56 protein-coding genes (1 of these 56 running past the window's edge) are annotated in these 57,671 nt (G+C 46.1%); 48 read left to right on the top strand and 8 right to left on the bottom strand.

Translation table 11 applies throughout. The features are described 5' to 3' along the window. From Ga0451573_RS14565 to Ga0451573_RS14480, 18 genes are all read left to right on the top strand, one after another. Nucleotides 1–486: the 3' portion of a CobW family GTP-binding protein gene (locus tag Ga0451573_RS14565; protein WP_231684867.1), read on the top strand. 390 nt of this gene lie to the left of the window's left edge; only the last 486 of its 876 coding nucleotides appear in the window; the start codon falls outside the window, past its left edge; the stop codon is at nt 484–486. A 40-nt stretch (nt 487–526) separates the two neighbouring features. Further along, nucleotides 527–1,306 carry a respiratory nitrate reductase subunit gamma gene (locus Ga0451573_RS14560; RefSeq protein WP_231684866.1) on the top strand — a complete coding sequence of 260 codons (780 nt, stop codon included), beginning with the start codon at nt 527–529 and terminating at the stop codon, nt 1,304–1,306. Further along, nucleotides 1,303–2,541, top strand: a complete 1,239-nt coding sequence (locus Ga0451573_RS14555; RefSeq protein ID WP_231684865.1) for a (Fe-S)-binding protein — start codon at nt 1,303–1,305, stop codon at nt 2,539–2,541. Before Ga0451573_RS14560 ends, Ga0451573_RS14555 begins: the two co-directional genes overlap by 4 nt. Before the next feature lie 578 nt (nt 2,542–3,119). Beyond that, the gene (locus tag Ga0451573_RS14550) at nt 3,120–3,788 is read left to right on the top strand and encodes a cobalamin B12-binding domain-containing protein (protein WP_231684864.1); all 669 of its coding nucleotides are present in this window, start codon (nt 3,120–3,122) and stop codon (nt 3,786–3,788) included. Between the two features lie 33 nt (nt 3,789–3,821). Beyond that, complete coding sequence (locus Ga0451573_RS14545) at nt 3,822–5,765, top strand: ASKHA domain-containing protein (RefSeq protein WP_231684863.1); 1,944 nt, start codon at nt 3,822–3,824, stop codon at nt 5,763–5,765. A gap of 35 nt (nt 5,766–5,800) precedes the next feature. After that, complete coding sequence (locus Ga0451573_RS14540) at nt 5,801–6,850, top strand: uroporphyrinogen decarboxylase family protein (protein WP_231684862.1); 1,050 nt, start codon at nt 5,801–5,803, stop codon at nt 6,848–6,850. A 128-nt stretch (nt 6,851–6,978) separates the two neighbouring features. After that, on the top strand, nt 6,979–7,947 hold the full coding sequence (locus Ga0451573_RS14535; RefSeq protein ID WP_231684861.1) for a tetrahydromethanopterin S-methyltransferase subunit H family protein: 969 nt from the start codon (nt 6,979–6,981) through the stop codon (nt 7,945–7,947). A gap of 19 nt (nt 7,948–7,966) precedes the next feature. Further along, nucleotides 7,967–9,022: an MtaA/CmuA family methyltransferase gene (locus Ga0451573_RS14530; RefSeq protein WP_231684860.1), complete on the top strand. Its 1,056-nt coding sequence runs from the start codon at nt 7,967–7,969 to the stop codon at nt 9,020–9,022. A gap of 107 nt (nt 9,023–9,129) precedes the next feature. Further along, the gene (locus Ga0451573_RS14525) at nt 9,130–10,218 is read left to right on the top strand and encodes an ABC transporter substrate-binding protein (RefSeq protein ID WP_231684859.1); all 1,089 of its coding nucleotides are present in this window, start codon (nt 9,130–9,132) and stop codon (nt 10,216–10,218) included. Between the two features lie 140 nt (nt 10,219–10,358). Then, nucleotides 10,359–11,198, top strand: coding sequence for an ABC transporter permease (locus tag Ga0451573_RS14520; protein WP_231684858.1), 840 nt, complete (start codon nt 10,359–10,361; stop codon nt 11,196–11,198). Continuing rightward, complete coding sequence (locus Ga0451573_RS14515) at nt 11,189–11,950, top strand: ABC transporter ATP-binding protein (protein ID WP_231684857.1); 762 nt, start codon at nt 11,189–11,191, stop codon at nt 11,948–11,950. Before Ga0451573_RS14520 ends, Ga0451573_RS14515 begins: the two co-directional genes overlap by 10 nt. Nucleotides 11,951–12,053: 103 nt before the next feature. Beyond that, complete coding sequence (locus tag Ga0451573_RS14510; RefSeq protein WP_231684856.1) at nt 12,054–12,500, top strand: carboxymuconolactone decarboxylase family protein; 447 nt, start codon at nt 12,054–12,056, stop codon at nt 12,498–12,500. Nucleotides 12,501–12,621: 121 nt separating this feature from the next. Further along, on the top strand, nt 12,622–13,341 hold the full coding sequence (locus Ga0451573_RS14505; protein WP_231684903.1) for a 4Fe-4S double cluster binding domain-containing protein: 720 nt from the start codon (nt 12,622–12,624) through the stop codon (nt 13,339–13,341). 5 nt (nt 13,342–13,346) lie between these two features. Next, nucleotides 13,347–13,679, top strand: a complete 333-nt coding sequence (locus tag Ga0451573_RS14500; protein WP_231684855.1) for a DUF6951 family protein — start codon at nt 13,347–13,349, stop codon at nt 13,677–13,679. Between the two features lie 37 nt (nt 13,680–13,716). Next, nucleotides 13,717–14,592, top strand: a complete 876-nt coding sequence (locus Ga0451573_RS14495; protein ID WP_231684854.1) for a CobW family GTP-binding protein — start codon at nt 13,717–13,719, stop codon at nt 14,590–14,592. Between the two features lie 23 nt (nt 14,593–14,615). Beyond that, nucleotides 14,616–15,395: a respiratory nitrate reductase subunit gamma gene (locus Ga0451573_RS14490; protein WP_231684853.1), complete on the top strand. Its 780-nt coding sequence runs from the start codon at nt 14,616–14,618 to the stop codon at nt 15,393–15,395. After that, on the top strand, nt 15,392–16,660 hold the full coding sequence (locus tag Ga0451573_RS14485; RefSeq protein ID WP_231684852.1) for a (Fe-S)-binding protein: 1,269 nt from the start codon (nt 15,392–15,394) through the stop codon (nt 16,658–16,660). Before Ga0451573_RS14490 ends, Ga0451573_RS14485 begins: the two co-directional genes overlap by 4 nt. A 202-nt stretch (nt 16,661–16,862) precedes the next feature. Beyond that, a complete protein-coding gene (locus tag Ga0451573_RS14480) occupies nt 16,863–17,429 on the top strand; it encodes a hypothetical protein (protein WP_231684851.1) in 567 nt (188 codons plus the stop codon). 501 nt (nt 17,430–17,930) lie between these two features. On the opposite strand, the gene Ga0451573_RS14475 is transcribed toward Ga0451573_RS14480, so the two are convergent. Then, nucleotides 17,931–18,449 (bottom strand): O-acetyl-ADP-ribose deacetylase, encoded by a 519-nt coding sequence (locus tag Ga0451573_RS14475; RefSeq protein WP_231684850.1) that lies wholly within the window; start codon nt 18,447–18,449, stop codon nt 17,931–17,933. Nucleotides 18,450–18,622: 173 nt separating this feature from the next. On the opposite strand from Ga0451573_RS14475, the gene Ga0451573_RS14470 reads away from it, so the two are divergent. Together Ga0451573_RS14470 and Ga0451573_RS14465 are read left to right on the top strand one after the other, a co-directional pair. Beyond that, entirely contained in the window at nt 18,623–18,925 is a 303-nt protein-coding gene (locus tag Ga0451573_RS14470) for an AbrB/MazE/SpoVT family DNA-binding domain-containing protein (RefSeq protein ID WP_231684849.1), read from the top strand. Nucleotides 18,926–19,366: 441 nt separating this feature from the next. Continuing rightward, on the top strand, nt 19,367–20,056 hold the full coding sequence (locus tag Ga0451573_RS14465) for a rhomboid family intramembrane serine protease (protein WP_231684848.1): 690 nt from the start codon (nt 19,367–19,369) through the stop codon (nt 20,054–20,056). A 1-nt stretch (nt 20,057) separates the two neighbouring features. Here the strand turns inward: Ga0451573_RS14465 and Ga0451573_RS14460 are convergent, their stop codons facing one another. The 5 genes from Ga0451573_RS14460 to Ga0451573_RS14440 form a co-directional block, all read right to left on the bottom strand. Beyond that, on the bottom strand, nt 20,058–20,999 hold the full coding sequence (locus Ga0451573_RS14460) for a PLP-dependent cysteine synthase family protein (protein WP_269438305.1): 942 nt from the start codon (nt 20,997–20,999) through the stop codon (nt 20,058–20,060). Between the two features lie 231 nt (nt 21,000–21,230). Continuing rightward, nucleotides 21,231–22,142 (bottom strand): slipin family protein, encoded by a 912-nt coding sequence (locus Ga0451573_RS14455; RefSeq protein WP_231684847.1) that lies wholly within the window; start codon nt 22,140–22,142, stop codon nt 21,231–21,233. After that, nucleotides 22,135–22,302, bottom strand: a complete 168-nt coding sequence (locus tag Ga0451573_RS14450) for a hypothetical protein (RefSeq protein ID WP_231684846.1) — start codon at nt 22,300–22,302, stop codon at nt 22,135–22,137. Before Ga0451573_RS14450 ends, Ga0451573_RS14455 begins: the two co-directional genes overlap by 8 nt. A gap of 18 nt (nt 22,303–22,320) precedes the next feature. Next, nucleotides 22,321–22,701, bottom strand: coding sequence for a GntR family transcriptional regulator (locus Ga0451573_RS14445; protein ID WP_231684845.1), 381 nt, complete (start codon nt 22,699–22,701; stop codon nt 22,321–22,323). 201 nt (nt 22,702–22,902) lie between these two features. Beyond that, on the bottom strand, nt 22,903–23,070 hold the full coding sequence (locus tag Ga0451573_RS14440) for a hypothetical protein (RefSeq protein WP_231684844.1): 168 nt from the start codon (nt 23,068–23,070) through the stop codon (nt 22,903–22,905). Nucleotides 23,071–23,343: 273 nt separating this feature from the next. On the opposite strand from Ga0451573_RS14440, the gene Ga0451573_RS14435 reads away from it, so the two are divergent. The 16 genes from Ga0451573_RS14435 (at nt 23,344) to Ga0451573_RS14360 (ending at nt 39,290) form a co-directional block, all read left to right on the top strand. Next, complete coding sequence (locus Ga0451573_RS14435; protein WP_231684843.1) at nt 23,344–24,672, top strand: histidine kinase; 1,329 nt, start codon at nt 23,344–23,346, stop codon at nt 24,670–24,672. Then, complete coding sequence (locus tag Ga0451573_RS14430; RefSeq protein WP_231684842.1) at nt 24,662–25,459, top strand: LytR/AlgR family response regulator transcription factor; 798 nt, start codon at nt 24,662–24,664, stop codon at nt 25,457–25,459. Before Ga0451573_RS14435 ends, Ga0451573_RS14430 begins: the two co-directional genes overlap by 11 nt. Nucleotides 25,460–25,521: 62 nt before the next feature. After that, entirely contained in the window at nt 25,522–26,007 is a 486-nt protein-coding gene (locus tag Ga0451573_RS14425; protein ID WP_231684841.1) for a chemotaxis protein CheW, read from the top strand. A gap of 171 nt (nt 26,008–26,178) precedes the next feature. After that, a complete protein-coding gene (acpS, locus tag Ga0451573_RS14420; RefSeq protein ID WP_231684840.1) occupies nt 26,179–26,595 on the top strand; it encodes a holo-ACP synthase in 417 nt (138 codons plus the stop codon). Between the two features lie 11 nt (nt 26,596–26,606). Next, nucleotides 26,607–28,166, top strand: coding sequence for an NAD(P)H-hydrate dehydratase (locus tag Ga0451573_RS14415; protein ID WP_231684839.1), 1,560 nt, complete (start codon nt 26,607–26,609; stop codon nt 28,164–28,166). A 4-nt stretch (nt 28,167–28,170) separates the two neighbouring features. Further along, nucleotides 28,171–28,632, top strand: coding sequence for a CBS domain-containing protein (locus Ga0451573_RS14410; RefSeq protein WP_231684838.1), 462 nt, complete (start codon nt 28,171–28,173; stop codon nt 28,630–28,632). 22 nt (nt 28,633–28,654) lie between these two features. Further along, nucleotides 28,655–29,794, top strand: coding sequence for an alanine racemase (gene alr / locus Ga0451573_RS14405; protein ID WP_269438304.1), 1,140 nt, complete (start codon nt 28,655–28,657; stop codon nt 29,792–29,794). Nucleotides 29,795–30,012: 218 nt separating this feature from the next. Then, nucleotides 30,013–30,618 carry an ANTAR domain-containing response regulator gene (locus Ga0451573_RS14400; RefSeq protein ID WP_231684837.1) on the top strand — a complete coding sequence of 202 codons (606 nt, stop codon included), beginning with the start codon at nt 30,013–30,015 and terminating at the stop codon, nt 30,616–30,618. Further along, complete coding sequence (locus Ga0451573_RS14395; protein ID WP_231684836.1) at nt 30,615–31,946, top strand: glutamine synthetase family protein; 1,332 nt, start codon at nt 30,615–30,617, stop codon at nt 31,944–31,946. Before Ga0451573_RS14400 ends, Ga0451573_RS14395 begins: the two co-directional genes overlap by 4 nt. Nucleotides 31,947–32,179: 233 nt before the next feature. Next, nucleotides 32,180–33,562 (top strand): NADP-specific glutamate dehydrogenase, encoded by a 1,383-nt coding sequence (gene gdhA, locus Ga0451573_RS14390; protein WP_435052291.1) that lies wholly within the window; start codon nt 32,180–32,182, stop codon nt 33,560–33,562. 220 nt (nt 33,563–33,782) lie between these two features. After that, complete coding sequence (locus Ga0451573_RS14385) at nt 33,783–34,850, top strand: HD-GYP domain-containing protein (protein WP_231684835.1); 1,068 nt, start codon at nt 33,783–33,785, stop codon at nt 34,848–34,850. Between the two features lie 51 nt (nt 34,851–34,901). Further along, a complete protein-coding gene (locus tag Ga0451573_RS14380) occupies nt 34,902–35,489 on the top strand; it encodes an ANTAR domain-containing response regulator (RefSeq protein WP_231684834.1) in 588 nt (195 codons plus the stop codon). A 123-nt stretch (nt 35,490–35,612) separates the two neighbouring features. Further along, nucleotides 35,613–36,167, top strand: a complete 555-nt coding sequence (locus Ga0451573_RS14375) for an RNA polymerase sigma factor (RefSeq protein ID WP_231684833.1) — start codon at nt 35,613–35,615, stop codon at nt 36,165–36,167. A 1-nt stretch (nt 36,168) separates the two neighbouring features. Then, entirely contained in the window at nt 36,169–36,606 is a 438-nt protein-coding gene (locus tag Ga0451573_RS14370) for a hypothetical protein (RefSeq protein WP_231684832.1), read from the top strand. A 2-nt stretch (nt 36,607–36,608) separates the two neighbouring features. Next, a complete protein-coding gene (locus Ga0451573_RS14365) occupies nt 36,609–38,903 on the top strand; it encodes a tetratricopeptide repeat protein (RefSeq protein WP_231684831.1) in 2,295 nt (764 codons plus the stop codon). A 123-nt stretch (nt 38,904–39,026) separates the two neighbouring features. Beyond that, entirely contained in the window at nt 39,027–39,290 is a 264-nt protein-coding gene (locus Ga0451573_RS14360; protein ID WP_231684830.1) for a PGPGW domain-containing protein, read from the top strand. On the opposite strand, the gene Ga0451573_RS14355 is transcribed toward Ga0451573_RS14360, so the two are convergent. Further along, nucleotides 39,270–40,409, bottom strand: a complete 1,140-nt coding sequence (locus Ga0451573_RS14355; RefSeq protein ID WP_231684829.1) for a PRK06851 family protein — start codon at nt 40,407–40,409, stop codon at nt 39,270–39,272. The genes Ga0451573_RS14360 and Ga0451573_RS14355 overlap by 21 nt on opposite strands. 113 nt (nt 40,410–40,522) lie before the next feature. Here Ga0451573_RS14355 and Ga0451573_RS14350 point away from each other — a divergent pair, with 113 nt between their 5' ends. The 12 genes from Ga0451573_RS14350 (at nt 40,523) to Ga0451573_RS14295 (ending at nt 55,715) form a co-directional block, all read left to right on the top strand. Then, nucleotides 40,523–40,807 (top strand): chemotaxis protein CheB, encoded by a 285-nt coding sequence (locus Ga0451573_RS14350; protein WP_231684828.1) that lies wholly within the window; start codon nt 40,523–40,525, stop codon nt 40,805–40,807. Between the two features lie 113 nt (nt 40,808–40,920). Then, nucleotides 40,921–44,298 (top strand): [Fe-Fe] hydrogenase large subunit C-terminal domain-containing protein, encoded by a 3,378-nt coding sequence (locus Ga0451573_RS14345; protein ID WP_231684827.1) that lies wholly within the window; start codon nt 40,921–40,923, stop codon nt 44,296–44,298. Between the two features lie 22 nt (nt 44,299–44,320). After that, on the top strand, nt 44,321–45,088 hold the full coding sequence (locus Ga0451573_RS14340) for a response regulator (RefSeq protein ID WP_231684826.1): 768 nt from the start codon (nt 44,321–44,323) through the stop codon (nt 45,086–45,088). Nucleotides 45,089–45,348: 260 nt separating this feature from the next. Then, nucleotides 45,349–46,386 (top strand): sensor histidine kinase, encoded by a 1,038-nt coding sequence (locus tag Ga0451573_RS14335; protein WP_231684825.1) that lies wholly within the window; start codon nt 45,349–45,351, stop codon nt 46,384–46,386. Further along, complete coding sequence (locus Ga0451573_RS14330; RefSeq protein WP_231684824.1) at nt 46,361–47,002, top strand: response regulator; 642 nt, start codon at nt 46,361–46,363, stop codon at nt 47,000–47,002. Before Ga0451573_RS14335 ends, Ga0451573_RS14330 begins: the two co-directional genes overlap by 26 nt. A 207-nt stretch (nt 47,003–47,209) precedes the next feature. Further along, nucleotides 47,210–47,848 (top strand): response regulator, encoded by a 639-nt coding sequence (locus Ga0451573_RS14325; protein WP_231684823.1) that lies wholly within the window; start codon nt 47,210–47,212, stop codon nt 47,846–47,848. Between the two features lie 27 nt (nt 47,849–47,875). Then, nucleotides 47,876–49,936 carry an HD domain-containing phosphohydrolase gene (locus Ga0451573_RS14320; protein ID WP_231684822.1) on the top strand — a complete coding sequence of 687 codons (2,061 nt, stop codon included), beginning with the start codon at nt 47,876–47,878 and terminating at the stop codon, nt 49,934–49,936. A gap of 25 nt (nt 49,937–49,961) precedes the next feature. Further along, nucleotides 49,962–51,017 carry an HD-GYP domain-containing protein gene (locus tag Ga0451573_RS14315; RefSeq protein ID WP_231684821.1) on the top strand — a complete coding sequence of 352 codons (1,056 nt, stop codon included), beginning with the start codon at nt 49,962–49,964 and terminating at the stop codon, nt 51,015–51,017. A gap of 149 nt (nt 51,018–51,166) precedes the next feature. After that, nucleotides 51,167–52,270 carry a PP2C family protein-serine/threonine phosphatase gene (locus Ga0451573_RS14310; protein WP_231684820.1) on the top strand — a complete coding sequence of 368 codons (1,104 nt, stop codon included), beginning with the start codon at nt 51,167–51,169 and terminating at the stop codon, nt 52,268–52,270. Between the two features lie 16 nt (nt 52,271–52,286). Then, nucleotides 52,287–54,059 carry a flagellar assembly protein A gene (locus tag Ga0451573_RS14305; protein WP_231684819.1) on the top strand — a complete coding sequence of 591 codons (1,773 nt, stop codon included), beginning with the start codon at nt 52,287–52,289 and terminating at the stop codon, nt 54,057–54,059. Between the two features lie 15 nt (nt 54,060–54,074). Continuing rightward, nucleotides 54,075–54,416 carry an STAS domain-containing protein gene (locus Ga0451573_RS14300; protein ID WP_231684818.1) on the top strand — a complete coding sequence of 114 codons (342 nt, stop codon included), beginning with the start codon at nt 54,075–54,077 and terminating at the stop codon, nt 54,414–54,416. Between the two features lie 18 nt (nt 54,417–54,434). Further along, entirely contained in the window at nt 54,435–55,715 is a 1,281-nt protein-coding gene (locus Ga0451573_RS14295) for an ATP-binding protein (protein ID WP_231684817.1), read from the top strand. A 21-nt stretch (nt 55,716–55,736) separates the two neighbouring features. Here the strand turns inward: Ga0451573_RS14295 and pepF are convergent, their stop codons facing one another. After that, the gene (gene pepF, locus Ga0451573_RS14290; protein WP_231684816.1) at nt 55,737–57,542 is read right to left on the bottom strand and encodes an oligoendopeptidase F; all 1,806 of its coding nucleotides are present in this window, start codon (nt 57,540–57,542) and stop codon (nt 55,737–55,739) included. Nucleotides 57,543–57,671: the final 129 nt, after the last annotated feature.

Here is a 57,671-nt window from a genome sequence, read left to right as displayed (position 1 = left end):
AGAGAAGGAGATATTGGTAATTTCTTTTTAGACCAAATTAAAAACTCAGATATAGTGTTATTGAACAAAGCGGACCTGGTTTCCGCTGAAGTTACCGAAGAGTGCAGCAGGGGCGTATTGGAAATCAATCCTTCCGCAATAATTATACCTACGGTGTATTGTAAGGCTGAGATTCCTGAAATGGCCGCCAAAGATGAAGTCAGCCATTTTCACTATTCACCGCAATTTCATGCCGAATCCTTTACCTTTGACGGGATAGTGAAAAAAGAGAAGATCATTGACCTTTTGAACAGCCTAAAAGGCGGGGAATATGGCAATGTCTACCGGGCCAAGGGCATTATCAGGACTGACAACGGATCAGAGACTTTTGACTATGTAAACGGTCAGGTCAATTTTGGCACTATTGGTAAGGCAGAACAAAATAAGCTGGTTTTTATAGGACTGGAGGTTAACCGGTCCAAAATAGAAAATGCGGTCAGAAGTTGAGAATAGTTAAAAGTTAAGGCCAAAGGGGAGTGTATAGAGAATGGGTGGTGCAGAACTGTATAACAAGCCCTGGATCTACTTTTGGATTGTCCAGTCCCTGGGAGTACTGCTTCTGTTAACCGGATTGGGCTATAAGATATCCTTTTATTTTAAAGCGCGGAGGAGATCCCTGTATAATGAGCCTGATTATCTGATCATGCTGAAAGCCTTTATCACAGAAGTGCTGTTTCAGAAGCAGCTGGCGGAAAAAAGCGCTGGCCGCTGGCTGGCACATATGATGATATTTTACGGTTTTATGGGATTGTTATTGCTGTCCGCAATAGCGGTGGCTCTGGAGACTGTTGTTCCGGAGAGTTCTCGGATCAGCTTGTTCATGTTGGAAGGAATGGGACACAATTACTACAAAGCCGCAGGTGACCTCTTTGGCGCGGTCATTCTGGTCGGTCTGGCACTGGTATTTATCCGAAGGTATATCAAAAAGGACAGCCAGCTTTACACGGAAGCCGCTGATACGGTTGCGCTGGCGGCTTTGTTCCTGCTGGTTGCCGGCGGGTTTCTGTTGGAGGCGGTGCGCATCTCGATGACGGCGCCGGGAGCTGAATTGGCCTATTCCTTTATAGGATACCGGCTGGCAGCTCTGTTTGACGGGTCTGCAAGTGCCGGCGTTCTGGCGACGGCTCTCTGGGTCTTTCACGCGACCCTGAATGCAATTCTTTTGGCATACATCCCCCACAGCAAGCTCCTGCATATCATTAACAGCCCGGTAGAAATAGTCCTTAATGCATCAGAGGAAAGAATGCGGGGTGACCTGTATATATGACACAGACGGGAAATCAGCTTAAATTAGACAAACTCAGTCCCAGGCAGTTGATGAGCCTGGATGCGTGTACCCGGTGCGGGGAGTGCCAAAAGTGGTGTCCCATATATACACTTAATAGTGAAGAGGATGTTACCCCCCGTGCTAAGATAAAATACCTGAAGAAAATGCTTAAAGGTGAAAGCAACGGGCTGTTTGGCTTATTTGGCCGCAAACCCGGTCCTGAGGCCGTAGCGCGTTTTACTAAAAGTCTCTATGAGTGTTCCTGCTGCAACCAGTGTCATTTTGTATGTCCGGCCAGGCTGGACACCGTGGATTTGTGGGAAAACACCCGTGAAGCCATGTATGAAGCCGGGATGGGCCCGCTGCCTGAACAGAAGACTTACTGTGAAAATCTTAAGCGGGACGGGAATCCTTTTAAAAAAGAACAGGCCCATAAAGCAGACTGGGTAGAAACCGGTTTAGCCAAGGGCACTTTGACAGAGAAACCTGAACTGCTTACTGATAACTTGGCGCCGGTCCTGTTATTCCTGGGCTGTACGGCAAGCTATGATGAAAAGATAAACATGGTCTCCCAGCATGCGGCTAATATCATGAACCATGCTGGTGTAAGATTCGGCATCCTCGGCCCTGAGGAAAACTGCTGTTATGGCAAGCTCAGGCGTATCGGGGACCCGGAATTCCGGGAAAAGGCTGCCGGCAACATCGACCAAATCAACCACCTTGGAATAGAGACACTGGTGACAGCATGTTCCGGATGCTACAAAACATTTAAAAATGACTATGCCAGGATTGGGAAACAGAATTACCAGATATATCACCTGGCAGAATATATTGACCTGCTGCACCGGCAGGGGAAAATTAGGTTTGAGATTCCTCTGGAAGGGACAATAACCTATCATGACCCCTGTCTGCTGGGGCGGCACAATGGCATCTATGATGCCCCGCGGCGCATAATTGATGCGATTCCGGGCCTGGAACTGGTTGAGATGGACCGCAGCAGGCAGTATTCCCGGTGCTGCGGGGTGGGCGGCGGATTGAAGATGGCCAACCATGACCTCCAGGAAGAGGCATCGGTATACCGGATAAAAGAGGCTGAAGCTACCGGTGCCGAGCTGCTGACCACACCCTGCCCGACCTGCTACTCAGGTCTGGCCGGCGGGCTAGCCAAGGCGAAATCCCCCCTGAAGATGTATCACCTGGCCGAACTGGCGGCCCGCTCAATGGGCATTAATTAATAACATAGTACCCCCCTCACTCCCTGATATGCAGTGGTATCCCCCAAATACCGCGGTGCATTCAGGGAGTTTTTGTACCTGTAATTAAGTATCGGTGCAAGAAGAGATAAACTAGATAAACCATTCAATGCCTGTAAATGACATTTCGGGGCCCAAACTCTACCATTCAGCAAAAATAACTTTAAAAAGAATGGTTAATAGTACTAATATATATGTAGAGACAACAATTTGCAGTGGTAATTTATGAAAAGCATATAAAGCAAATAATAGTATGTGTGAAAGCCTGGAGGCCCCCGGACAAGAGCCTTTTAACCGTACCGGAGGTGAAAAGGGCCTAAATTTTTAACCAAATAGTAAGTATAGGTGGAAAAAATCTTTACCTAGTGAATCCTGTAACGGATTTCTAAACGCCGCAGTTGTGGACAGAGCACTACATCTTTAGTAGTTATGCAGCAGCTAAGGTGTTTTTATTTTGCTAAAAACGGAGGTGAGCCAAGAGTTTATAACCTGCAGACATGTCTGCCGGAAGGCAGAGGGGAGAAATCTTTATTAAAAAATTTTTGAGGAGGTTTTACTAAATGGCATTTACCGAAAGAGAGAAAGAATTGTTTGCAACCCTAAAGCAAGGCGTTATTGATTATGATGAAGATTCTGTAAGAGATGCAGCCCAGGCTGTTATTGACGAGGGCATTGATGCTTATACCGCTGTTTTTGAAGGACTTGTCGAGGGGATGAATGAGGTCGGCAGGCTTTATGAAGAACAGGAATACTTTGTACCTGAAATCCTGATGTGTGCTGATGCTCTGTATGCCGGGCTGGATATTCTGAAGCCCCACATTGAACAGAAGGAAATGGGTATCAAGGGTACAGTTGTTATGGGTGTAGTTCAGGGTGATGTCCATGATATTGGCAAGAACATCGTGAAAATGATGTTTGATGTGGCCGGATTTGATGTGCATGACCTGGGCCGTGATGTTCCCCTGGAGAAGTTTGTGGAAGAACAGTTGAAAACTGACTCAGAGCTGCTCTGCCTGTCAGCTATGATGACAACTACAATGGTTGGTATGCCTGAGGTTATTAAAAAAGTAAAAGATAAAAACCCGCAGTGTAAAATTATGATTGGCGGAGCCCCCGTATCAGAGGACCTGGCCGGCAAGTGGGGCGCAGACGGCTTTGCCAAGGATGCTAACAATGCATTGAAAGAGGCCCTTAACATGGTTAAGGCTCTCAAGGATATGCAGGAATAATTAAGATACCGGACTTTAGGAGGTAAGACTCAGATGGAGTATAATGTTATATTTCAGCCTTCGGGACGCCGGGGCAAGGTAGAGGAAGGAAAAACCCTCCTCACTGCATCTCATGAACTGGGTGTTGACATTGAGGCCCCCTGTGGAGCCCACAAGGTTTGTGGAAAGTGCAAAATAAAAATTGAAACCGGATTTTTTGAAAAGTTCAATATTGATTCTCAGGTGGGACACCTGTCCCCCATAACCGAGGAAGAGAAAAAGATTCTTAAGGAAAAGGAAATTGCTGAGGATTACAGGCTGGCGTGTGCCAGTGAGATCAAGGGTGATATCCTGGTGTTCGTCCCTGAGGAAAGCCGCAAGGCAGACCAGGTAGTACTTGACACCGGCAAGGAGCGGGTATTTAACCTCGACCCGGCAGTAAAGAATTATTTCGTGAAAATGCCGGCAGCTACTCTGGATGACCACAGGTCAGACCTGAATCGTTTGCAGGATGCTATAAAGGAACAATACGGGCTGGACAATCTGAGCATTGACTATTTTACGCTCAGGGAACTGCCCAACATCATCCGTGAGGGTGAATGGCAGGTAACGGCAACAGTTTTGTACGATCGGGAGATTGTTGATGTTAAACCGGGATTCTCCGGGAACTGGTACGGCATTGGTATTGATGTGGGAACAACCACTGTAGCTGCATATCTGTGTGATATGAGTAACGGCCAGATGCTGATCAAAGACGGGATGATGAACCCACAGGTTCGTTACGGTGAGGACGTCCTTTCCCGGATTACCTATGCCATGATGAATGAAGACGGGCGGGATAAGCTGCATGATGCAATTATCGAAGGGATTAATACCCTGGCCGAAAGGATGACCGAGAAAGTAGGATTAAAGGCTGAAGACGTAGTGGAAATCACCCTGGTGTTCAACACAGCCATGCATCACTGCCTGCTGAACCTGGAGCCTAAGTTCATGGGTCGTGCGCCTTTCGCCCCGGCAATCAGCGCCCCCTTTGACCTTAAAGCCCGCGACCTGGGAATAAAGATTCATAAGTCGGCAAACGTACATGTACTGCCGGTTGAAGCCGGTTTTGTCGGACCTGACAACGTGTCGGTGCTAATTGCTGAGGAACCTTACAAGCAGACTGAGGAAATCAGGCTTGTGATTGATATTGGGACCAATGGTGAGATTGACCTGGGCAACAAGAACAAGCTTTTATCCACCTCGTGCGCTACCGGCCCCGCTCTTGAGGGGGCCCAGATCAAGTTTGGCATGAGGGCTGCTCCGGGAGCCATAGAGAAGCTCCGCATTGACCCGGTGACGAAGGAATGTACCTATAGGGTGATTGGTGACGAAAAGTGGTATGGCCGTGGGGAAAAATCCAATACCAAGGGTATTTGCGGTTCCGGGATTATTGATATGGTGGCCGAGGTGTTTAAAGCCGGGATTATCAACAAGACAGGCCGGTTTAACATGAAGATTGAATCTGACCGGATTCGCAGGGGTGAAGACGGCAAACCCGAATATGTCATGGTATTTGCCGATGACAGCGGTATTGGCAAAGATATCACTGTGACTCAGGGAGATATCCGAGCTGTTCAGCTGGCCAAAGCTGCTCTATATGTTGGCACCAAAATGCTGATGCGGCATCTCGGTGTGGACAAAATCGACCGGGTAACCCTGGCCGGGGCCTTTGGAAGCTTTATTGACAAGGAGTCTTCTATGGTTATCGGACTGTTCCCTGACTGTGACCTTGAAAAGGTTGCCGCTGTAGGCAATGCTGCCGGTGACGGCGCTCAGGCTGCTCTGCTGGATAAGGGCAAGAGGATTGAGGCCAGGGATGTGGCCAGAAGTGTTGAATTTATTGAGACCGCGGTTGAGCCTGACTTCCAGGAGAGGTTTGCTGAAGCTATGGCATTCCCCCACGGTATTGACAGCTTCCCCAGCATCCAGGATATTCTTGACAAAATTCCTAAATAGAAAACTGAAGGAAACCACAATTAAAGTGGAGGTGTATGATGAAAGCAAAAGAGTGTGTGCTTATGGCTTTTGAAAATAAAACGCCTGAGCGGGTACCTGCCATAATTTATGGCGGTGGGGTATGGACGATGAAGCATACCGGCAACACCTTTGACGGATTAATCGGTAAGCCCAGGGAAATGGCAGACATGGTTATCAGGGTGAATGAGGAAATCAAGTCTGATATGGTATATCTGGGTTCAGGTTATAACAATGTGCACCTGCAGCCCTTTGGGGGTCGCATAAAGTACCGCCCTGTAGGGGCGCCTGACCTGGAAGAACCCCTCATGTATGAAGATGATGATCTCCAAAGGCTAAGGGAGAAGTATCCCGATATCCGGGCTGCTCTGTCCGGTGACCCGGTTGTCCAGACTATCTGGGAAGCCGCCCGGCTTGTGCACGAGGAGATTGGCGATGAGTACCTGGTATCTGCTACTGCCTGGGGGCCGTTTTCCCTGGCAGCCCAGATATATGGCGTGGAGAAAATGATGCAGGACTGTTTCCGGAAACCGAAACTGGTTGCCGATACTATCGATTTTGCGGCTGAAATCAACTATTACTTTTATGAGCCGATGATTAAAAACGGTTCCATAGAAGCAACAGCCATCGCCGATGCTACCGCATCAGGCGACCTGATCTCACCGCGAATGTTCAAAAAATTCGCCCTTCCGGGACTACAGAAGTTCCACTCCATGATAGAGGCGCTGAACTGTGGCCGGTTCCTCCATATCTGTGGTGATACCACCAAGAGCCTGGAACTCTTCCCCGAATCAGGGGCCCAGTGTATTGCCATTGATATGAAGGTTGACCTGGCTGAGGCACATCAGAAAATCGGCGCCAAAATGTGCATCGGCGGCAATTCACACCCGGTATTTGTCCTGAATAACGGCACCAAGGAAGTTGTTATCGAAAATGCCAAGAAGTGTATTCAGAATGCCGGTCTTGATGGCGGTTATATTCTGCTGCCGGGCTGCGATATTCCTCCGGGATTGCCGGTGGAGAATATCCATGCTTATCTGAGTGCAGGAAGAGACTGGAAGTATTAAATTACTGCTAATCACGGGATAACCCATTCCCCATAATAAAGGGGAGAATACTCACCCGCTCCCCTTTACTTTCTCTTTAGGTAAAAGAATTAATTGGGTAAAAGAATTAAAATGATAGGAGTGAAATAATGTTTAAACTGGAAGCTGAGCAGAAAGTCTGCCAAATAACGAATTTTAAAGTCGGCGGTCAGTATGGTCAAAATCCCCCGCTGCTGATTTCATCGATGTTCCATAATGGGGATAAGATTCTTGAGAGCAGGAAAGACGGCAAGTGGGATGCAGCCAAGGCCGAGGAATATGTGAAGAAACAGGAAGCCCTGGAAGACATGACAGGTATTCCGGCAATAACAGCAATGGTGGCCAACTCAGCAGAAGAGATGGCCAGGTATGTTGACTGGTTTACCAGCATCAGTGACCGCGCCTTTGCCATTGACATGTGGGTTGAGAAGCCTCGCCTGGAGGCTGCCGAATATATTGCCAAAAAGGGGCTTGCAGACCGCTTGGTATACAACAGCATCACTCCCTGGGATAAGGATATCCCCGGTCAGGTGCAAGCGCTTAAAGACATGGGAATCAAGCATGTGATTGTTCAGGCTTATGAGGTTACCGATCCCTCACCCAAGGGAAGATTGACTGCTTTCAACAAGATGATGGAGATTATCGGTGAAGGCGCTTTTGAGTCTATCATGATTGACACTTCGGTTATGAACCTGCCTGCCATCGCATTCTCCGGAGTAGCTAATAAGATTGTCAAGGAAGCCACCGGATGGCCGTGTGGTGTGGCCAGTTCCAACGGTACTTACATGTGGAAGGATGCCAGGGAGCTCTTTGGCAAGGATGGCTTTGCTGCCATGAATGCCTCCGGACAGGGCTGTTCAGCGCTCTTCTGGTCTGACTTCATCTTCTATGGTCCCATTGTGGCCGCTCCCAAGATGTTCCCCGCAGTGGTTTCAGGTTCTGTAATGGCCGCTGCCATGGGTTACTACGAAACAGGAAAACTGCCGACAAATGAAAATCATCCCCTTTATAAGTTTTTTGGGGATTTTGCTGAAAAACTGAAGAGCGGGGAACAACAGGCTCTTCCCGAGCATGATTAAAAAAATGGAGGTGTCTTAATTGACTTCAAAAGAAAGAGTTCTGAAAACACTAAAAGGAGAAACAGTTGACAGACCCGCATGCTTTAGCGGAATGGGTAATGTTACCACTGCCGGACTTGACCAGTTAGGCTATAAGTTTGCTGACTGCCATGGCAATGCCAAAATGCTGGCCGAGACATCGGCTACATCTCACAAACTGTTCGGACTCGAATCAGCAGTGGTCCCTTATGACCTGTGTGTTGAGGCTGAGGCAATCGGATGCGTGATGAACCCCTATGAAGATGTTGCTAACCTGCTTTACCCGACAATTAAGGAAAAGGTTTGCCATTCACAGGACGAAATGACCACCTTCCCTATTCCTGATAACATTGCTTCAAAGGGACGGGTACAGGTAGTCTGTGAGGCCATTAAGCTTCTTCAGGCCGATATTGGCAGTGAAGTGGCTGTCGGGACATATGTCCTTGGTCCGTTCACCCTTGCCGGCCAGTTGATGGACCTTAATGATCTCCTGAAACTGTCCTTCAAGAAGCCTGATATGATTAATGAAGCCCTGGACCGCCTGGCTAATGTTATCATTGACGTTGCTAAGGCCTATCATGCTGCAGGTGTTGATTATATTACTGTTCGCGAAATGGGAGCTCCTACTGATGTATTAAGTCCTAAGGTATTTAAGAATGTGGTTGCCCCCCACCTGAAGAAAATCTTTGATGCCCTGGCCGAAATGGGATGTCCGGCAGCGTTGCACATGTGTGGCAAGACAAACCCCATCATCGGGATTTTGAAGGATACCGGTACACCCGGAATTTCCGTAGAGCAGAGCAATGACCTGGTCAAGAGTCGCGAAGACATTGGCTGGGATACCTGCCTGTATGGCAATGTGGATGCATATAATGTGCTGGTAACCGGTACACCCCAAGATGTTGAGGCAGCTGTTATTAAATCCCTTGAGGGCGGTGTGGATGCTGTTTGGCCGAGCTGTGATATCTGGCCGACTGCTCCTTTGGAGAATATGAAGGCATTCGTGGAAGCTACTAAGAAATACGGGGCCGAAAAATACGGTCGTAAAAATAAGTAATTAAAGTGCTTGGCGTTAACTTATAGTGGAACTGGCCGGCCTGGTTGCAGGTCAGGCCGGTCTCCGGTTCCACGGTATCTGTGTGAAGTTGGGGAGGTAAAAGTTTAGTGAAAAGGTTATTGGCAGCAGTTTTGACAATTATGTTCTCCGCGGTGGTTTTCTTTGGATGCTCCGGTAAGACCGGGCAACAAGCCAACGAGGCCAGCGGGAATCAGGACCTGGAAAGAATCGTATACCTGACGCAAACATCCCCGCCGAATATGCTGGAACAGTTAAAAGCTGGGGAAATCGACGGTTTCATCGCCTGGGAGCCCTTTAACAGTACTGCTGTAAACAACGGTGACGGTAAATACCTGTTTACCTCCCGGGAAGTATGGCCGGGACACCCGTGCTGTGTTTTGGCTGTAAGTGACAGCTTTAAAGATGAACAAACGGTTGAAGCTGTTACCTGGGCTCATATCAGAGCTATCAGGTTTATAAATGATGCGGAAAACCGGAATAAGGTTTTGCAGTATGCCTCTGCCTTCACCGGGAAGGATGAGGAAGTAGTTAAAAAATCCCTGGAAAACATTACTTATGTTGAATATCCCGCCAAGGACAAATTCATGGAGTACTACAGCAGCCTGGTAGAAGGAAAACTGCTGAAAAACTCGGTGGAAACCATCGGGTACGAAAACAGTGAAAATTTCTTTGCTTCATTCCTCCGGGAAGATGTCAATAAAAAAGTTTCCGGTGAATTGGATCAGGATGCCGGCTGGAAACCTGCGGGCGTCAAAGGTGATGCCCCGCTTCGTCTGGGATACCTGTCAGCTGACCTGCATCAACTGGCTATGTTTGTTGCTGAGAAGGAAGGGTACTATGAACAGGTCGGTCTGATTACCGGGCAGAACCTGGAAACCAAGATGTTTGCCAATGGTGTTGCCGTAATGGAGGCCTTTAAGGCCGCTGATGTAGATATTGCTTATATTGGCGGTGCTCCGGCAACTCTGAAGAGAATAAATGACAATATTCCCATTGAGGTAGTGGCAGGAGCCAACAACGAAGGTTCAGGACTGGTGGTAAAGAGCGACGGCAAGATTAAAACCTTGGCTGACCTGGAAGGCAGAACCATTGCTGTTCCCGGTATCGGTACCGTACAGCATACGCTCCTTGATAAAGCCCTGAGAGAAGAAGGACTGCGGCCGGTTATTAAATAGGAGTCAGGAGTCAGGAGTCAGGAGTCAGGAGATAACAATTGACAATTAATGATATATGACAAATAATAGGAGCAGTTAGCTTTTAGCAGTTAGCATGTGCTGTAGCGGGTGAACGTGCTATCAGGTAAAGGATGGTGTTAATGGGCCTGTTCAATTATACAGCTGCAGACAGGGTAGCAGACCAGACTATTCAGAAACCGCGGTACAGGATACTATCCCGTGACAGGGTTTTCAGGATGCTGTCTGCGGCTTCACTGGTGCTGATATGGCAGATTATAGCAGGTTTGAGACTACTTGAACTTCCGACACCCTTGGAGACCCTCAGGGTATTTGTTGACCTTGTAATAAAAGGAGATCCCCTGTACAACAAAACCCTGCTCCAAATAGTGTGGGCGAGCCTGCTGATAGTAATCAAGGCCTGTGTACTCAGTTTTATTGCTGCAGTACCAATGGGGATTCTGATGGGTTCCGTGGAAAAACTGAAAAGTTATTTTGATTCTATTATTGAGATGATAAGGCCGATACCGCCCCTGGCCTGGATACCACTGGCATATGTAATCTTTGCCAATACCGGGAGTCCCACAGAGTATGTACAGATATTTACTGTTTTTATCGGGGCTTTTTTCCCTGTCCTGCTGAATACCATACATGGTATAAGTATGGTCAACCGGATACATATTGAGGCAGCCCGGACAATGGGCTCTTCCTCCAGACAGGTGCTCATCCGGGTGATGCTGCCCGGGGCCCTGCCGGCGATTTTCAGCGGCATTCGGGTTGGTTTCGGTGTTGGGTGGATGTGTATTGTGGCTGCGGAGTTTGTCGGCGGGAAACTGGGTATTGGTTATTACATCTGGTCCTCCTATTCGGTGGGGGGCAGAACTGCTGAGATTATCAGCGGAATGGTGGCCATCGGGATTGTAGGAAGCCTGATTAACTGGATTATCCTCTTTCTGGAAAAGAGGTTGATACCATGGCGCTGATAATAAGAGATATTACCCAGCAGTTTGGGGAGACAACTATTTTTCAAGGGCTGGATCTTAAAGTGGAACAAGGCTGTTTCTGCTGTATTGTCGGGCCCAGCGGCTGCGGGAAAAGCACCCTGCTGAGAATCGTAGCCGGCCTTTATGCACCGGCAGGGGGACAGGTACTGCTTGAAGACCGGCCGATCACTCTCGAAGATGGGGAAGTGGGGTTTGTATTTCAGGAAGATGCTCTTTTCCCATGGTATACGGTGGAAGAGAATATCAGGTTCGCCCTGAGGGCCCGCAAGATTGACACGAGCCTTTGGAGAGACATTATAGAGCATAACCTGGAAAAAGTGGGACTTGCCGAATACCGCAAGTATTACCCCAAACAGCTGTCCGGAGGTATGAAACAGAGGGTGGCTATTGCCAGAGTGCTGGCATATAACCCCAAACTCCTGCTGATGGATGAACCTTTTGCGGCGTTGGATTCGATAAACCGGAATATGCTGCAGGCAGATCTGATAAACCTGTGGGAAAAAGAAAAAAAGACAATTTTGTTTGTTACCCACAACATCGATGAAGCGGTTTATCTGGCCGAGAGAATTGTTATCATGGGCTGCCGGCCCGGAAGAATTAAGCAGGTTGTCGAGTTGAATCTTCCCCGGCCGCGGAACCGGACAGATGTCGAGTTCTGCCGCAACCGCAGAATGATACTTGAAATGATAGAGTCTTCAACCCCGGCAATCCCTAATACAGGCCGGGTTTAAAATAATCAGGAGGAGGTGAAAAACAAACAGCTCTTAACTGTTTGACATCATGATGTTTGACAAGCTGAAAAGACTACTATTTGAAAGGAGCGAATCCCAAGTTATGTGTGAAGAGAAAAACTATACCCCTGCAGAAGCCAACCAGTATATGGTTGACAACATGTTATTTGTACCCCGGATGTTTAAAGTTATTAATGAGGTGAATCCCAAAGCCGGTGTTACCTTTGCTGATTTTTACAACAGCATGTGGGCAGATGGCGCTTTAAGCCGTAAGGTTAAGGAACTGATTTTTATGGCCGGTGGTGTTGGCTATTGTTCACCCAGGTGTATTGTACACGTTTACCCGGCTGTTAAGGCCGGCGCTTCTGTTGAGGAAGTATTTGAAGCTGCTGCCATTGGTATGATGCTGGGTGGTTTCGTTCCAGCCGGCCCAGGAATCCCGTATTGTTTTGAATATGCTTACAAGTGTGTGCAGCTGGCCCAAAAAATCCAGGCAAATGAGCCTTGGGAATATCTGCCCCCGCCAAGATGGGATCACGGCGTGTACTAGAATTGATTCAGACGAGAGGGGCTGCGGTCCCTCTCCAATATAATAATTTGAGTTTGCAGGAAAACGGACCGGAATCCAGAAATAATAATGGTTATTGAAAATGAAAGGGGGTTGCCGTTTGATGCTGAAATTTCCGCTCCGCATGAGGAAAAGTACGATGACAACGATTGATTCGCAGCAGCTACAGGAAAAAATCATTAGCTGGGGGGCGACCCTTGCCGGTTTCGGGGATGTCAGTGTCGGGCTGGCGCCTGAATTAAAGCACCTGCCCAATGCTATCGCTATTGCCGTAAAGCATCCCAGATACCGTGGGACTTATAAGTGTGGTTCAATGACAGTGTATTCAAACCAGTATGAAGAAGTTGATCTGGTCCTGGAATCTGTTCAGAAGAAATTAATAACTTTGCTTAAGTCACGTGGATGGCGGACCCTGGCGATTCCTCCGGACTCAGCAAAGACTGATGGAAGTTTTATCTCAAAACTGTACCCCCTGTTTCCCCATAAGACTGCAGCCACCTGTTCCGGACTGGGATGGATAGGTAAAAGTGGTCTCCTGGTGAACCGGGAATACGGCGCACGGCTAAGCTGGGCAACAGTACTGACTGATGCGCCGCTGGAGATATGCAAGACACCCTACACTGAAAGCGCCTGTGGCAGTTGTTCCAGATGTGTCAACTCGTGTCCGGTATCTGCTATCAGGGATGTCCAATGGAAACGCGGTAACAAGGCTGAAGTATTTATTGATGCCGATGCATGTACTGAATATATGAGTTATACAGTAAAGGTTTTTCAAAAATATATCTGCGGGGTATGTGTACTGGCCTGCCCCTATGGGAGGTAAACCTTATGAAAAAGGCTAAAGGGATAGTGGAACCCGGAGCCTGTGGGCTGAAGGTTGTTATCGAGGCAGAACTTGACGACCAAAAGCGTCTTAATCTTGATTTTCACAGCGCCTGTGAGCTGGTTACAGGTATGAAGGACGAATTCAGGAATCTTAACTGGAAAAAAGGTGTCTTTACCAAGATGCTTGATTCATATATTTATAAGGTCTGTTCCCAACACCTGACCCACCCCGACTGTCCTGTGCCCAGTGCAATCCTGAAGACGGTTCAGGTGCTGGTTGGCGCTGCGGTGGACCAGGAAGTAACCATGAAAATTACCAAAATCACCGAAGAATGAGAGCTTGCGGGCAGGGTCGCGGAAAGGAAGGCCGGCAGTGAAAATAGTGCTTATATGCGGTTTTTTGGGTGCGGGGAAAACTACTTTGTTAAAAAACCTTATCGAACAGTCTAATTCCGACACAGCCATACTTGTAAATGAATTCGGGGAACTGGGGATTGACGGGGCTGTTGTTGCTGAAGGCACCAACCTTAATGTTGTTGAAATGCCCAGCGGTTGTATATGCTGCAGCCTTCGGGAAAGCCTGGTTGATGCCGTAAGAGATATCCTTGAGGACTTCAAGCCCGGGCAGCTTATCATAGAGCCTTCAGGGATTGCTTCACCGTCATCAGTCCTGATAGGCCTTGAAAAAGCTGATTTCAGTGACCGGATTGAGATTGCTCCGGTGGTCGGAGTAGTTGATTTAACCTTTTTTTCAGGAGATGTCCATGAAGATGACCTGGGCAATTTCTTTAAAGACCAGATTATGAATTCAGATATAATAATGATGAATAAGGCAGACCTGGTTTCAGCTGAAGAAATTGAAAAATGCCGGGGTAAAATCGCCCGCATTAATCCTGCTGCCCTGATAATACCTACAGTCTACTGCCGGGCTGAAATTCCTCAGACAGCCGTTAAAGGTGACATCGTGCATTTCCATTATTCCCCTCAATTTCATGCCGAATCCTTTACTATCGACGGTATGGTGAAAAAGGAGAGAATTGTTGAATTATTGCAGAACCTCAATAGCGGTGAGTATGGCAGCATTTATAGGGCTAAGGGTATTATCCGGACCGAGAACGGACCGGAAACCTTTGACTATGTAAATGGTCAGGTCAATTTTGGTGAGATCCGGGATACAGATACAAATAAGTTTGTTTTTATCGGTCGTCAGGTGGATCGCCCCAAAATCGAAAAAGCTATCAAAAGTTAAGGCCAAGGGGGAGTGCATGAAGAATGAGTGATGCAGAACTTTATTTCAAACCCTGGGCTTACTTTTGGGTTGTCCAGTTCCTGGGAGTATTACTCCTGTTCACTGGGCTGGGCTATAAGATTTCCTTTTATTTTAAAGCCCGGAGGAGGTCCCTGTATAATGAACCCGATTTTCTGATAATGTTGAAAACCTTTTTCAGAGAAGTACTGTTTCAGAAACAACTGGCGGAAAAAAGCGCCGCCCGCTGGTTGGCACATATGCTGATATTTTATGGTTTTATAGGCCTGTTAATGTTGTCTGCAATAGCGGTGGTCCTGGAGATGGTAATCCCGGAGAGTTCCCGGGTCAGCCTGTACATGCTGGAAGGTGCGGGCCATAACTATTACAAGGCTGCAGGCGACCTCTTTGGCCTGGCAATTCTGGCCGGTCTGGCAATGGCAATTATCAGGAGGTATATCAAAAAAGACAGCCAGCTTTATACCGATGCGGATGATACGGTAACTCTGGCAGCCCTGTTTCTGTTGGTCGCCAGCGGGTTTCTGCTGGAGGCGGCGCGCATCTCTATGACGATGCCGGGAACTGAAGTGACTTATTCCTTTATAGGCTACCGGCTGGCTGCCTTGTTTAGCGGTGATGCAAATGTTGGCGGCCTGGCAACGGGTCTATGGGTTTTTCATGCCACCCTGAATGCAATTTTGTTGGCATACATTCCCCACAGTAAATTTATGCACATCATTAACGGCCCGGTAGAAATAGTACTGAATGCATCAGAGGAACGAATGCGGGGTGACCTATATATATGACAGAGGCTGCAATGGAGTCCGGGACTGACAGGATTAATACCGGTAAACTCAGGATAGAAAAACTCAGCCCCCGGCAGTTGATGAGCCTGGACGCATGTACCCGGTGCGGGGAGTGCCAGAAGTGGTGTCCGGTATATACCCTTGACAGTAAAGAGGACGTTACCCCCCGTGCCAAGATAAAATACCTCAAAGAAATACTAAAAGGTGAAAACGGCGGTTTGTTTGGCTTATTTGGGCGCAAACCGGGACCTGAGACAGTGGCGCGTTTTACCAAAAGCCTGTATGAGTGTTCCTGCTGCAACCAATGCCATTTCGTATGTCCGGCAAGGCTGGATACCGTGGAACTATGGGAGAATACCCGGGAAGCCATGTATGAATCCGGGCTGGGCCCGCTGCCTGAACAGAAAACTTACTGTGAGACCCTGAAAAAGCATGGGAACCCATATAAAAGATCCCGTACCGAGAAGGCTGACTGGGTGGAGGCAGGCCTGTCAAAAGGCACTCTGGCACAGAAACCTGAGCTGATAACTGATAATCTGGCGCCGGTCCTATTGTTCCTGGGCTGTACGGCGAGCTATGATGAAAAGATAAACATGGTCTCCCAGCATGCGGCCAATATCATGAATCATGCAGGCGTAAGATTTGGCATCCTCGGCCCCGAGGAGAACTGCTGTTACGGCAAGCTCAGGCGTATCGGGGACCCGGAGTTTCAGGAAAAGGCTGCAGGCAATATCGACCAAATCAACAGTCTGGGGATAGAGACACTGGTGACAGCATGTTCCGGATGCTACAAGACATTTAAAAATGACTATGCCAGGATTGGTGAACAGAATTATGAAATATATCACTTGGCAGAATATATTGACCTGCTGCACCGGCAGGGAAGGCTTCAGTTTAAGATCCCGATAGAAGGCAAAATAACCTACCATGACCCCTGCCTGCTGGGACGCCACAATGGTATCTATGATGCCCCGCGGCGCATAATAGATGCGATTCCGGGCCTGGAACTGGTGGAGATGGACCGGAACAGGCAGTACTCCCGGTGCTGCGGGGTGGGCGGTGGATTGAAGATGGCCAACCATGACCTCCAGGAAGAGGCGTCGGTATACCGGATAAAAGAGGCCGAAGCTACCGGGGCCGAGTTCCTAACTACACCATGCCCGACCTGTTACTCGGGGCTGGCCGGTGGGATAGTTAAAGCGGATTCCCCCCTGAAGATGTATCACCTGGCCGAACTGGCGGCTGTATCAATGGGTTGTGAATAATCATCAGAATACATCAGAATACATCAGGATAACCCCCTCGCCCTGTGCCTTTGCGTTTCCGAGACTTTAAGGTACAGGGTTTTTTATTTGTTTTTTTTCTGTTAAATTTATGTTTGTAAAGTTGCATAATGTTAACAAATGGTGTATTGTTATACAGGAGATACCCTGATTTATATTCAAATCTCAGGAGGGTTTAGGGGTAATGGTAAGAAACAATCAGTACTTGTCAGAAAAGGAAAGTAAGATTTTGGGATTTCTCGTAGACGAGGAAAAAGAGCGCCGCACTCAGCTTTTAGAAGAGCTGAAGAACCTTGAGACCTTGGCTTTTCAGCGGCATCAACAGTATCTCAGGGATAACGCGGATCTTGAGCTAACAGGACTGGCTGCACAGATAGCTGACGGAGAACCTGGGGCCAGGGAACGATTTGCAGCTGCGGTTCGGGAAAAGCTAGCGGCGATGACCACACAGTATGGTAAATTCGGTTTTGCAGTTTGGGATTGGGGATGGCATCCCGACTTTTATATGGACCTGACCTCAGATTGGAAGAATGTGTTTAAATATGAGGCGAAAACGGTCTGTGATTTTCACTGTACTGTACTTTCAGAGAACCAGCATTCAGAGGACTGGGCACAAAAGGTTTTTGACAGTTTCTTCACCATCAGAGACATTAAAGACACTTTAGGTATACATAACAACAATACCCAGGAGGTTGACCAAGTCATTCACCAGGTAGGCAGGGAACTGATTCCGGTTAAATATGAACGGTAGTGTCCCATCAACAGATTTCTTAGCGTCAGGTGGAGTCTGGACTCCATCTGACGTTTAGAAATCGTTATCCAGGAGCTTAGCGCAGCTTAACTCCCACCTGACGAGGTGGGAGTTTTAGCGGCGGTTAGCTATCGGATAAGTGAATAGGAACCTCTTTTGTTTTTAGCTATAAAGCAAGGAAGTGGCAAATGTATTCCTCCAGGATGGCAACAACTCAGCTTGTTACCGGCTCCCGCATTCGCGGATCGCCGACAAGTTGACGTTAGACTCATCCTTCAGGAACACATCTGCCACTTCCTAATTCATAGCAGAAAGTCAGAGAGGGTCCCCATTTATTACGGGACTCGCTGACCTTATTACCGGTTCCCTGCGGGAACCGACAAACGGACGTCAGACTCGTTCTTCCGGAACACATCTGCCACTTCCTAATTTGGAGCCGAAATTGAGAGCGAGTGCCCTATTTACTTATGGGGACATAGTATCAGCAGTTCCAAGTCAGAATTATTTGAGGAGCTCTTGGTATAACTTATAGTTTGCGGAATCATAACAAACGAAAATTACTTTCTGTAGTTTAGATTCATTGTCCCTTACGAATCTGGAAACCTCATCAATAGCTGCCTGAGCCGCTAACTGTTTTGGAAAGCGGTATACTCCGGCGCTAATGTTAGGAAAAGCAATAGTTTCTACATTGTTACCCAATGCTAAAGTTAAACAATTTCGGTAACAATTCCTTAATAATTGTTCTTCACCATCGTTTCCGTCGTGCCATACCGGGCCTACTGTATGAATAACATATTTGGCAGGGAGCTTTCCTGCGGTAGTGATAACAGCTTCTCCCGTTTCACAACCTCCCTGCCTGTTTCTTATTTCCATGCATTCATCAAGTATGGCTTTCCCGCCCGCTTTATGTATAGCGCCGTCAACGCCTCCGCCACCTAATAAACTGTTATTGGCAGCATTCACGATAGCATCAACATGAATTTTTGTAATATCTCCTTGGACTATTTCCATTCTTTTCATCTTATCATCCTTCCCAGTACGTTATTTCGTTTCTTTAAACTTTTATGTCTATGTCTTTTGTTATTAGGCGATGAAGGAGCTATTACCGCCAATTTCGACCATCTACCCTGTTGTGTTTTTGCGTTTTTACGGTTATACTGTAATTACAGTGTAATTGATTGGAGGTAATACTTATGCCTGCCCCAAAAAGGAATATCAAAACTCATAAAGTTTCTGTCCAAAAACGCAATCTGATTAGTATCCCCAGAGAGATTAGAGAGCGCCTGAAAATATCTGAAGGTGATGTCTTAGATGTTAAAATTGAGGGCAACAAAATTGTAATGGAACCTTATAAACTCATACCATCTAGTCAGGCCTATTTTTGGACTGAAGCTACTCAAAAAGATATGTTGGAAGCCAAAGAAGATGTAAAAGCTGGCAGGGTCCGTAAATTTGAGAATGCAGATGAATTTGTAAAGGGCTTGGATAATGACTAGGCGGTTCCAAACAACTCGTAAATTTGATAAACAGTTCAAGTCCTTAGAGCAAAAAATTGTCAAACAGGCTCTTACAAAAATTGACCTCTTTATAAAGAACCCTGCTCATCCTTCTCTACGCTTCAAAAAGGTTCAGGGGACAGACAACTTCTATGAAATTAGCGTAAATATGTCAATCAGAATCATTATAGAAATAATCTCTGAAGGAAAAGATCAGATAAATACTTTCTATATCATAGGAAAACATGAGGAAGTATTTCCAGTAGAATAGCCACTATTAATGCGGTGGTTATTCTTTTGCTTTAAGTTACGCCTTTTTCACCTAAATAATTCATAGCCGAAATTAAAAGCATTAGCGCATTTTTCAGCAGTACATTTTACATACGTTTTGGGTTACTATATAATAGAAGAATTTTAAATCTGGATTTGGAGGTAAAATAAATGATCCCACTCCGGGACAATATCCGGTCACGCAGCTTTCCGGTGGTCAGTGTGGCTATAATAATTATTAATGTGGTGATATTTGTCTATGAGCTGTCCCTGGGTCAGGCTCAGCTGTCAGGATTGTTTTATGATTTTGGGGTCGTTCCGAGGCGGGTTTTCGGGTTTGTGGCGGGTGAGGGAGGCATGATACCGGCAATCGTGCCCTTATTTACCTCAATGTTTCTGCATGGCGGAGTTGTCCACCTGCTGGGAAATATGCTGTACCTATGGATTTTTGGTGATAATGTCGAGGACCGGCTGGGCAGGGGGAAGTATATTTTTCTTTACTTTCTGGCTGGTTTGGCCGGCGCCCTGGCACAGGTATTGGCAAATCCGGTTGCCGCGGAGCCGGTTATAGGGGCCAGCGGCGCGGTTGCCGGTGTTCTGGGAGCGTACTTTGTCAGTTATCCCAGGGCAAAGGTGCTGACCCTGCTGCCGATTCTTTTCTTTTTTACATTTATTGAGATACCGGCCTTCGTCTTTCTGCTCATCTGGTTCCTGACTCAGTGGTTGAGTGGGTTCCTGACACTGGGAGCAGCCGGAAACATGGTCGCCTGGTGGGCCCATATCGGTGGCTTTGCAGTGGGCGCAGCAGGAATGCTTCTGATGACATCCGGAGAGAAAAACAGGCAGTCTGACCAGGCATGACCTACTCTCCTTTTATGGTACACAGGGTATTGCCGCAGGGGTTAAAGCAGAAGAGGTCGGTTGACAGGTATTTGTCACCCCTGTCAGGGATTATGACTACAATAACACCGTTGTCAATTTCTCTGGCAGTTTCTACAGCCACATGCATTGCCGCACCAGCGCTGATTCCGGTAAAAATACCTTCCTTCCGGGCAAGCAGGCGGGCCATGTCAAAGGCATCTTCGTCACTAATCCGGATCTTGCGGTCCAGGCGGCTGATATCATAGATTTCCGGGATTCTGGCTTCTTCCATATTCTTCAGCCCCTGAACCTTATGGCTCATGTTAGGCTCAACACCGACTATCTGAATATCAGGGTTTAATTCTTTGAGACGCCGGGATACGCCCATCAGTGTTCCGGTGGTCCCCATTCCGGCTACAAAATGAGTAATTTTACCTTCAGTCTGTTCCCAGATCTCCTTAGTGGTTCCTTCACAATGAGAGAGATAATTGTTTTCATTGGCAAACTGGTTAGGCATATAATAGAGGCTGGGATTGGATTCATACAGTTCATGGGCCTTTTCAATGGCTCCATCAGTGCCTTTTTCACCAGGTGTGAGGATGATTTCGGCGCCAAATGCCGACAGGGTTTTGCGGCGCTCCATGCTCATCCATTCAGACATTGTGACAACCAGTCTATAGCCCTTTACGGCGGCAACCATTGCCAGGCCAATGCCGGTGTTGCCGCTGGTTGGTTCAATTATAATTTTATCCTTGGTCAGTTCTCCTGACTGTTCGGCCATTTCTATCATGTATAGTGCAGGGCGGTCCTTGATGCTGCCCCCCGGGTTGTTCCCTTCAAGTTTAGCTGCAATAAGTACATTTGGGTTAGGGCAAAGGTGGTTAATTTTCACCAGTGGAGTGCTGCCGATGGCTTCCAGGATATTGTTTTTAATAAGTTTCATGACTGAAAAATACCTCCAATGAAAAAATTTCCGTAAGATGCACCTTATCAATTAATAAATATAAATCTAAACTAAATTATACTACAAATTATGTAAAAAGGATATTAATTCACAAAGCCATTTTCAAAAAAACGTTGGGCAATATTTGGAGCAGAAACGAAAGAGGCTGTCCCGAATTCTCTTCCGGACAGCCTCCCTGCAGATATTTTGTTTTTGGATATGTAACCATGATTATTCACCTAAGAAATCTTGTCCCCACTCTGTATTTTTTACTGTTGATGTTAAGCCGGTAATCGTGCCAAGTCCCATTGTCTGTACTGCGCTGCTGGGGACGACCACCAAAGCTCCTTTTTCCTTCAGGCCTTCGTAAAGGATGTTCATTGCCCTGAGCTGCATAGCCACCGGGTTATTTTGATATGCCTTTGAGGCTTGAACGAAACTGTCGGCTACCAGGTTTTCAGCATTACCAAGAATCATCCTGGCTTTGCTTTCCCGCTCGGCCTGGGCTTCCCTGGACATGGCTTCCTGAAGGGAGGCAGGGATAACAACATCCCTGATTTCTACTGACTGGACTGATATTCCCCAGGGTTCCGTCTTCAGGTCAATTATCCGACGCAGTTCCTGATCAATATGTTCCCTGTTAGACAGCATGTCTGACAGCATGGTTCTACCGATTACGTCCCTAAGGGTAGTTTGTGCTGCCCAGCTTACAATTGCCTCATAGTCCTTGACCTCAAGGGCGGCTTTTTCCGCATCCCAGACTACCCAGAACATAATGGCATCAACGTTTACCGGGACTGTATCCTTGGTTAGGGTTTCTTCAGCGTGAAAAGGAATTGCCTGCACCCTCTGGTCAATCCATGTAGTGATTGTTTCAACTATTGGTATCACGAAGAAGACGCCCGGACCTGCTAAACGATGGAACTTTCCGAAGCGGAGGACAACAGCTTTCTCCCACTGGGCCCCGATTTGAATTGAACTGGTCGCCAGCAGTGCAGTAATCAGGGTTACTCCGATTAAGGTGAAAAACTTGAGGTAAACTGCCCAAAAGATACCGAAAACCATGACCAACAGGAACAGCATGATAGCTATAGGATGTGAATTCCTGTGAGTGTCTTTATCCAACACATAAGTATTACCCATAAACTGATAACCTCCCATTCTTTTTGATGACCCTAACATAATAGTAATCATCAGTTATTCGGTTAACCCATTTTTGCATGAGTCGGTTAAGTTCTTCCGGAGAATACTTAAGCTCTAAGGCTTTTAAGATAAGTTCGTTTAGGACTTCCTCTTCACTCATGATTGTCCCCCCTTTAGCTTAACGGTCTGATACTCGTTTGGCCCATTCTGAAAACAAACTGCTTATTTCATCAGGGGTAAATCCAAGCTCTCTGGCTTTGTTTACCAGATTCTCCATCTCGGTTTTCAGAACCTCAATATCATTTCTTTGGTGTGAGATATTGTGGTCCAGCACAAATGTGCCTTTTCCCTTCCGTGTGGCGAGGAGTCCTTCGTGTTCCAGTTCTGAGTAAACTCTGCTGACTGTGTTGGCATTAATCCTTAAGTCGATGGCAAGTTTTCGAACTGTCGGCAGCTGTGTTCCCGGTTTCAAATGTCCCCGGGCCATACCGTATTTGATCTGCTCCTTAAGCTGAATATAAATTGGGATACCACTCTGGAAGTTTAAATCAAATTTCAAAGCATTTATCCACCTCCTTGTATTAATTTACTAGTACAATAATAAAGTAACATTATTTGGTCATCTTGTCAATAGTTATTTAAAATAAATTTTGGAAAATTAATAAAAAAAATCAATAGGAGTAGATGTATTCCGGTAAGCAGAATAACATCTACCCCTATCTTACTAACTGCCAGAAGAAACTTAAAACTACTGTCAAAGCTACAGCTGCTGCATCGGCTGCCCGCAGCATTCGCCGGACACGCTTGACGATGAGCCGCAGGCCTTGCACGAGAAACTTCCTTTAAGAGCCATCGATTTGCCGCAGCAGAAGTCCGGGAGGCCGGAAATCTTGCCGCACTGGCTGCAGGTGTATTTGGGTCTTGCCATTGCATTCACCTCCTGACTGAGGTAGTATTTTACTAGAGTGTTTCCCAAAACATGCCAGTTTATCCATTTGTATCTGGTTTTTGCAGAAAAAACACTTCTCCTGAAGGATTTAAGGCACACTGTAAATAATTACTGACATAAAATGAAGGAATATAGGAAAACGAGTAGAATAATTTATTAATATTAAGAAAATTAAGAATACCCCGATTAATTATGTTTGTGAGGTCTATTATGGAAGATATGCTGCCTATTAATGGTAGGGAGAGGGGATTTATGCATTTATTGCGCGTGGCGGCAATCGCCTTTGGACTGACAGTTGTCCAATTTGGGACTGTCTTTATGGCTGCTGATGTGACTACACACCCCTGGGTTATTGTCGTGGTGTTTTTTTTGATTAATGCCCTGGGTTCTTATCTTCTTCTCGATTACATGAAACCGCACAAATATGTTACCGTCCGGATGGATGAGGGTGACGAACACCTGGATTCCACACTGCTGATAGCAAATGAGACCCTCCCGTTTTTGAGACAGGGATTAAATGAGGAAACGGCACAGAAAGCCGCTGAGATTATTCTTAAAATAAGTGATGTTGCTGCTGTAGCCATAACGGACCGGGAAAGGGTGCTAGCTTACGTTGGGGCAGGCTGCGAACGTCATCAGCCCGGTCGTTTAATCCTGACGGAAGCTACCAAACAGGTTATTCAAAACGGAGAACTGAAAATAGTTGACAACAAAGAAAAACTGAAATGCCCGGTTAAGGACTGTGACTGCCCTCTGGAGGCAGCGGTTATTGCACCTCTGAAATGCAGGGGACAGATAGAGGGTTGTGTAAAGCTTTATCAGACGAAGGAAGGCCAGATGCCGCCACATGTAGTCAAGCTGGCAGTTGGGATTGCCCAATTGCTTGGCGTACAGATGGAACTGGCAGAACTCGACAGGCAGACTCAACTGGTGACAAAAGCAGAGTTACAGGCTCTTCATGCCCAGATCAACCCGCATTTCCTATTTAATACCCTGAATACAATTATTATGTTCAGCCGTACTAATCCTGAGACAGCCCGCAGACTGCTGATACGACTGGCAGCCTTTTTCCGCCAGACGCTGAAAAAACACGGGCATTTCAATACCCTGAGGGAAGAGCTGGAGTATATTAACACATATCTGGTGCTGGAAAAGGCCAGGTTCAGGGAAAAACTCAGGATATTAAGGGATATTGACCCGGAATTGATGAAATATCAGATACCTGTACTGACTCTGCAGCCTTTGGTAGAAAATGCCGTTAAGCACGGCATTACACCTAAGGTGGGACCGGGTGCGGTACAGATTACCATAAAGAAGGACTTAGGGGAACTGCACGTTCTGGTCAAGGATGACGGGGTTGGTATTCCCCGTGACAGAATAGGTCTGGTGCTCCAACAGGGGGTGGGTTCTGGAAACGGGGTAGGTCTTAGCAATGTTAATGAAAGGCTGAAGAGTTTATTTGGGGAGGAATATGCGTTAAGAATTACGAGCGATGTTGGAGAGGGGACAACTATCCAGGTCAGGGTTCCATTGATCCTGGACGCTCAAGAAGATGAGAGGGGGCAGGTTAATGAAGCTTAAGGCATTGATTGTTGATGATGAGTATCCGGCCAGGAAGGAGCTGAGATTTCTCCTCAATAAATTCGATAACATTGAAGTTGTGGGTGAGGCTACGAATGCTCAAGAGGCCCTTACTCTGATAAAGGCCCTGGACTATTCCATTCTGTTTCTTGATATCGAAATGCCCGGGATGAACGGCCTTGAAGTAGGGGCAAAGGTTCAGGAAATGCCCAGCCCGCCACATGTTGTTTTTGTAACTGCATATGACGAATATGCTGTCAGAGCATTTGAAGTCAATGCCGTTGATTATATACTCAAACCGTTTGATGAAAAAAGACTGACCCAGACGATTAACAAGATAGTCAAGATTAACCAACAGCAGGCAGTCCACAACACGGACGATTCTGCGGAGGAGCAGCCGGTTTTCTCCCAGGAAGGAGCGGCCAAAGCCGGTCAGAAGCCGCAGCATATCAAGATTGACCGTATCCCTGCCGAAAAACAGGGTAAAACTATTCTTGTCAATGAGTCAGATATCATATATGCGTTTACGGAACAGGACTATGTTTATATTAAGACATTCAGTGATAAACTGTTTACCAGATTTACCCTGAAAGAGCTTGAAAGCCGGCTCAATCCTTCGATTTTTTTCAGGACACATCGTTGCTATCTGGCAAACCTTCATAAAGTAAAGGAAATTATTCCGTTTTTTAATGGAACCTATACATTAATAGTAGAAGATAATGAAAAGAGTGAAGTGCCTGTCAGCCGTGCTCAGGCGAAAAAACTGAGGAAAATACTGGGCATGTAAGAGGAAATTCGCAAAACATGTCGAATTTATGCGTAAAGACGGCTTTTGGGAGGTGTGAAGATTTGTCAGACCACTTTGCAACTGGATCGGAACTGCAGTTTGTTGTGTTTAGACTGGGAAATGAGGAATACGGTGTTCCCATTACCCAAGTGAAGGAAATCAATAGGTTAACAACTACGACTAAGGTGCCTAGGTCACCGGTATTTATTGAAGGGATTATTAATCTCAGGGGACAGATTATACCTATTATAGATATGAAAAAGAGGTTTGACCTGCCCTTGACGGAGTATACCGGAGATGCACGCATTATCGTAGTCCAGGTAGCAAACCATACTTTTGGTGTTGAGGTTGATTCAGTGTCTGAGGTTCTCAGGATAAATACCTCTGATATAGAACCCGCTCCCCATATAGTATGCGGCATTGACTCTCTGTACATCACAGGTGTTGCTAAGGTCGGTGAAAGACTTCTGATTCTTCTTGATCTAGACAAAATCTTAAGTGATGAAGAGAAGAAAATGCTTCAAGAGTTTGGGAGCGATTCTGCCTGAAAAGTGATTATCTGAAGCCCTGCTTATATTTGCAGGGTTTTATGTTTTTATGGAGAATGAATATATCCAGAACAAATATGGTAAATATTAATAGGGGCTGCTATGCCCGAATGCAATCCTGGCGCAGGGCGTGTATATTGGATGTTTCTTTGAAAGGAAGGTAAATTTGAGGTGATTAGCGGAACCGGTGTTGATATTATTGAGGTTTCCCGAATTCAGAAGGCCTTCAGGAATTCTGATAGATTTGGTCCCAGAGTTTTTACAGCAGTTGAACAAGAGTATTGTATGCGTAAAAAACACCCATGGCCATCACTGGCTGCCCGCTTTGCTGCCAAAGAAGCTGTCGCTAAGGCGATAGGCACTGGGATTGGCCGGGTTAGCTGGACCGATATTGAGATTGTTATCAACGGTGGAGGCAGACCTGAAGCCAGATTGAGCGGCGCTGCTCTGGAGACTGCCAGGGGGTTGGGGATCAGCGGTTTCCAAATATCCCTCAGTCATTGTAAGGAATATGCTGTGGCCTTTGTGGTCGCTCATGGACAGCCTTTGAACACCGGAGGCCGGGTCATTGAAGCCGATTATCAGTGAGGTGGCACAAGATGTATCTGTTAACAGCACAAGAGATGCAAAATCTCGACCGGACTGCCATTAACGAGTTGGGTATTCCGGGAGTTGTCCTGATGGAAAACGCGGGACTTCAAGTGGTTAAAGAGATTAAGGAAATGATAGGAGAACCCCGGGGTAAGGTCATAACTATTTTTGCCGGGAAGGGCAATAATGGCGGGGATGGGTTTGTTGTGGCCAGACACCTGCTGAATGCCGGGGCCGAAGTGAAGGTTCTGATGTTTGCGGATATTAAGGATATCACCGGTGATGCTAAAGTTAATCTGAACATTCTGCAGTCAATGGAATGTAACCCCTATCCGGTTATTAATCCGAACAGCCTGAATATAGTCAAGCTTTCAATGGTTTATACTGACTTGGTGGTAGATGCCATCTTTGGTACCGGCTTTAGCGGAGCGGTGCCAGAACATGTGGGGAAAATCATCGAAATAATAAATTCTTCGGGTAAACCGGTAATAGCTGTAGATATTCCATCAGGGCTGGAGGCCAATACCGGTCAGACGCACGGCCCCTGTATCAGGGCTTCCCGGACAGTTACCTTTGCCCAGGCAAAAATAGGACTGGTTATTCAGGAGGGGCCGGATTATACCGGAAAACTGACGACTGCTGATATTTCAATTCCGTCTTTTCTCTTGAAAAACCAAGCTGTCAGGAGGTTTATGACTACTCCCGAAATAGTCCGAAAGCTGATGCCCCAAAGGGCTGCCGATGGACATAAGGGAAGTTATGGAAAAATACTTCTGGTGGCTGGCTCCCAGGGCTTGTCCGGGGCTGCCGCTTTGGCGAGCATGGCTGCCCTTAAGGCTGGAGCAGGGTTGGTGACCTTGGCGGTTCCAGCGGGAATACACAGCCTGATGGAAGTTAAGTTGACTGAGGTGATGACCAAACCCCTTCCGGAAACAGGGGAAATGACTGTTAGCAGGGATGCGTCCGGAGCTGTGCTTGAAATGCTGGAGGCCGCGGATGTTCTGGCGCTTGGACCCGGGATATCGGCAAATGAGAGTACGGTTGAATTTGTGCGGGAGATTGTCCCCCAGTTGGAGAAACCGGTTATTATTGATGCTGACGGGCTGAATGCACTTGCCGGCAGTTCGGGCATCCTGGAGACATGTCAGGCAGTACCGGTGCTTACTCCACATCCTGGGGAAATGGCCAGACTGCTGGGGATAAAAACAGATCAAGTTCAGAACAATAGGGTTGAGGCCGCCCAGGAGGCTGCGGTCAGATGGAACGCCGTGATAGTACTGAAGGGTTTTCGCACAATCATTGCCGACCCGGAGGGCACAGTTTATGTTAACCCTACAGGGAATCCGGGAATGGCTTCCGGAGGAACAGGTGATATCCTTACCGGAGTTATTGCCGGACTTATCGGACAGGGATTGACTCCCCTTGAAGCTGCAGTTGCCGGAGTCTATTTCCACGGGCTTGCCGGAGACCTGGCAGCCAGGGAAAAAGGTATGGTTTCCCTGGTGGCGGGAGATGTGCTGGATTACCTGCCCCAGGCAATCAGGGTCACTATTTGCGAGGAGGTTTAATAGAATGATAGCAAAGGAAATTATGACTGCTGATGTCATCACGGTTTCTCCTGATGATACGGTAGAGGATGTTGTCAAGCTGCTGGTAAACAATAAAATAAGCGGGGTTCCGGTAGTGAATGCAGAGGCGGAGGTAATTGGGGTTGTCACTGAAGGTGACCTGCTGGCGCGTAGACAGGAGCTTCGTGTCCCATCCTATATCCAGATTCTTGGTGGAGTCATCTACCTGGACGATCCGGAAGAATTTAAGGATACTCTGAGGAAAGCAATTGCTGTAAAGGTTGAGGGAATGATGACAGAAGACCCGATTACAGTGGATGAGGATACGGCGGTGGAGGAGATTGCCACTATCATGGCCGATAATGGAATTAACAGGGTCCCGGTGACAAGAGATGGTAAACTGGTGGGTATTATCAGCAGGGCAGATATCATTAGGTCACTGTCTGTCAAAGACCCTTCACAGTAAAGACCTTTCATAAATAAGGAGGTTGACCGGTAAAGTGAGCCTGAGACCGGCTTGGGTGGAGGTAGACCTCTCCGCCATAGCACATAATATGAAAGAACTGCGCCGGACCGTTGCGTCTGATGCCAGGATAATGGCGGTGGTTAAAGCCAATGCCTACGGCCACGGAGCTGTTCCGGTGAGCAAAACTGTTCTGGAGAATGGCGCTGATTACCTGGGTGTAGCCATTCTTGATGAAGCCCGCGAATTGCGGGAGGCCGGCATCAGCGCTCCGATACTGATACTTGGCTATACCCCCGTTGAACAGGCAGAAGAAGCTGTCAGTCTTGGAGTTGCTCAGACGGTGTACAGCCGGGAAGGTGCGGAAGCCATATCGCAGGCCGCTGTAAAACTGGGGAAAAAGGCCAAAATTCACATCAAAGTGGATACCGGAATGGGCAGGCTGGGTTTTCCTGCCGGCGAGAGTTCTTCTGTTGATGAGATTATAAAGGCAGCTACCCTTCCGGGCATAGCACCGGAAGGGATTTTAACCCATTTTTCAGTGGCAGATACAGCAGACAAGGAATATACATACCGCCAATATGCACAGTTTTGTAAGGTTATTTCCCGGTTAAGAAACGAGGGTTTTCCGGAGGTTATCAAACATGCGGCCAACAGTGCAGCCATAATTGACCTGCCCGGTGTTCACCTGGACATGGTCCGGGCAGGAATCAGTGTTTACGGACTATATCCTTCACCAGAGGTGCAAAAAGAGAGTGTTGATCTTAAACCGGCGCTGAGCTTTAAGGCAAGAGCAGCCCATGTGAAAACAGTTCCGGCAGATACCAGTATCAGTTATGGCCGTACCTTTGTTACCAGGGATGAGATCAGGGCAGCTACTATACCGGTCGGTTATGCCGACGGGTACAGCAGGCTTTTCTCTAATAAGGCCTATGTTCTCGCTCGTGGTGTCAGGGTGCCTGTAATAGGTACAGTCTGTATGGACCAGTTTATTATTGATATCAGTGAAGTACCGGAAGTCCGGGCCGGAGATGTGGTTACCCTGATAGGCCGGGAAGGGGAGCAGAGTGTAACTGCAGATGAACTGGCTGATTTAATCGGCACCATTAATTATGAAATTGTCTGTATGATAAGTAACCGGGTACCACGGGTATATGTGGGATAAAAGCAAAATAATAGAGAGAACCCATAATAAGAGAACCCATAATAAGAGAACCCAGAGCAGGGGAAGATAGCGCTGGGTTCTCTTATTATGGAGTATTGTATCATTATTTTCCGTGAAAAAATGGAACACTGTTTTATCATAGAACATACGCAGGATTTGTCTGATTGACAGCGAAATATCAATAGTTAATAGTTGAAGACATAAATCGAGGTGCGGAAATGTATGGGTTAAGGATAATAATCGCAGATACAGATCCTGTATTCCGCAAATATTTAAAAGAAAAACTGCTTAATGCCGGCCATATGGTTATCGGGGAGGCAGCTGACGGCCGGAAGGCACTCCAGATGACTTTTAACACCCAGCCGGACCTGGTTATCCTTAATGCTCAGCTCCCGGAGCGAGATGGGCTGGAGACAGCCAAAATCATTGAGGAACACAAGGTTGCCCCGGTTCTCCTGGTGACCGAAATTGACCGGCAGGATGAGGTGATTCAGGCGCTGGAACACTGGAGCCTCTCCTATATTCTAAGGCCGGTTGAAGATACTAATCTTTTTCCGGCAATCGAAGTATGTGTGGCCACTTTCAAGAAAATCTGTCAGTATGAGGAGAAGACCCGTAAATTAAAACAGTCGGTGGAGACCCGTAAAATCGTGGAAAGGGCAAAAGGCCTGCTGATAGAATTTAAAGGAATGACTGAACAGCAGGCTTTTAAATATATACAAAAATTAAGTATGGATAAATGCATACCGATGCATAATGTGGCTAAACATTTAATCAAGGCACTGGAGACCAGAACGGTAACAGATGGGAGTGACTTATCTTGAGAACCTTTACCAAGGATGATGTACTTGAGCAGGCCCAGGAATATAATGTGAAGTTTATCCGGATGCAGTTTACCGACATTTTCGGGATTTTTAAAAACATTGCCATTACTGTAGAAGAACTTCCAAAAGCTATGGAAGGCAGAATCAGGTTTGACAGCTCGGTAATTGACGGCATGGTTGGCAACAGGGAGAGGGAAATCTGCCTGCATCCTGACCCGGCGAGTTTTGTTATATTTCCCTGGAGGCCCAGGGAAGGTGCAGTTGCCCGGCTGATATGTGATATCGTAAATCCTGACGGGACTGCCTATGAATGCTGCTGCCGAAATGTCCTCAAAAAGGTTGTCACAGAGGCAGAAGCAATGGATTTACGGATGATGGTTGGGGTGGAAACGGAATTTTTTCTGTTCCAGACAGATGACAGGAACAAACCCACGGTGTTAACCCACGACACTGCTGGCTATTGTGACCTTTCCCCGGTAGACCTGGGGGAAAATGCCCGCCGTGACATGGTCCTGACACTTGAGGAAATGGGTTTTGAGATAGGTTCATCACACCATGAGTTTGCTCCCGGCCAGCACGAAATATCCTTAAAAACCGATGATGCCCTGTCAATGGCAGACAAGCTGGTTACCTTCAGGTTTGTTGTCAGGACTATTGCCAGGAGGCATGGGCTGCATGCCTCCTTTATGCCCAAGCCGGATAACAATTTAAACGGCTCGGCCCTGCACATCTACCAGACCCTTTTCCAGGGCCTTGAGAACACATTTTATGACCCGCGGAACCCCGGACAGTTGAGTGATACGGCACGCCATTATGTAGGAGGCCTAATAAGTCATGCCCCTTCCTTTGCCGTATTGACCAACCCCATTGTAAATTCCTATAAGAGGCTGATACCGGGTGACCTCAGCCCATGTTATGTAGCCTGGTCAACCGAAAACCGCAACACGATAATCAGGGTTCCCGCCAACAGGGCGGAGGAAACACGAGTAGAACTGAGGAACCCTGATCCGGCATGCAATCCTTATCTGGTTTTGGCAGTGCTGCTTAAGTCTGGGCTGGCAGGGGTAAAAGCTAAGGTTCAGCCCTCCCGGCCGGTAAGTGACAACCTTTTTGCACTATCACCGGCAGAGTACCGGACCAGAGATGTTCTGACCATGCCGCAGAATCTTGAAAAGGCTGTTGACCTCTTAAAACAGGATGAGCTGATTATTAAAACTATAGGGGAAGAATTGACCCATAAGTATATAACGGCAAAACAGATGGAATGGCAGAGGTTCCAAAGTCATGTCCATTCGTGGGAACTGGAGGAATATTTACCATTGTTTTAAATAAGTTAAAAAAACAAACGAATATGTCTGTATATAGGAATAAGCCCTTAAGATATGACACAAAGTATTGAAATGATGCAAAAAAAGTATTGAAAATATTTGCTGTTTTGATATAATTGTGTATGTGAGTTAAATAAATGTGACTGTTTGACACGGCTTTTAATTTTCGCACCAACAGTAACAAGGGCAATGGCGTCCTCGAAAACAGGTTGTTAGCAGACCTGTTTTTGGGGATGCTTTTATTTATATCAAATAATTTTTCATTTAAAGGGGAGGAACACAAAGTGAGTATTGAAAGTTTTATGCAACAGGTTATTGCACGCAACCCCGGTGAAAAGGAGTTTCACCAGGCAGTGCACGAAGTCGTTACATCCCTGATGCCTTTTATTGAGGCCAATCCCAAGTATAAGGACGCCAAAGTCCTTGAAAGGATAGCAGAGCCGGAGCGGGTTATTATGTTCCGGGTACCCTGGGTTGACGATAAGGGTGAAGTGCAGATCAACCGCGGTTTCCGTATTCAGATGAACAGCGCTATTGGTCCTTTTAAAGGAGGCCTCCGTTTTCATCCTTCAGTAAACCTTGGCGTCCTGAAATTCCTTGCCTTTGAGCAGGTATTCAAGAACGCCCTGACTACCCTTCCCATGGGTGGCGGTAAAGGCGGGTCCGATTTTGACCCCAAAGGAAAGTCTGATAATGAAGTAATGCGTTTCTGTCAGTCATTTATGAATGAATTGTTCCGTTATATAGGAGCAGATACTGACGTGCCTGCCGGGGACATAGGTGTAGGAGGCCGCGAGATTGGATTTATGTTTGGCCAGTATAAGAAACTCCGCAATGAATTTACCGGAGTCCTCACCGGAAAAGGCCTTAGCTGGGGCGGCAGCCTGATTCGTCCGGAAGCCACCGGATACGGTGCCTGCTACTTTGCCGAGGAAATGCTGAAAACCCGCGGTGACTCCTTTGAGGGTAAAGTGGTAGCTATCTCCGGTTCCGGAAATGTATCCCAGTACGCTGCCCAGAAAGCAATGCAGCTGGGTGCAAAAGTGGTTACCATGTCAGATTCAAATGGGACTGTCTATGACCGGGACGGGCTAAATGAAGAGAAATTAGCTTTTATTCTGGAGCTGAAAAATGTAAAACGCGGCCGTATTAAAGAGTATGCAGAAAAATACGGGTGTGAGTATTATGAAAATATGCGTCCCTGGAATGTGCCTTGTGACATTGCCCTGCCCTGTGCTACTCAAAACGAACTCAATGGCGAAGAAGCTAAAGAACTCATTAAGAATGGATGTATTTGTGTTTCTGAAGGAGCCAATATGCCCAGTACCCCTGAAGCAGTGGATATTTTCCTTGACAGTAAGATTCTTTATGGCCCGGGCAAAGCAGCTAATGCCGGCGGAGTGGCCACCAGCGGTCTGGAAATGTCCCAGAACAGCCTGCGCCTGAGCTGGTCCCGTGAAGAGGTTGATCAAAAGCTCAATTGTATCATGGAAGCTATTCACAGCCAGTGTGTTGAGTATGGTAAGCAGGGCGATTTTGTCAACTACGTTAATGGCGCCAATATTGCCGGATTCGTTAAAGTTGCTGATGCCATGCTCGCTCATGGTATTGTATAAGATAAAGAGTTAACACATAATAGAATATATTATAATCAGGCAGCCTTTTTTTCATCAAAGGGGCTGCCTTGACTTATTTTTAGTGGATTTAAAGCATTACCGGCCATTTCAGAGAAACTACCATTTATGAAGGAATTCAAAATATAATGTAGAATTTTGTTAATAGTAAGAATTTTATTTCAGGTGGAGTTTTACTTCGTGCAGAAATCAGGTGAAAATCATGATGAGACTTGTACCAATAGAGATTGTCAGGCCTCCGGCTTACCTGGCCAGGTCAATATTTGACCGGGAAGGAAAAATCATACTTAATAAGGGGACTCCGCTGCACGGGCATTACCTGGAACGACTTAAAGAACTGGGGATAACGTCAGTATATGTTGAAGGTGGCAGCGCTTTTATGGAACTGGATGAAATGGCCATAGAAGGGACACGCATAGAAGCGGTTAAGCACATGAAGAAGGCGCTGTTGAAATTCAAATCTGGGGGAAACCCGGAACAAAGGAAACTAAGAGCGAAGGCCGGAGAATTATTTGATGAAATAATATTAAATAGATGTGTTATGGGACACCTTATTCATATCATGTCAATAAAAGACCACACTTTTGGACATTCCATAAATGTTTGTATCCTGTCTGCACTGACGGGGATATCTCTTGGTTATGTGAGGTCAAGGCTGCTGGAACTGGGAACTGCAGCTCTGCTTCATGATGTCGGCAAGGTCCTGGTAGTTGACCGTATTATTGGTAAACAGGAGGTACTGCCTGAAGAGGAGTACAAAATAGTTCAAAAACATGTTGCATACGGATATGAAGTGCTCAGCAGCACTGAAGACATAAGTCAGGCAGTAGCCGAGACTGCTCTTTATCACCATGAACGCTGCAGCGGAAGAGGTTATCCAAAGGGGCTGTCAGGGAATACTATCCCTGAATTTGCCAGGATTGTGGGGATTGCCGATGTTTATGATGCTCTCTGTGAAGACAGGCCGTACCGGTCTCGGTTAACACCGGGTGAAGTGATAAACATCATCAGGAACCTGCAAAAAGAAGAATTTGATCAGGATATAGCCGGTGTATTTGAAAGCAGTATCACTCCATATGCCTTGGGGAGCAGTGTTGTCCTGAATACAGGCTGTAGAGGGGTAGTTACATGCATAGCTGAGAATTACCCGGCCCAACCCCGTGTTCAGTTATTGTATGACGCAAAAGGGAGGTCCTTGCATGGGATACAGGTCATCGACCTCAGGAAAGAGCCCGGTACTTTTATTACGGGTGTGGCGGTGGAAAATTGATTATGATTTTTATAATGGACAATCGCGGTCTTAACAAGGAGCAGGGGATGTATGGAGAGATTCCGGGTAATCATAGCTGAAAGGGACAGCCAGGCAAGGAGAAAATTAGCTGACATTCTGAATCAGGCCGGTTATTTCGTGGTAGGTGAAGCTGAGGATGGCATATCGGCTTTGAAGATGATTAGAAGTACACAACCTGAACTGGTTTTGGCGGCGTCCAGCCTCCCGGGAATGAATGGTTTTGAACTTGCCAGGATTTTGGATGAGGGAAGGGTCTGTGCAGTTGTTCTGATGCTGGATTATGCTGTAAAGGAATATGCCAATAGGTCAGGTGACAACAGTCTGGTTCCGGTGGTCTTTAAACCTGTGGACGGGTTCCAGCTGTTATCAGTAATGGAATATGCCTATGCGGCATACCACCGGGTGGCAGATCTGGAGCGCGAGGTCAACCGACTGAAGCAGGACCTGGAGACGAGAAAGGTAGTTGCCAGGGCTAAGGGTATTCTGATGAAAACCCAGGGGCTCTCGGAACAGGATGCCTTTAGGAAAATACAGCAGCAGAGCATGAAAAAAAGAACCACCATGAGAAAGGTTGCTGAGGCTGTTGTTATGGCATATGAGGTATCGGCAGGCGACTGATGATTAGGAAAAAATAACTGCAAGGCTAATGCCTATTTAGGTATTGGCCTTTTTTAAAATAATTCTGCAACCTGAACACTTTTTGTGGTGTCTAATGGGTGATTAACAGGAGGGCCCACTTTTATGCTGAATGAGACAGAGCTGATACGAAGGCTGATTGAAGGAGAGGAATCTGCATCCCGGGAACTCGTTTTATGTTTCGGTGACAGGCTGCTCCGGGCAGCTTACGGGATAACCGGTGACCTGCAGACAGCAGAGGAAGTGGTTCAGGATACTTTTCTGAAAACATGCCGCGGGCTCAGTTCCTTTAAAGGGAATTCGTCACTGGAAACCTGGATGTTCCGGATAATGATAAATACTGCAAGAAACAGGATGCGCAGCAGTTGGATAAAACGTGTTACAATTATTGACCATGTGCAGGCCTCCAGTGTGCCTGCTCCTGAAGGGTATAATCCGGAGCATGAATTGCTGCAGCGTGAAAGGAGACAGGAAGTAATCCAGTGTCTCCGGGAACTGCCCCTGAAATACCGTGAGGTTATGGTGCTTTACTACCTTGAGGACCTTAGTGTTGAGAAAATAAGCCAGGTCCTGGGACATCCTTCCGGGACGGTGAAGAGCCAATTGTCACGGGGCAGGGACAGGATGAAACAGCTTTTGGAAATTCGGGAGGTCTACTGAAATGGTTGAAAAAATAGAAATAAATAATCCGGGTAATAGTACCGGTAAATACTTGGATACTGATATGGGCATAGATTCGGATAATGCAATCAGAAGGTATCTAATGGAAGGCATGCAGGATGTAAACCTGCCGGAAGCCCGGAAGCTTATTCTCCAACAGGAAGTGTACACAGAAACAACCAGATGCCGGGATGGTATTGTCAGGCGGGCACGGCAGCAGGTGCATGATTTTATGGAAACAACCTTTGAAATTTCCCTGACCCCTCTAGTGACAGCACTGGGAGTACTGGTGGTGGGCGTAACTACTCTGAGCTATGGATATCTTGTTTTACCTTCCGAAACAAAGCTCAGGGACCCGGTTGGATATATTCAGCAGACATCAGTTAAACCCGATGGAAGTGCCCACATCTTATTTTTACCTGTAGACAGGAGGGGTTGAGAGTGCTGAAAATAAGAGTTAAAGGCCGGCACCTGACCATTTTTGCAGGCTTTACCCTGCTGGCTGCAGTTTTCCTTTATACAGCCCTTCCGGGGATTCTTTACCGGGCTGCAGACGCTGCGGCTGATGAAGTACAAACCGAAAGAATATACAGCCTGCTGATAGACTGGTTTCCCTCAAGTGACGCAGCGGCAAAGGCCCTTTATTTTTCTGCGGAAAAGAGCGTTCACAACCTAAGCGTCGGCGGTGACCCGGGTATGGTCTACTTTTTTAACGGCTCTACCGGCATGGGAGGCATTCAGGGGACAGCAATTGATATTGCGGAAGCTGTAGAGAGGTTAGAGACCATCAGGAAACATTTCTCCTCATCCCCATGGAACAAGCATGCTCTGGGAAAACTGGGTATCGCCTATTACATGCTTGGCAAACACAACATGGCTGTTGATTATCTTAGGGCTTCCATAGAAGAATCCGGAGCCGATGCAGTGGAGAGTACCAGGCTCCTGATAAAAATATACCTTGAACAGGGAGATTACCCAAAAGCCCTGCAGCTTGCTGACCGCAGCCTGGCTGAAAAACCGGGCTTTAATCCTCTGGAAATCATGCTGCTCAGGGGCCGGGCTCTGATAGGCCTGCAGCAGTGGGAAGAAGCACGGCAGGTCTTCAGGGAACTGCCGGGAGAAGCAGCTAAAATATATGGGAATGCACCTGATGGTGAGAAACAGGAGTCGGTTTCATTAAATATTGGCGATTATGAAAAAAAGGCCCGGGGATATCTGGCCCAAATTGACCGGCTGGAGAAAAGCGGCGCTCTGACAGGAACTGTGGCAGGCACGGTGCTGGTGGGTGGAAAACCGGTTTCCGGGGTACATGTGTTTCTCATTGACAGGGATGTGGATGAGGATTACTATACCGGCTTTACCGGGGATCTGCGGAAAAGCATCACCGGGGAAACGGGTGAATACCGGTTTAATGACCTTGCTCCGGGCCGTTATGCTCTCGGGGTTGGTGTTCAAATCAGGGATGTTGAGGGTTATACCTTGCAGTCATCAGCGGATACAGGATTTACCATTGAAGCGGCAGAGACAGAGGTGCGGAACATTGATTTCGTACCCACTGTTAAGCTTGTTTTACCTAAGGCCGGAACTGCAGTTGATGAAAAAGCAACCTTTAGCTGGACTCCGGCCCAGAGGGCGGTGTCCTATGAGCTGTTTATGGGGCCTGTAAAGAGAGATGAAAAAGGAAATATCAGCGCAGCCTATACAACTGTCTTAAAATCAGGAATCACCCAAAACACTATAACTGTCAACATTAAAGAGGAACGCCGGAAACTGCGGTTTGGTGGTGGAATTGCCTACAGTGGCAAAATTGAACCGGAATCTGTTTTTGGACTGCTGCGGCCGGGAGCAGAATACACTTGGGGAATCTATGCTTATGACGCTGAGGGCAGGCGGATATCCGACAGCTCAGGGGTGGCATTTTATAAAAGTAAAAAAGACATTCCGATCTTCAGAGTAAATGGCAGTATTGGGGAAGGTGATAGACTGCTTCTGGAGAACAGGCATGAAGAGGCTGTCAAGGAATATGAAAAACAGATTCAGCAAAATCCCGGGGATGTCCATGCTTTGACTATGCTGGCCCGTCTGTACCAATATGGGATTACATGGGGACAAAGTGACCTTCAAAAAGCAGCGGGGTATTATGAAAGGTTGTTAGCGGTGGAGAACACTCCAGAAGTAAGAAACGTTCTGGCACAAGTATACTTTGACGGTGGGCAGCTGCAAAAGGCAGAAACATTGTTTAAGTCTCTGGAAGGCACCTCTGAGGATTCCTGGCTGGCACGGTATAATCTGGGGCGGATTACCTACCTTAAGGGGCATCCTGCTCACGCCCTGGAACTAATGGAACAGGTTGTGGAAATGGAGCACGGTATTTATGTCAGGGCATATCCTGTAAGCCTGGCACTGGTCCTGAACCGGACGGAACAGGCATTGTCTTTTGCCGGGAGAGTAGATGAAGGGGGTAATTACCTGGGCCTGCTGCAGCGTTATGCTGCAAAGGGTTACCGGGTAAGGCCCGAAGCAGCGGCAGCCATCAGTGCGGGTGATTACCGGCGGGCACAGTCCCTATTGGCCACTGATAACCAACATGACCTCTTTGTGAAGGAGCTTTTAGGTTACCTGGCCAACCATGGCGGGGTGAAGGAACTGCGCAGTGCTGACGGGATTGAGGACCCCCTGCTGGCAGGACTGCTGGAGAAGATGCTGGGAATCAGGGTGACTGCTTATTCTGGGTAAGGATTGAAACGCGGGGGATAATAAAATATGCTGCCGCCAAAATGCGGCAGCAGCAGATTCCGGGTTCCCAAACCCTATCCACATGGAACTGCTATTTAACTGCAAAAGAGAGGAATCATTACTATGAAGGCACAGGCAAAACGGGTTTTAATACTGGTATTCGGATGGCTTTTTATAATATTTGGGGTTGCCGGGCTGTTTCTGCCATTTTTACAAGGGATATTTTTTTTGCTGGTTGGTTTCTACCTGCTCTCACATGAGTCCCAGTGGGCAAAAAAACAGTTTGACAAGTTGAAACAGCGCTACCCTGGATTGTACGGCAGGTTTATGAACCTTAAGACATGGTTCCAAGACAAATTCCGGGAATTATTCAGGAAAAGGATCTGAAGCGTTTTCCTCAGCATATCTGATGACTCGCGCCAGGAGCTGTTCTTTTTTTGCATTAATGTCATGGAAGTTCATGGCGGGGGCGTAGTATGATTCCATCAGGTCGTGTTCTGTTTTAGCCTGGTTAAGTCTTTTTACAGCCCTGTTAAAGGCAGCTTCAAACCTCGTTCTGCATCCGGTGATTTCATCAGCAAAGTTGTTCAAGGCTTCTGTATCCAGAAAAGCTGAGAGATTAATTTCTTTGGAAACTTCAAGGTTGGGCAGGCAGTTGGGGTCAAAGTATACCGGCGCCGATAAATTGGCAATTGCCACCGAGAGTCTGGGTAGCACCAGAACATCGATGTTCTGAGGGACCAGGGAACAATGATATTGCTCGGTATCAAGTCCCAGAGAGGCCGCCTGAGCGGCCAGTTTAGCAAGCAGTGCAGCCTTGCCGCTGCCCGGTTCACCTTTGATTGTATAGAGTTTACGCGTGTCCTGCAGTATAGTATCGTGGTAATTTACCGACCCATCTGGAGTAATGGCGCTGGCAAAGAGATGCCGGGCCTTGGGAGGGCGGGTAAAATCAGGTTTTACAGCAGAAAAGATTTCTTCCGAAATCTGAAGGGTTACTTCATTAACCCGGGTAAAATCGACTGCCTCAGTTATATAGCTTTCCCACTCGTCACGGATTACTTTTGCCTCCTTAAGGGCAAAATAGGCCATTTGAAAGCAGCGCCCGACCCGGCGGTTTGTTTCCAGTATGGCAGGCTTGTTTTGCCTCAGCAGGGTTTCGTCCCAGAAGTCACCGAGATGGACAATCTCGTCAACTGCCCCCGGATTTTTAGGGTCAACCACATGGGGTGCAGTCCCGTCCAGCATGGCTACCCCGATTTCCGGAATACACACCCCGTCAAGGGACCCATTGTCAGAGGAGCAGCAGTGGAATTCGACGTCATAACCCATGTCAAGCATTGTTTCCCCGATTGAACGCATCAGGGTTGATTTTCCCACACCGGGGCCGCCTTTGATGATGAAAATACGGTTGGCATCAGGTCTGATGATGTTATCATAGTAAGAATAGAACCCCTGTGAAGTGTTCCCGCCCGGGAGCATCTTTTTAAGTTTACCTTTGGTCAAGTTTGTCAACCTCCTTTAATTAGCAGGGTGATATATCATATGACATGCCGGTGGATATTGACACACAGGGAGTACTTTTTTAAGGAGTTTTAACAGAACTGGAAAGGAACCTTTTGGGAACTCAGGATGGCAATGAAACGGTTGTTGAAACCAGGACAATGTTGATTGAGAAGTTTAAGCCCGAGATAATTAGTATGGGTGATGATGGGGCAAAGGGCATGTTCACACTGCGGCAGGCGGGGGCATACACAATTGCCCAGAGCAAAGAAACCTCCGTTATTTTTGGGATGCCCAAAAGAGCTATTGAGATAGAACCTAAAAAAATAGTACGGACAGGGGTGGATGTATTCCTAGACACATCCACCCCTGCTTTAATTCCACTCAATTTTTTTTATTAAGATTTCTTCTACATTATGGAAGGGAAAGCCGTTTTCCCCGGCGAATAAGAAAATATAAATAATTTGACGAAATATGTAGATAAATAAAAATATTTGACAGTAAGGAGAATTTTATGGGGTTGCCAGAAATAATCAGCTTAGACAAAGACAAATGCCAGCACTGTTTGGCTTGCTTACTCGTATGTCCGGTAAAGCTCTGTAATGTTGTGGAACCGGATGGAATCTCAGTTAATCCAGACCTCTGCATTGGCTGTGGCGAATGCATCCGCGCCTGCAGAGAAAAGGGACATAATGCCAGGTCAGGAATCGATGATTTCCCGGAATTCTTACAGGATAGCCAGGCGGGAGTTCCGCTGGGAGTACTTGTTGCCCCTGCTGCGGCAGTAAATTATGACGGACTGCTGCCGAGGTTGATTACCTCTTTACGGGAATTGGGAGTTAAATATGTGTTTGATGTGAGTTTCGGAGCGGAAATTGCAGCTTACCAGTATCTAAAACTGGTTAAGTCAGGAACTCAAACCCCCTTAATTGCCCAACCCTGCCCTGCTGTTGTCAGTTGTATAGAAATTTACCATACAGATTTAATTCCTTACCTTGCTCCTACTGATTCGCCGGCTTTAGCTGCTGCCAAATGGGTCAAAAGTCAATCAATGTACAGGAATCTTAAGCTGGCTTTTTTAGGTCCCTGTTTTGCCAAGCGGAGAGAGGTACATGATCCTAATACCCGGGGAATAGTTTCATATAATATTACTTACCAGTCCCTGGATAAATATTTCAATGAGCAGGGCATTTCCTTAGAGAACCTGGAACCATCCGGATTTGACTCACCTGAAGCGGAACGGGCGGTGGTTTTTTCGCAGCCCGGAGGACTAACCGAGACCTTTCGCCGTTTTGGTGTCCCCTTTAAAAAGGCTGATGTTCCCCGGATTGAGGGACCTCAAGAGGTTTATTTAAACTACCTGCCTGAACTTGAGAATGACATCAGGGATGGCAGGGCGCCGCTTTTGGTTGACATTCTTAATTGCCAGCATGGGTGTAATATCGGTCCGGCTGTAACGCACCGTCACACTCATTTTCAGGTTGACCGGATTATGGACAGGCGCAGAGAAGAGCAGATAAAAAAGCATAATGCTGCCGATGAACCCAACCCGGGTCTGTTCGAGGAACAATACAAATTAATTGATGATGAAAAAATTGACTTTTCCAGAGCATATTCCGATAACTCCTCAAACAGATACTTGCGTGAGCCTTCCAAGGAAGAAGAGGAATTGACCTGGGAGCGGATGCACAAGCTTACCGAGGAGGAGCGCAGTATTAATTGTGCCTCATGTGGTTATGGGAATTGCCGGAGTATGATGACAGCAATTGTAAACGGCCTCAACCACGTGGAAAGCTGTAAGTACTACCTGTTTAAGGAAAATGAAATAAACCTGAATAAGGTGGAAGTTCAAGCGGAAGAGATCCAGAAGTCCAGAGATGAGATAGCTGCCTGGAATGAAGTGTTGGAAAGAAAAGTAGCTGAAAGGACTGTGGCTGTTAGAAACCTGTTAAATAATGCCGGACAGGGCTTCCTGACAGTTGGGCCGGACCTGTGCGTAAATCATGAATATAGTTCTGAGTGCAGAAGAATCTTCGAACGGGAAATCGCGGGGATCAGATTCGCGGAGTTGATTTCTCCACAGAATGAAGAGAATAAGGAATTTATTGAGTCCCTTCTTATAGAAATTTTTAATCAGGAAAGTGACGACATGGTGGCAGATCTTTACCTGCCGCTGCTGCCTGAAAAAATAGAAATCGGCAGCAAGCATATTGAAGCCGAATATAAAATTATAAATGATACCACAGCAAAATCCAAAACGTGTATGGCGATTTTAACAGATGTTACCGATAAGCGGCTGTTAGAGAACCAAATGGAGAATGAAAGAAATACCCTGAAGATGGTTGTGAAGGTGGTAGTAAGTTATAATGATTTTATTCAAACGGTAAAAGAATACCGGTATTTCTGTGACACCCTGTTACATGAGATTATTAACAGCGAGAAATCTCTGGAAAAGAAAATTGCAGAGATTTTCAGATATGTTCATACATATAAAGGTAACTTCAGCCAGTTTTATATGACAGGTGTTACAGAGCTATTACATGACTTTGAGAGTAATATTGCAGCATTTGGTAAGCAGCTTGTTTCGGAGATGGGTAATGACGATTTGAACCGTTTTGTTCAGGAATTCGATATAAAATCCTGGCTCACCGAAGATATCAAACGATTAGAAGACGTCCTCGGTCCCGAATTCTTATCCAGTGAAGATATGTTGACAATCAGCAAGTCAAAACTTATCGAACTGGAGAAAAAGGTGGAATCTATTCTGCCCCCAACTGAATGCAGAATACTTGTGGTGGAACTAAGGAAGTTAAGATACAGGCCTTTTGATGCACTCCTGGAATCCTATCAGGATTATGTAATCAAATTAGCCGAGCGTTATCAAAAAGAGATTTATCCGGTTGAGTTGGAGGCCGAACCGGTTTTTGTGGACCCGGAAAGATATAATGATTTTATCCGAAGCCTGGTGCACGTCTTCCGCAATGCCGTCGATCATGGTATAGAAACAATGGATGAACGGATAGAATCCGGGAAATCTGAGTACGGCAGGATTAAATGCCATATCTGCCAACGGGACAGCAAGATTTTTCTAACAGTTGCAGATGATGGGAGAGGTATTGATAGTAATAAACTAAGAAGCAAAATAGTTGCAAAAGGCTTTTTAGGTCAGGGAGAAGCTGCCGGTATTTCGGAAGCGGAAATTGTAAATTTCATTTTTAAAGACTCCTTTTCTACCAAGGACCAGGTTACGGACGTATCAGGACGGGGTGTTGGCCTTGGCGCGGTAAAAGGGGAATTGGAGAAACTTGGCGGGTCAGTTGAAGTTAAGACCTGTCCCGGCCAGGGCACCGAATTCATATTTGCTATTCCTATGGAAAACGAACAATTCTGGGGATTGGCTGCATCCGAAATTATGAAACCCCTTATTGAAACAACAAGCAATTATCTAAGGAACCACGTTAATCTGGAAATGGATGCCACTGAATATTTTGATGTCAGCACACCGGAAAGGGTATTGCTTTACAAGTTCACGGCTTATATTACAATAAAAGGCGCTATAGAGGGGTTATTTGTTATCAGTATGGAAGAGGAAGTATTAAGAATGGTGGTCAGAAAGTTTATCCTGGAAGACCTGAACAGGGACGAGGAAGCGGAATACATGGAAGATGTGCTGGCGGAATGCACCAACACGATATTGGGCAATTCCCTGAAATCCTTCCCCGGCCTCCAGGAAATGATTGTAATTGACACCCCCGTATCTATTTTTTCAAGAGATGCCCTGGTCAAATATCAGGAATCCATGATTTCAACGTGCAATATTGAAACACGTGCAGGGAAGCTCTGCCTTAATATTGTGGTTCCCCGGCAGCCGGAAAAACATACCGGTAATTAGTTAATTTCTTGGAGGTGTAAAAATGGCCCGTATTTTAGTAGTTGACGATTCTGCCGTAATGCGAAGAAACATTATCCACACATTAACCCATGCAGGTCACGAAATTGTCGCTCAGGCTTCTGATGGGGGACAGGCCTATAATCTATATAAGACCAACTCCCCTGATCTGGTAACAATGGATATAAATATGCCTGAAGTCAATGGGCTTGAAGCGGTAAAACGTATCATAGCAGATTTTCCTAAAGCGAAAATAATAATGGTCAGTGCGCTGGATCAAAAACATATGGTGTTGGATGCTTTAAAGTGTGGAGCTAAGCATTATATTATTAAACCCATTAATCCGGAAAATCTTGTTGCGGTTGTTAATAAGATTTTGGGGATTGTACCTCAGCCTGCCGTCAAAGCGGAACTGCCCAAAAAGCCGGAATCAACAACAGCAGCTCCTGAAACAAGGACATCGCCCGTTGAGGAAGAACCCCAAAGCCCCTTTATAGTTAAAAACGTTGATGCAACATTCCACATTAGACTCACAAAGCTTTTGTCAATGGACAATATAGGGTCACTTGTTCAGGCAATCCAGGGGCTTCTTTATGTGCAGCCCTTAAGTGTGGCTGTTAATTTTGGCAGAGTGGAGACATTTCCCGAGGAGTTACTTAATAAAATTGCCGAAATTAATAACCTCATAATTGGGGCAAATGGCAAATTAACTGTAACCTCTCAGAATAAAGAATTTATCAATTGGGTTAGAGAAAAGCATATCAGTGGATTATCTGAATTATTTATTGGCTAACTTATAATCAGGATTTCTCACAGATGTCCGTTAATTAAACTATAACAACAGCCGGTCTGAAAAGGGACCGGTTGTTGTTATTTTGAAAAAGCCACAGATAAACAGTTCATTTTAACAGGATATTCATACAAATGGGTGTACTAAAACTTGGCAGCAGGTCTTGATATGTTATACTAATTATATATGTTTTATGGGAATCGTTTTCGATACTATTGATTACTAAGAAAATATGGTCGATATCGTTTCTGGGGATGATGATAATGGTGTTGAAGTGTAAACAAATAAACCTGGGTTTAAAAGTAACAATTGGAGCAACGGGGGTTATCCTGTTACTTGGGGCAGTTTCCGGTTTACAACAGAAGTGGGTTTTATCAGGTGTTATAGTATGGTTTTTTGGCTGGCTTAATGTATACTGGCTAACCCAACATGTTACCGGGCCTCTGACGGAATTGGCAGCAGCCATGAAAACTTTAGCCCATGGTGATTCCCACAATACCAGGGCATTAACTTCCCATGTATTTGAGGTGCGGGAATTAATTGCAGCTTTCAATTCCCTGAGATTAGATATACAGAAAATCAGTTCTGAAGCTGAATTTATTGATATGAAAAGAAAAAAGATACTGGGTAAAATTATGAATGTTCAGGAGGAAGAGAGGAAAAAGATATCCAGGGAACTCCATGATCAGGTAGGCCAATACCTGACGGCAATGAATCTGGAACTGCGGGTTATTGATGACTTAACAGGGTTAAAAAAGGTCAGGGAACGTACTCAAAATATTAGAGACATGATTGACCGCACTCAGAAATATATTAAAAATCTAATTTGGGAACTTCGGCCCAGCTCATTGGATGATATTGGGCTGGAAGCCGCCATTACCAGGCATCTGCTTTCACCACTTAACAGAGCCGGAATAAATGCCGATATACAGGCCTACGCCATGGAAGGCGTAGTTTTGCCCCCGGAGGTTAGTACCTGTGCCTTCAGGGTTGCTCAGGAATCTGTAAATAATGCCGTTAAGCATGGAATAGCCAATAATATCAGTATAGTCCTGTTAAAACATGCCCGGTATTTTTCGCTAGTAATTGAAGATGACGGAAAAGGTTTTGAGGTTGATGAAGTTCTGAATAATGCTGTATATAGTAGAAAATTTGGACTTTTGGGGATGGAAGAGAGGGCTTTATTGGTCAATGGGCAGTTGATTATTGAGTCTGAGCCGGGTAATGGAACCACCATCTATTTAAAGATACCGCTAAATGGGGAGGAAGTAAACGGTGAAAATAAAGGTGTTACTGGCTGATGATCATAATGTGTTAAGAACAGGTTTACGCCTCCTGATTAACTCCCAGGAAGATATGGCAGTCATCGGTGAGGTCGGTGACGGTAAGGAAGTGGTCCATGCCGTGGTTTCTTTAAAGCCGGATGTACTTCTGTTGGACCTGTCATTTCCGGGCTGTGATGGAATTGAAGTGATCAAAGAATTAAGGGCACGAGGGCAGCAAACCTGTATTCTTATTCTCACTATGCATGAAGAAGAGACGTATTTGAAAAAGGCCATTGAGGCCGGAGCGCATGGGTATATTGTAAAAAAGGCAACAGATACGACACTTATCAGTTCTATTAAAGAAGTAGCCAGGGGAGGGCGGGTAATTGACCCTGTAATGGCAGGAGCCCTTTTATCCAGGGTTTGGTCCCCGGAACCTGTTTTTCACCAAAACTCCTCCTTGAAGCTCAGTGAACGTGAAACAGAGGTATTAAGATTAATCGCTCTGGGGTATTCTAACTTAGAAATAGCCGAAGAACTGGTTATTAGCAGTAAAACTGTAGAATCCCATAAGGCCAGTATCAGGTCCAAGCTTGGAGTTCAGAAACGATCTGAATTGGTACGGTATGCGATGGGAAATAAAATAATATAATAGTGAGAAATTGCTTACTAAAAGCTAACCTCTAATCAGGGATTATCCCTGATTAGAGGTTAGCTTTTTTGCGGGTTTTTGCAGCAAAAAATAATTAAAAAGCCCGATGTGGTGGAGTGGCAGCAAGTGGTAAAATAAGGATAGAACTGAAAAATTTGTCGAAATGTAAAAGATTATGCAAAAAAGAAAAAGCGGAAGGTGAAATAAGTGGAAAAAACCAGGGTTTTCTTGGTTGATGACCATGAGGTGCTATTAGCCGGCCTGACATATATTATTAACAGCCAACCTGACATGGAAGTAGTTGGTGTGGCCTTAGATGCTAATTATGCAGTCAATGCCGTCGCCGCTATGCTTCCTGATATATTGTTACTTGACATAAGTTTGCCGGATCTTAGTGGATTGCATGTAATTGATACTTTAAAGGAACGTGCCCATAAAACAAAAATAATCATGCTGACTATGTATGATGATGAGGGATACCTGAGCGAAGCTATCAGAAGAGGTGCCGCAGGCTTTATATTAAAACAGTCGCCACAGACCGAGGTTATCAACGCAGTCAGGAATGTTGTCAATGGGATGACATATATTGACCCTGTTTTAGCCGGAAATTTAGTTTGCGATTTTTGGCAGAAAGCAAGTGGCGGCCCGGCCCGTTTAGAACTTACCAGACGGGAAGTTGATGTCCTCAGGCTGCTTGCTCTGGGTTATTCCAATAAAGAGACAGCAGATGAACTTGTTGTAAGTGTGAAAACTATCCAAAGCCACAGAGCCAATATTAAGGCCAAACTGAACCTGAGGAGCAGGGCTCAGCTGGTCTGTTATGCCAAAGACAGGAGGATTATATAGAAGAGGACTTTTGGGGGGATAAATGTTATGAATAAAACTGTGAGCTGGCAAACCAACCAGATACAAAATCTGAGGGATGCCGGTGAAATCAGTAAGTACCTGAGTTTTCCCGGGGGGAATGCCAATATTAAGCATATACTCTGCCGGGCAGCCCTGAATGACCTGGAGGTGGATGCCGGCATGATATTTATAGATACGGGGCAGGGCTTTAACCCTGAAGCGGTATTAAATCTTCCCCAGCTTACTGAAAAAATGCCGGGTAGCCCGGGCTGCCATGAGGTACTGGAAGACCTGGCTTTCAGGGATAAACATTTTGTTTTACATACCAAAAGAGAAATTAACAGTTTTATAAAATCCCCTCTGAAAGAGATAATAAATGGATATGAGTCTGCCCTGGTTCATTTTTCGCAGCGAAAGTCTATCCGCCAGGCAGTAATAAGCTTATCTGAAGCACCTGGGTATTTTAATAAAAAGAGGATAGATTTCTCAATAAAAGCATTTGAAAAAACCCTATTTGCCTTGGACAGGTATAAGAATAGTGAATTGATCCTTGATGAAAATATTGTTGATGAAGAATACAGCCTTTTTGCCCCGGTTTGCGCTTTATTGTCCAGACTATTCCGGGCAGAGAAGTCTATCATTGCTTTGCTTGGTCAACAAAACCAATATATTGTCAAGGGCTTTTTTGGGGACAGTAAGCCTTTATGGGGAACTATATTGGAGGCAGCTGATGGACACTCCATTAAGGATATTAGCGGACTAAATTATAAGAACATGCTTTGTGTTCCCATTAATTGTGACAATAGCCACCAGGGTTTTCTCAGTGTTATGAATAAATTTGATGAGGATTTTGCTGACTTTATGGACTTTGATTCAGAAGACTACCTCCTGTTGACCTTATTGGCCGGCCAGCTTGGCCTGTTAGTGGAAAACAGGTCGCTTTTCAGGATGCAGAGAGAGTCCCTTGAGACGACTATCCATTCCCTGGTCCAGGCATTGGATGCCAGGGACCCTTATACTAAAGGACACTCTGAACAGGTCTCCCAGCTTGCTATAATGATTGCCAAAGAGTTAAGTTTACCGGCAGAGGAAATTGAGGATATCAGGTTAGCAGGGTTGCTCCACGATATCGGGAAAATAGGTATTCCGGAAAAAATATTAAATAAGCCGGATAACCTTACCTCAATCGAGTTTAACCAGATAAAGGTTCATCCATATATCAGCGCCCAGATCTTAAAACCCATAGAGTTATTTAAAACCCTGCTGCCTTTTGTTTACCACCACCATGAGCGCTGGGACGGCAAAGGCTATCCTGATGGATTAAAAGGTGAAGCTATTCCGCTAGGAGCCAGGATACTGGCGGTTGCCGATGCCTTTGATGCCATAACGGCAGACCGTGTCTACCGGCCGGGCAAAGATGATAATGCTGCTGTAAATGAGTTGGTTAAGTGGGCAGGCATTCAGTTTGATCCCTTGGTTGTTGACGCTTTACTAACCGGTCTGGAGAAAAAGTTGTTTCAGGATAAAGTGGACTCTGAATGGCAGTTTGATAAATTAAGTAATGTTTTTGAGGATGTTCTGGATGCGGTTACCAGAGGGCGTTTGGTTATTTCGGATGACTGGGATATTACCCGGCTGAGCAATGAAGGGAAAAAACTGGGGGAGGCAGTTGTGAAAGAACCCGGTGATGTTAGGATGGTCCGCCAAGCAGTAAAGGACTGTCTGAAACACAGGGTGCCTGACCCGGAAATCAATAAATTCCTACTGTGTATTTCAGAGGTGGCTACCAATATGGTGAAACATGCTTCCGGAGGTATGCTGGCATGGTATTTGTGTAATGACGGTAAGATCAGGGTAATCGCTGAAGACTCCGGACCGGGTCTAAGCCTGCGGGATTTACCCAAGGCTACCCTTGTCAGAGGGGTGAAAGACAATAAAGCATTAGGATTAGGGTTTACTCTCTTGATGGAATTAATGAACAAAATATATTTAAAAACAGGGGAACATGGTACTACCCTTATCCTGGAGCAGAAACTGGATTCCAGTACCGGCAGCGAAGAGGTACCAACTGCCAATAAAGCAATTTGAGGTGAATACTATGCGGGTGATTCCAGTGGATAAAGTTAAACCCGGAATGATTGTGGAGCGGGCAATAATCGGGTCTACAGGAGAAATCCTCCTTAATAAAGGTGTGCACATTGATGCCCGGTATATCCAGCGGTTAAAGGATATCGGTGTTCCCGCCATATACGTACGGGATGAAAATATTGGCAAAGTGGAATATGACGAAGTAGTTTCTAATCAAACGCGTCTGGAAGCTCTAAGTGTAGCCAGGGATGTGGTGACCAATCTGCGTCTGCGGTCTGATTTTGATATTAGAAGGGTAAATAAAGTCGTCGATGACTTAGTTTCAGAACTGGTTACATCCCGAGACTTGTTAGTTGCACTCATTGATATGCGGGCAGCCAATGATGAAGGCTTCTACCATAGTGTAAATACTACCGTTCTCTCTGTAATCACCGGTTTAGGCATGGGATATAATGACAAACAGCTGAGACAGCTGGCATGTGGGGCTTTATTCCACGACATCGGGGTTATTTTGCTGCCTCCGGAGCTGCTAAAAAAGCCGACACCCCTTTCACCGGAAGAAAATAAACAGATTTTGAAACACCCGGAGCTGGGATTTCAGATTTTAAGAAAAAAGGAGGGGGTCAGCCTGATGTCGGCACATGTAGCCTTACAGCACCATGAAAAATTCGACGGCTCGGGTTACCCCCGGGGCTTGGCCGGGGACGAGATTTGCGAGTATGCCAGGATAGTAGCAGTTACTGCCATATATGACAATTTTGTAGGCCTTGGGTCTAATAAACAACTGGTATTGCCTCATCAGGCCATTCAATACCTCATTAAGTATGGTGGCATCTGGTTTGATCCTGAAATACTGAAGGTGTTTGTGGGAATAATTGCGGTGTTTCCTATCGGTTCTGTGGTCCAATTGAATTCAGGAGTACAGGCTTTGGTTACCAGGGCAAACAAGAATCACCCCTCCCGTCCGGTGGTCCGGGTTTTTAAAAACAGGCTGGGAGCCAGGGTAGCCCCTCCTTTTGAAATAGACCTGGAAGCAAATCCCGAGTATTTCATTCAAACAATTGTTGTCGAAGAACCATAGCGGTATACGAGAGTTCCTGGAAGGGAGGGCTTAAAGCGGAAGGCATAAATAATGAAAGAATCATGTACCTTGTTTGTTCAACATTGTGGCGGGAGAATAGCGAAGCCGGTTTTACGACCCTATGTAGAGAGATATGCAGTGAAATCGGATTGAAATGCTGCAGTATATGGTTAAACGGAGGCAACAGCCGGCATCGGCTGGGTTATTTTGAAGCAGGCTGGAGCATAGATGATTTGACCGTCTCCAATATGGACTATGAAATAAACAAGAGTATTATCTGTAAAAAAGCTCCGGTTTTAGTCAAGACTTTAGGAATTAAGGATCTGGGAAGAGGGGGCGAACCTTCCCTGGATGTAATAGGAATTCCAATATTCAACTGCAATATTGTCACCGGAAGCATTACCTTATACTGTCCCGAGGGGAAAAGTGAAACCTTAACGGAAATACTGCATCATATGGCAACTGAGCTGGCTTTCGGAATTGAACAGTTCAAGAATGCGTTTACGAGCGCCAGGCAAAAAAGCCTGCGTAAAGAAATTGAACTGGCCGGCAGTATTCAGCAAAGTCTTTTGCCCCAAAAGATACCGGAGGTTAAGGGGATAACGCTTTGGGGGCGTGCTGTACCGACACATGAGACCAGTGGTGATTTTTATGATTTTATCATTACCCGGCACCAGAACCTGGGAATTGCTATTGGTGATGTTATGGGGAAGGGGATTCCGGCTGCGCTGTTTACGGCAATTGCCAGGACATTAACCCGTTCTTTTGCCCAGCAGGACATTGCTCCAAATGTGGTCTTGTCAGAGATTAACCGCAGTTTATATCCCGATTTATCGGTAAATGGGATGTTCCTGACCATGTTCTATACATTATATAACCCACTGCAGAAAGCGCTTTTTTATGCTAGTGCGGGACATAATCCTCCTTTAATCCTCAAAGCAGGCTCGGGACAAGTTCAGTTATTAAAGAGCAAAGGATTTTTTGTTGGTGGGCGTCCTGAGCAGTCATATAACATGCAGACAATAAAATTAGGCAGTGGTGATATTGTGCTTTTTTATTCAGATGGCCTGGTTGAAGCTAAAAATATCCAGGGTGAACAGTTCGGTCTTCAGCGGGCGGCAGAATCCCTAAAGGATTATTACTGCCTTGGAGCAGCGGCTTTGGGAGATTTTTTGTCGATGCGCCTGATGGAGCATATCGGTTCATGTGAACAGAGAGATGATATTACACTTATTGTTTTAAAGGTTGAATGAGAGGTGCTTATTTATTGTGGATGGATCTATAACAATTACTGAAGGCAAAGTAACTGTAATTAATCCCCGGCAGGGGGGGAGATATCCCACAATTGAACCATTACATAACCTTACGGTACTGGTTAATGGGGAAACTGTTACAAAAGCTGTTATTGTTGCTGCTGAAGATGATATCAGAATCGAAACCCACAGTCAGGAACCATACTTGGAAATGAGTGTTGAAATTACTGATGACCGGCTTAGTGCTTTCATGGTTGTTAACCGCTGTTTTGGCAGGGAATTCAGGGTAAGAGACTGCCCTTCCTGTCTGCAAGCCAGGGTTGGAACTGTGACGGCGGCGGAGATTCCGCCAAGGAAAATTTCTCCCCGGGAAGTTATGCAATTATTAAAAGAGCGGGGCATTGCCAGTGTAAGTGAACAGGCTGTTTCACGAATCTGTGAATACAATACCGAAGGGGAGCAGAAAGTCCTTATTGCAAGGGGTCGTCCCGCAACGCCAAGCCAAAATGCGGTAATTGAATATACTTTCCTTGAAAAGACGGCTGCCGGCAGTCCACAGGAAAATCCCTTCCAAAAACCTCAGGACCTGTCGGTAGAGGTGGGGCAGGTGTTGGCTGTAAAAACTGAAGCGGTTCAAGGGGCGGGTGGTGTTGATTTATTTGGGGAACCCATTGAACCTGAACCTCCCCAGGATGTTCAGATACTTGCAGGTGACGGTGTCAGACTATTAAAAAACAATACGGTGGCGGTGGCTTCATATGCCGGCAGACCGGTGTTGGATGGACGGCGGCAAAAGGTACTTAAGGTTATCCCGGTGTACACAGTCCCCGGGGATGTAGATGTAAATCTGGGGAACGTTTCCTTTAAAGGGGATATTGTTGTTTGGGGTGATGTACTGGAAGGATTTTCCCTTAAAGCAGGCAGAGATATCATTGTCCATGGTAATGTTATTCAGGCTGTATTATATGCCGGCGGTAATATGAATCTCTTTAAAAATGTAATCAGCAGTGAGCTTAATGCCGGTGGTGCGGCCATTGTCTTGAACAGGCTGCTGCCTCATCTCAAAAAGGTATTTTCCTTAATTTATGGTTTGTTACAGGCTGTTCAGGTGTTGAAAAAGCATCATTCATTTAAGCTTAATGATTTACAGCAGGGTGAAGGCAGACTTTTTCAACTGTTGATTGATATCAAATTTAAGATGCTGCCAAAGTTAATTGAAGAAATATTTGAGATTATTAATTCCAGTAAAGTTTCCCTATCGGCTGAATATATGCGTGACCTGGAATACCTGCAGAAGCTGACAGGCATCAATCCCTCAAGAATTAATAACGGGCAGGAAGTCTTAAATATTTTGAAGACCGTGGAAGGAATACTGCGGAAAATGCAGGAAGATAACAACTTCACAGAACCTTCCCACATAACTGCAGGCTATGTGCAAAATTCGGTTATTAATGCCACCGGTGATATCACGATTACAGGACGCGGGGTCATAATTTCAAAACTGTCAGCAGGAGGGAATATCAACATTAACAACATTAATGCTGTAGTCAGGGGTGGCCGGCTTAGCGCAGCCGGTATAGCAAATGTAAAGGAATTAGGTTCCAATGCAGATGTGATTTGTATTGTTGAGATCAATGAAGGCTCGGTCCTGAAGGCCCAGGTAGTTCATCCGGCAGTAACTGTGAAATCGAGTTTCGGGAAATATCAATTTAACCGGCTGTCCAGAAGTGTCAAAGCATATATTAAACCGGACGGGAAGCTGGAAATTGAAAAATTAAACGCGGATTAAATGGAGGTTAGCTATATGTTAGAGATTGAAACCAGTAACGGAAAATCCCTTATCTGCTTAAAACTATCGGGTGAGCTGGAAATTTCGACAGTTGAACAGCTGCGCCTGTGTGTGGAACGGCTGTGCCTGTGTGTGGAACGGCTGCCTGACGGATTGACCGAAGTTCATTTGGATTTTTTAGGAATCGAATTTGTTGATTCTACCGGTATTGGCACACTTATAAATGTGATGAAAGATTTACGGGAACAGGATATTAAAGTAATGGTAACACGAATTCCCAAAGAAATATATGAAGTATTTGATTTGCTCAGTATCCCTGAGTTAATGGGTGAGGATTCATTTGAGTGTCTTAGCTGAGGAGTTGATGAAAAACATATGAACCGAAAGACTTTAAAAAAGTCTAACAGCTATTTCGCAGTATATACGGGTATTGTTGCATATTTCATATTGGGCTTGGTAATTGTCACACAGTTTATTGCTTATCGGGATATAATGTATAAAAATTTTGTTCGTGATATCGAACTTGAAGCCAGTTTGCTAATACATGTCATAGAAAGTCCGTCAGAAAATAAAGACCTATACCGGAATCTTAATAAGCAATTGAGTAAACAGCTTCAATCAGAGATTAACCACAACAGGGGAAAATACCGGAACATTTTAAATATCGAAATTTCCGGTTTTGATTCCGGAACAGATAGTTTTTACAGTCTGGTATCTGTTGATGTCGGTATGCAGAGAAAACTGACCTGGCCGGAAAGGATTTCTGCCAGGGTGGCTGATTATATTAATCTCGGCACCCGGTCTGTTTGGTATAACGGGCATGGTTATATTGCCCAAGGGTCTTTTGATCATGTGTTAGACGGCAAAAAATACAGGATGAAAATCACCAGTGATGCTAATGGTTATATTCAACAGCAGATTTGGGCAATTTTTGCTTTGGGGCTGCTGTTGGCTGGGGTGGTAGTGGTTTTAGCACTGCAGTACAGGGTTGTAGTCGGTCAGTTAAAGAAGTCCCAGGAAATTTTAGAGTCAGAGCTTGTGGTTACCAAACGGCAAAGAGAAAAGATATTTGCTGTCTACAGAGACGTCATTTACGCGGTCACTCAGGGAAAACTGTCCCTGGTCGGGCGGGAAGAGGTGCGGCAGCATACAGTTGAAGGCGAAAAAGTTTTGGAAATACGGATTAGGACCCAAGAAGATGTTACTTTGGCCAGAAGGGAAGCAAAGCGAATCATAAATTCACTGTATTCTGAATATGAAGGTTCAATGAAAGTACTGCTCTGTATTGCGGAAGCGGCAGCCAATATTATCAAACACGCAGGGGCAGGGGTATTTATTATTAGAAAAGTAAGTGATTACTCAATGAAATTTATATTTGAAGATCAGGGCCCCGGTATGGATTTTGATGTACTTCCTGAAATGATTTTTTATAAGGGTTTTTCCACAAAAATTTCGGCGGGTTGTGGGTTCAGCTTAATTTTCGGTTTTGTAGATAAAATGGTTCTTTTCACATCAAAGTACGGGACAACCCTTATATTTGATGTCGTATTTTCCAACCGGCAGCGTAACAGCCGCCAGGGTGCAGATGTTTCCGTAACAGATAAGCGGGATAAGGGAATATCGGGTTGTGGCACGGAAGTGTCTCTGGAATTTTGAGGCACTTCCTTTTTATTGCCTTTATGTGAGGAAGCTTTGTTCAAATTCCTCCAGGCGCTGTTCAAAGAGGTCAAGGGCTTTATCCACCGGCTCACCGCTTGCCAGGTCAACTCCCGCTTTCCTTAGTGTTTCCAGGGGATAGTCAGAACCCCCGCTTTTCAGGAATTCCACATAACGATCAACAAAGCCTTTGCCTTCTTTTAAGACCATCTCAGAGATGGCAATTGCAGCCGAAAAACCTGTGGCGTATTTATAAACATAAAAGGCCGAGTAAAAGTGGGGGATTCTGGCCCACTCGCCCCGGATGTGGTCATCCAGGACCAGATGGGGGCCATAGTATTCCTCCAGCAGCTTCCCGTAAACCTCACTGAACCGGGCCGGAGTGAGAGGCTCCCCTGCTTCAGCCATAGCATGGATTTTTTGCTCAAACTCGGCAAACAGTATTTGCCGGAATACGGTGGTCCGGAACTGTTCCAGGTTTTTTTCCAGCAAAGCGGCTTTTTCATCAGGCTCAGCCTGGGCCAGCAGGTGGTGGAAGAGCAGCGCCTCATTGACAGTTGAAGCCACCTCTGCCAGCAGAATGGGATAGTGGCTGTAGACATAAGGCTGAGTTTCATTGGTATAATGGCTGTGCAGGGCATGCCCCATTTCATGAGCTATGGTAAATACGTTCTCCATACTGGGCTGGTAATTCAGCAGGACATAGGGATGTATTCCGTAAACTCCCATAGAATAGGCGCCGCTTCTTTTGCCTTTGGTCTCATAGACATCAAGCCAGCGGTTCCGGAAGCCTTTTTCCAGGAGGGCTGTATACTCCTCACCCATCACGGAAAGCCCGTTGATAACTGTCTGCTGGGCCACCTCTATGGTTGGTTTCCAATTGCTCTCACCGGTTAATGGCAAATATAAGTCATAGGCCCGCAGTTCATCAACCCCTAGACGTTTCTTTTTTAGCTCCATATAACGGTGGACTGCCGGTAAATGACGGTGTACAGATTCCAGCAGCCTGTCATAAAAGGAGACCGGGAGGTTGTCGGGGTCCAGGGCTGCTTCCAGGGCAGAGTCATAGCGCCGTACCCGGGCCTGGAACAGGTCTGCTTTGATACTGCTGCTGTAAGTTGCTCCAATGGTATTGGAAGAGGCGGCAAAAGTCTCGTAAAGGGAGTTAAAGGCGTTCTGTCTTACCTCGCGAACCGGATTCTGCATGAAATCTATGAAATTGCCCTGGGTAAGCCGGATTTTTTCCCCGGCTGCTTCTATCTCGGGGAATTCCATATCTGCATTGGTCAGGAGGCTGAAGATGGTTCCGGGCGCCTGTGCCATTTCACCCGTTAAAGCCATTATTTCTTCTTCTTCCGGGGAGCGGAAGTGGTTTCTCTGACGCTGGAGATTCTCCAGGAAGTGGCGGTATTTCTGCAGCCTCCCATCTTCCGCTAAAAAAGACTCGAGTTTTTCCGGGACTAATTCCAGGATTTCCGGCATGATGAAGGAAAGCCTGCTTTCCACCTGGACACTAAGGGCAACAGCCCTGTCAGAGAGTCCCTGGTTGTGCTGGTCAGCCGTATTTTTGTCCCTGTGCAGCATGGCATAAGCAGCTACCCGTTCCAGGATCTCAGAGGTTTTATTCTGCAGGTCAAGGGTGTTATACAGATTCTCTGCTGTATCGGCCACACAGCCGCGGTACTGCTGTATCTGGTCCACATAACCCGGTATGGCCTGAAAGTCCTTTTCCCACAGTTCCTCACTGGGGTAAATATCCTTAAGTTTCCAGAGATACTGCTCCGGAATATTTTTTCTTTCCTGAAATGTCTGGCTGGTTTCGTTCATTAAGATACCTCCGCAGCGTTTTTTCTTTATTATAGTATTTCATACTCAAAATGTGAACCTCCCCCACCTATACTTCGTGTAGAGGATGGGGGCTTCCGGCTAGCTCAGAATGCATGTCTCATCGGCATC

The sequence above is a fragment of the Phosphitispora fastidiosa genome (assembly GCF_019008365.1).
Lineage (GTDB): Bacteria > Bacillota > Thermincolia > Thermincolales > UBA2595 > Phosphitispora > Phosphitispora fastidiosa.
Note: the sequence above shows the minus strand (reverse complement) of the source record. Positions and strands in the feature narration are given on the sequence as shown.

Excerpts from the sequence above, each read along its gene's own strand:
- Ga0451573_RS14480 (WP_231684851.1), top strand. The coding sequence starts at position 16,863 with ATGGTAAGAAACAATCAGTACTTGTCAGAAAAGGAAAGTAAGATTTTG.
- Ga0451573_RS14465 (WP_231684848.1), top strand. The coding sequence starts at position 19,367 with ATGATCCCACTCCGGGACAATATCCGGTCACGCAGCTTTCCGGTGGTC.
- Ga0451573_RS14545 (WP_231684863.1), top strand. The coding sequence starts at position 3,822 with ATGGAGTATAATGTTATATTTCAGCCTTCGGGACGCCGGGGCAAGGTA.
- Ga0451573_RS14385 (WP_231684835.1), top strand. The coding sequence starts at position 33,783 with ATGATGAGACTTGTACCAATAGAGATTGTCAGGCCTCCGGCTTACCTG.
- Ga0451573_RS14345 (WP_231684827.1), top strand. The coding sequence starts at position 40,921 with ATGGGGTTGCCAGAAATAATCAGCTTAGACAAAGACAAATGCCAGCAC.
- Ga0451573_RS14435 (WP_231684843.1), top strand. The coding sequence starts at position 23,344 with ATGCATTTATTGCGCGTGGCGGCAATCGCCTTTGGACTGACAGTTGTC.
- Ga0451573_RS14460 (WP_269438305.1), bottom strand. The coding sequence starts at position 20,999 with ATGAAACTTATTAAAAACAATATCCTGGAAGCCATCGGCAGCACTCCA.
- Ga0451573_RS14335 (WP_231684825.1), top strand. The coding sequence starts at position 45,349 with ATGGTGTTGAAGTGTAAACAAATAAACCTGGGTTTAAAAGTAACAATT.
- Ga0451573_RS14415 (WP_231684839.1), top strand. The coding sequence starts at position 26,607 with ATGTATCTGTTAACAGCACAAGAGATGCAAAATCTCGACCGGACTGCC.
- Ga0451573_RS14375 (WP_231684833.1), top strand. The coding sequence starts at position 35,613 with ATGCTGAATGAGACAGAGCTGATACGAAGGCTGATTGAAGGAGAGGAA.
- Ga0451573_RS14340 (WP_231684826.1), top strand. The coding sequence starts at position 44,321 with ATGGCCCGTATTTTAGTAGTTGACGATTCTGCCGTAATGCGAAGAAAC.
- Ga0451573_RS14370 (WP_231684832.1), top strand. The coding sequence starts at position 36,169 with ATGGTTGAAAAAATAGAAATAAATAATCCGGGTAATAGTACCGGTAAA.
- Ga0451573_RS14300 (WP_231684818.1), top strand. The coding sequence starts at position 54,075 with ATGTTAGAGATTGAAACCAGTAACGGAAAATCCCTTATCTGCTTAAAA.
- Ga0451573_RS14500 (WP_231684855.1), top strand. The coding sequence starts at position 13,347 with ATGAAAAAGGCTAAAGGGATAGTGGAACCCGGAGCCTGTGGGCTGAAG.
- Ga0451573_RS14520 (WP_231684858.1), top strand. The coding sequence starts at position 10,359 with ATGGGCCTGTTCAATTATACAGCTGCAGACAGGGTAGCAGACCAGACT.
- Ga0451573_RS14535 (WP_231684861.1), top strand. The coding sequence starts at position 6,979 with ATGTTTAAACTGGAAGCTGAGCAGAAAGTCTGCCAAATAACGAATTTT.
- Ga0451573_RS14490 (WP_231684853.1), top strand. The coding sequence starts at position 14,616 with ATGAGTGATGCAGAACTTTATTTCAAACCCTGGGCTTACTTTTGGGTT.
- Ga0451573_RS14430 (WP_231684842.1), top strand. The coding sequence starts at position 24,662 with ATGAAGCTTAAGGCATTGATTGTTGATGATGAGTATCCGGCCAGGAAG.
- Ga0451573_RS14450 (WP_231684846.1), bottom strand. The coding sequence starts at position 22,302 with ATGAGTGAAGAGGAAGTCCTAAACGAACTTATCTTAAAAGCCTTAGAG.
- Ga0451573_RS14475 (WP_231684850.1), bottom strand. The coding sequence starts at position 18,449 with ATGAAAAGAATGGAAATAGTCCAAGGAGATATTACAAAAATTCATGTT.
- gdhA (WP_435052291.1), top strand. The coding sequence starts at position 32,180 with ATGCTTTTATTTATATCAAATAATTTTTCATTTAAAGGGGAGGAACAC.
- Ga0451573_RS14440 (WP_231684844.1), bottom strand. The coding sequence starts at position 23,070 with ATGGCAAGACCCAAATACACCTGCAGCCAGTGCGGCAAGATTTCCGGC.
- Ga0451573_RS14555 (WP_231684865.1), top strand. The coding sequence starts at position 1,303 with ATGACACAGACGGGAAATCAGCTTAAATTAGACAAACTCAGTCCCAGG.
- Ga0451573_RS14360 (WP_231684830.1), top strand. The coding sequence starts at position 39,027 with ATGAAGGCACAGGCAAAACGGGTTTTAATACTGGTATTCGGATGGCTT.
- Ga0451573_RS14540 (WP_231684862.1), top strand. The coding sequence starts at position 5,801 with ATGATGAAAGCAAAAGAGTGTGTGCTTATGGCTTTTGAAAATAAAACG.
- Ga0451573_RS14455 (WP_231684847.1), bottom strand. The coding sequence starts at position 22,142 with ATGGGTAATACTTATGTGTTGGATAAAGACACTCACAGGAATTCACAT.
- Ga0451573_RS14560 (WP_231684866.1), top strand. The coding sequence starts at position 527 with ATGGGTGGTGCAGAACTGTATAACAAGCCCTGGATCTACTTTTGGATT.
- Ga0451573_RS14550 (WP_231684864.1), top strand. The coding sequence starts at position 3,120 with ATGGCATTTACCGAAAGAGAGAAAGAATTGTTTGCAACCCTAAAGCAA.
- Ga0451573_RS14505 (WP_231684903.1), top strand. The coding sequence starts at position 12,622 with ATGCTGAAATTTCCGCTCCGCATGAGGAAAAGTACGATGACAACGATT.
- Ga0451573_RS14380 (WP_231684834.1), top strand. The coding sequence starts at position 34,902 with ATGGAGAGATTCCGGGTAATCATAGCTGAAAGGGACAGCCAGGCAAGG.
- Ga0451573_RS14515 (WP_231684857.1), top strand. The coding sequence starts at position 11,189 with ATGGCGCTGATAATAAGAGATATTACCCAGCAGTTTGGGGAGACAACT.
- Ga0451573_RS14410 (WP_231684838.1), top strand. The coding sequence starts at position 28,171 with ATGATAGCAAAGGAAATTATGACTGCTGATGTCATCACGGTTTCTCCT.
- pepF (WP_231684816.1), bottom strand. The coding sequence starts at position 57,542 with ATGAACGAAACCAGCCAGACATTTCAGGAAAGAAAAAATATTCCGGAG.
- Ga0451573_RS14485 (WP_231684852.1), top strand. The coding sequence starts at position 15,392 with ATGACAGAGGCTGCAATGGAGTCCGGGACTGACAGGATTAATACCGGT.
- Ga0451573_RS14295 (WP_231684817.1), top strand. The coding sequence starts at position 54,435 with ATGAACCGAAAGACTTTAAAAAAGTCTAACAGCTATTTCGCAGTATAT.
- Ga0451573_RS14400 (WP_231684837.1), top strand. The coding sequence starts at position 30,013 with ATGTATGGGTTAAGGATAATAATCGCAGATACAGATCCTGTATTCCGC.
- Ga0451573_RS14470 (WP_231684849.1), top strand. The coding sequence starts at position 18,623 with ATGCCTGCCCCAAAAAGGAATATCAAAACTCATAAAGTTTCTGTCCAA.
- Ga0451573_RS14320 (WP_231684822.1), top strand. The coding sequence starts at position 47,876 with ATGAATAAAACTGTGAGCTGGCAAACCAACCAGATACAAAATCTGAGG.
- Ga0451573_RS14510 (WP_231684856.1), top strand. The coding sequence starts at position 12,054 with ATGTGTGAAGAGAAAAACTATACCCCTGCAGAAGCCAACCAGTATATG.